The organism is Bacillus stratosphericus (assembly GCF_020524495.1).
In the GTDB taxonomy this organism is placed as follows: Bacteria; Bacillota; Bacilli; order Bacillales; family Bacillaceae; genus Bacillus; species Bacillus stratosphericus_B.
Map to the genome: position 1 here is coordinate 1 of NZ_JAIVLB010000024.1, position 50,511 is coordinate 50,511.

Genomic DNA, 50,511 nt, shown 5'->3' on the forward strand with positions numbered 1-50,511 from the left:
CTGGATAACTCACTCTTGTCCCCATAGAAAAAACACCTCCATGTTTTATTTCGGATCACAACGGTCCGTTTTCAAACTTGAAGGTGTTTTTTATTTGTCTCATCTTAGGGGTCAGTCCCTCATTTAGATTCGGGCGTTTTTTTGATATAGCGTCTGTATAAATATTCAAGTGCATACCCAAGCAGTGTACCTAAAAGAAGTGAAATCCCTAATAAGCTGTTTGCTACTCCTTTAAATCCACCTACAATCCACAAGCAGTACACAATTTGAATGATTGAAACGATAGATATGATCAGTAGTAATCTTTCAGGATGATTTCGTGATTTAGAAATATATCGAAGAAAAGCGAACGCAATCGCTGTCATAAACATGAGACCAATGGTTAGAAAAGCAAAAAAATCTAGTCCAGACATATCATCGCTCCTTTCTCATTGATGAGGAAATCCCCTCTCTTGATCGGGAGGGGAACTTGTTTAATAAACCGATGTCTGCTCGTCGATGCCTTCAAGAATTTGTTTGATTCTTTGGAGGAATCTGCCGCATACAAGACCATCAAGTACTCTGTGATCTAATGAGAGACAAAGGTTCACCATATCTCTTGCTGCAATCATTCCACCTACAATCATTGGCCGCTTCACAATCGATTCTACTTGTAAAATGGCCGCTTGCGGATAATTAATGATCCCCATTGATTGAACGGAACCAAATGATCCCGTGTTGTTTACGGTGAAGGTGCCGCCTTCCATGTCACTTTGCTTTAGCGTTTCTTGTCTCACCTTGGAAGCAAGTTCATGAATTTCTTTGGCGATGCCCTTAATGGTCTTTTCATCAGCATCCTTAATGACTGGAACAAAAAGAGCGTCATCTGTTGCGACAGCAATCGAGACATTGATCGCTTTCTTTTGAACAATTTTATCTCCTGCCCACATGCTGTTCATTTCAGGGAATTCCTTTAATGCTTGAGCCACTGCTTTGACAAAGAATGCAAAGAACGTTAAATTAAAGCCTTCATTTGCTTTAAATTGATCTTTTAACTGATTCCTTCTCGTCACAAGGTTTGTTACATCGACTTCCATCATCGTCCATGCATGAGGAATTTCATGTTTGCTTCTAAGCATATTTGCTGCAATCGCCTGTCTAATCGGCGTGACTGGCAACTCGACATCACCGGGCATTGAAGAGATGGATGGAGCCGTTTTTGCTTTTGATGGCTGCGCTGGCTCCGTTTGAACCGCACCTTCACTGACAGGTGCTGCCTTCTTTTTTGCGCCTCCATTTTCGATGAGCTGAAGCAAGTCTTTTCTTGTGATTCGACCTCCTGCTCCCGTTCCTTGGACAGTCGCTAAATCAATTCCATGCTCATCTGCTAAACGAAGGACTGCTGGAGAATATCGTTTCTTTTGACTTTGATCTGCATTTGTTTGATCAAGAGCGGGTGCTTCGTTTTGCTCAGGTGCCGATTCTTCTCCTTTTACACTCTGCTGCACATTACCTTCTACTTCAATTTCACAAAAAACTTCTCCTACTTGAAGTGTATCGCCTTCCTCAGCAGATAGATTTGTGATGATCCCAGTAAAAGATGATGGGACCTCTGCGTTCACTTTATCCGTCATCACTTCCGCAATGGGATCGTATTTGTTCACATGATCTCCAGGTGAAACGAGCCATTTGCTAATAGTTCCTTCTGTTACACTTTCACCTAGCTGAGGCATTTTCATTTGTTCAATTGCCACTTGAAACCCTCCTCTTTCTTAAAACGCTGCTAGCTCTCTCATTCCAGATTCTACCTTTTCCGGGTTGACCATGAAGAATTTCTCCATCGTCGGTGCATAAGGCATTGCCGGAATGTCAGGGCCTGCTAAACGTTTAATTGGTGCATCTAAATCAAATAAGCAATGCTCCGAAATGATCGCCGCAACTTCACTCATGATGCTACCTTCTTTTGTATCTTCCGTTAAAAGGAGAACTTTCCCTGTTTTTGATGCCGCTTCAATAATCGCGTCTTGATCAAGCGGGTAAACTGTTCGTAAATCGAGAATATGAGCGGATATTCCGTCCTTTGCAAGACGTTCTGCTGCTTGCAGAGCAAAATGAACACATAGGCCATATGTAATGACCGTGATATCATCGCCTTCACGTTTTATATCTGCTTTTCCAATTGGGAGTGTATAATCCTTTTCAGGCACTTCTCCTTTAATGAGACGGTATGCACGTTTGTGTTCAAAGAACAATACAGGATCTGGATCACGCACTGCGGCCTTTAATAAACCTTTTACATCATAAGGTGTAGAAGGCATCACAATCTTTAAGCCCGGCTGATTGGCAAAAATCGCTTCGACCGATTGTGAATGATAAAGTGCCCCATGCACACCGCCGCCATAAGGTGCGCGGATGACCATTGGACAGCTCCAATCATTATTGGAGCGGTATCTAATTTTTGCAGCCTCTGAAATGATTTGGTTCACAGCAGGCATAATGAAATCCGCAAATTGCATCTCTGCAATCGGGCGCATTCCATACATCGCTGCCCCGATACCCACACCAGCAATTGCTGATTCTGCAAGTGGAGTATCCATGACACGCGCTTCTCCAAATTGCGTATAAAGACCCGCTGTCGCTTTAAATACGCCGCCTTTTTTCCCGACATCCTCTCCGAGCACAAACACTTTTGGATCTCGCTCCATTTCTTCTTTCATCGCCAGTGTAATGGCGTCTATATATGACATAACAGGCATTTTTCTTCCCCCTTACTCCGCATACACGTAACGAAGTGCGCTTTCTGCTTCGGCATAAGCTGCGTTTTCCGCTTCATCAGTGGCTTCGTTTACGATTTGCATAATTTCTTTTGTCATCTCTTCTTTCATTTCAGAAGTCATGACATTTCCTTCGATTAAGTACGTTTCAAACTGAATGAGCGGATCTTTCTTTCTCGCTTCTAGGACTTCTTCCTTTTCTCGATAGCTAGAATCATCGTCATCACTTGAATGGGCAGTTAAACGGTAAGAAATAGTCTCGATCAAGGTTGGGCCTTCGCCTCTTGCTGCGCGGTCTCTCGCTTCTTTGACAGCTGCATACACTTTAAGCGGGTCATTTCCATCTACGGTGACGCCAGGCATTCCGTAACCAATTGCACGATCAGAAATACGTTCACATGCCACTTGTTTATCATACGGGACAGAAATTGCGTACTTATTGTTTTCACACATAAAAATAACAGGCAGCTTATGCACAGCAGCAAAGTTGGCTCCTTCGTGGAAATCGCCTTGGTTTGAAGATCCTTCACCGAACGTGACAAAGCTGACAAAGTTTTTCTGCTCAAGACGTCCAGCAAGTGCGATCCCAACCGCATGAGGAACCTGCGTTGTGACAGGCGATGACCCGGTCACAATTCGGTTTGATTTTTGACCAAAGTGACCTGGCATCTGTCTTCCCCCTGAGTTCGGATCGTCTTTTTTCGCAAAACCAGACATCATTAAATCTTTCGCTGTCATCCCAAAAGCCAGAACAACCCCCATATCACGGTAATAAGGTAAGACATAATCCTCTTCTCTATTTAAAGCAAAGGCAGCACCAACTTGCTGCGCTTCCTGCCCTTGACAAGAAATCACGAACGGAATTTTACCAGAACGGTTTAAAAGCCACATCCGTTCATCGATTTTCCTTGCAAGAAGCATTGTCTTGTATATGTCAATTGCTTGTTCATCTGATAATCCTAATTCCTGATGACGCATGTTACTCATCATGTTTCCCTCCTTGATTAAAAATGGATTGCCTTTCCATCAACAGCAAGTGCTGCCTCGCCAATCGCCTCTGCCAAGGTTGGATGCGGGTGAATCGTTTGCCCTACTTCCCACGGAGTTGCATCAAGTACTTTGGCTAATCCAGCTTCAGATATCATATCTGTTACATGAGGACCAATCATATGAATCCCTAAAATATCAGCTGTTTTTTGATCGGCAATGATTTTGACAAATCCATCAGATTCCCCAAACACAAGCGCTTTTCCAATGGCCATGAATGGAAATTTCCCAATCTTGACTTCGTAGCCTTGCTCTTTTGCCTCCTGTTCAGTAAGTCCAACACTAGCGGTTTCTGGGTGAGAGTAAACACATTTAGACACGAGTGTTTCATCGAGCGGCTTCGGTTCTTTTTCGGCGATATGTTCCACGGCAATCATGCCTTCGTGTGAAGCCACATGTGCCAATTGAAGCCCGCCAATCACATCTCCTACCGCATAAATATGCGATTCTTTCGTTTGATAATGTTCATTCACGACAATCCCCTGCTTTTCTATTTGGATGTCAGTGTTTTCAAGCCCTATGCCTTCCACATTTGGTACACGACCAACCGAGAGAAGTAGTTTTTCCGCTTCAAACGACTGAATGTCTCCATCCTTTTCGGCTTGAATCGTGACGAGATTCTCATGCTTTTCTACTGTATCTGGCAGTACTTTCGCATTTGTAACGAAGGTGATGCCTTTTTTCGATAAAAGATTCTCCATTTCCTTGGAAATATCTTGATCTTCTGTTGGTAATATGCGATTCGCAAACTCGATGACTGTGACTTTCACGCCAAAGTCGTTCAGCATGGATGCCCACTCGATCCCAATCACACCCCCGCCGACAATCAGCATCGACTGTGGGAGTTCTTGCAGTTCAAGTGCATCATCTGATGTAAGGATATGCGTTCCATTTGATTCAAGTCCAGGCAGCACGCGCGGCCTTGATCCTGTGGCAATGATAACCTGCTTTGGAATAAGCATTTCATTTTCATCCCCATTCGCCATTTCTACCGAGATGGTTCCTGGCATCGGCGAAAAGATAGAAGGCCCCAGTATACGGCCAATTCCTTCGTATACATCAATTTTCCCTTGTTTCATAAGATGTTTGACGCCGCCAGCTAGTTTTTCTACAATATCTGTTTTTCTTTTTTGCACATTGGAAAATTGTAAGGAAATGCCACTTATTTCAACGCCAAAATCAGCAGCACGTTTCACCGTTTGATATACATCTGCACTTCTAAGCAACGCTTTAGACGGAATACAGCCTTTATGAAGACATGTTCCCCCAAGCTTTGATTTTTCTACGACTGCTGTTTTCAATCCAAGCTGTGAAGCACGGATGGCCGCTACATAGCCGCCTGTACCTCCACCAAGAATGACGAGGTCATATTCAGTTGCCATCACTTGTCACTCCTTTCTTCGTCCTTTGTCATTTGGGTATTCTTTCGGTGATTCATCTTCTTTTAAAATACGAAGCGCACCTTCTGCTAAGGATTGCAATTCATTTTCACCTGGATACACGACAACATCTGAAATCCAGTCAATGTACCCTCTAATACTTGAAGTAATTTGTTTGCTGTACGCAAGGCCGCCTGTTAACACAATGATGTCAACTGCTCCTTTTAAGACAGCACTAGCCGAACCGATTTCCTTTGCGATTTGATAGCACATCGCTTCATAAATAAGCGCTGCACGCTCATCGCCCGCTTCAATCATGCCCTCTACTTTAACAGCGTCTGTAGTGCCGAGATAGCCCGCAAGACCACCTTCGCCAATAATGCGCTTGAGCATCTCCTCTTGTGTATATTCACCAGAAAAGCAGAGGTTGACGAGGTCCCCTGTTGGAAGTGTTCCCGCCCGCTCTGGGCTAAATGGACCTTCGCCATGTAGACCGTTATTGACATCAATGACCTTTCCTTTTTCATGTACACCAATTGTGATGCCGCCACCCATATGCGTAATGATCATGTTCAAATCTTCGTAGCGCTTCCCAAAAGTAGCGGCTGTTTTCCTTGCGACCGCTTTTTGATTTAATGCATGAAAAATGCTTTTTCGTTCAATGGTTGGCATCCCTGAAATGCGAGCAATTGGCTTTAGTTCATCCACCACAACTGGATCCACAATAAAAGCTGGGATATTCAGGCCGAGCGCAATTTCTCTTGCAATGATACCGCCTAAGTTCGATGCATGCTGCCCAGCATATCCTTCTTTTAGGTCCTTGACCATTTGCTCATTTACCTCATATGTACCTCCTTCAATCGGTCGAAGAAGACCACCCCGAGCACAAACTGCGTCAAACTTTGAGATATTCATTCCCTGTTCATGAAGCGTTATAAGAATTGATTCTTTACGAAATGAAAATTGATCAATGATATGAGGAAACTGCTTTAATTCCTCATTTGTATGTCTCAGTGTCGTTTCAAAGATGGATCGTTCGTTATGAAACACACCGATTTTTGTTGAAGTGGAGCCAGGATTAATCGTGAGAATACGCCATTCTTTTATTAGCAAAAACAAAACCTCCGTTTCAACTCATTCTTCAAATTAGCGACGACTTAAAATATGTTGTCCATTTTGCAAGAATTGACTTCTAGATTTACGCATTTTTTCAATTCGCTCTTCAGCCAATCGATCTGCCGCTTTATTGGTTGGAATGGCGTCACGGTTTGAGATTTCGATGACACGCTCAATATTTTGGTAAATACCTTCGACTTTTTTCATTGCACGATCAGCATTATAGCCGTACAGCTCATCAGCAACGTTAATCACACCACCAGCATTAATCACATAATCAGGCGCATACACAATGCCCATTTCATGAATAAGATCCCCGTGATGGGTTTCTCTTAGCTGGTTATTCGCTGCACCAGCAATGACTTTTGCTTTTAATTTCGGAATCGTCAGATCGTTAATGGTTGCACCAAGTGCACACGGCGCATAAATATCACATTCTTGCTCATAAATATCATCAGGGTCTACAGCTTTTGCGCCAAAGGCTTCTACAGCTCGCTGAACAGAGTCTTTGTTGATGTCTGTAACAATTAGCTGTGCTCCTTCTTCGTACAGATGTTTACAAAGATTGTAGGCCACATTTCCTACACCTTGTACGGCAACCGTTTTTCCTTCTAATGAATCCGTCCCAAATGCCGCTTTTGCAGCTGCTTTCATCCCTTTATATACACCGTAGGCTGTGACAGGAGATGGGTTTCCAGAAGAACCAAATGCAGGAGAGATCCCTGTGACAAAGTCTGTTTCTTCATGGATGAGATCCATATCTTCTACAGTTGTTCCCACATCTTCAGCTGTGATATAACGACCATTCAGACCTTGAATGTAACGTCCAAACGCACGGAACATTTCTTCATTTTTGTCTTTTCTTGGATCGCCGATGATCACCGTTTTCCCGCCGCCAAGGTTAAGCCCTGCTGCCGCATTTTTATAGGTCATTCCTCTTGCAAGACGCAAAGCATCTTCGATGGCTGCTTCTTCATTTTCATACGTCCACATTCTTGTTCCGCCCAGTGCGGGTCCAAGTGTCGTATCATGAATGGCAATAATGGCTTTTAAGCCAGACTGCTCATCATGACAAAATACAAGCTGTTCATAATCGTATTGTTTCATATATTTAAAAAGCTCCATTGTGTATTCCTCCTATTGCTTCCGCTTCATTTGATGTACAGATGGCAAGTGCAATTGAATAGAGCTTACTTTCGGCTGAATCAGACCGGCTTGTTAAAGCAATCGGCGCCTTCGCTCCTGCCACCACAGCCCCCACCTTTGCATGTGCAAAGTAAATGAGAGATTTATATAAGATGTTGCCTGCTTCAATTGTTGGCACAAGCAAAATATCTGCATGGCCAGCCACATCACTCGTAATATTTTTATGAGAAGCCGCCGTTTGAGAAATAGCATTATCTAAAGCAAGTGGTCCATCAATGAGGCAGCCTGTTATTTGACCTCTTCTGTTCATTTGCGCAAGACTTGCAGCGGCCAGCGTTGAATCCATTGCTGGGTTCACTACCTCTACCGCAGATAAAACCGCTACCTTTGGCATGTCGTTTCCAACAGCATGTGCTACTTGAACAGAATTGCTCGTAATTTCTTTCAGCATATTTAAATCCGGCGAAATGTTCATGGCAGAATCCGTTACATAGATAAAACGATCGAAGCCCGGTACTTCAAATGCTGCGACATGTGATAAGACACTCGCTGTTCGGAGTCCATACTCTTTATTCAGTACAGCTTTTAAAAGCACCGCTGTAGGAACATGGCCCTTCATCAAAATATCTGCATGGTTCTCACTGACTGCCTGCACGGCAATTTTGGCAGATTCTTTGGGTGAATCAGAATGAATAATGTCTATCCAGTCTTCATTGATCTCATGCTGTTTGACTAGCTCCTTTAGGTTGCGCTTATTCCCAACCAGCAGGAAGCGAGCCACCTTTCGTTCAATTGCCATATTAATGGCATGAAGCACTTCTTCGTCTTCTGCATGAGCCACAGCTGCTGTTTTATTCTGGAGCTGTGAGGCTTTGATAATCAAATCGTCAAGCTTCATACTTGCCCACCTTTCCTTGTGCTCGGTCATTTTTTATATGCAAGTTCCGTGCCAGCTTGAAACGCATGTGAAATAACCATTTTTGATGAACCCATGCAAGCCTTTGCAGGTAACGCGCATTTTATTGCATGCTATCTTTTGCAAGGTGATATTTATCCATTTTATAGTAAAGGTTACGAATGCTAATCCCTAAGGTTTTCGCTGTTTTGGTACGATTGAATTGATGCTTTTCAAGGGTTTTTTTGATCAGCTGCGCTTCAAATGCTTCAACGGCATCCGAAAGCGTCTCACCCTCAAATTGAATTTCAGCAAGTTCCTGCTGCACTTTTACTTCATGTTGTTCCGACTCCATAAACGCAATATGCCCTTCATCGATCCATTCTTCTTGGGGATTTAAAAAGATCATCGCACGTCCAAGCACATTTTCAAGTTCTCTCACATTGCCTGGCCAGCTATATGATCGTAGTCTATTCAGTGCATGTTCTGTTAAACCACTGACATTCCGTCCATAATCTAAATTGATCTTCTGAATAAGACGTTTGCTTAATGAATCAATATCTTCAAGACGCTGCCTAAGCGACGGGATAGATATCGGGTATCTGTTCATTCGATAATATAAGTCCTCTCTGAACTTCCCTTCCGCCATTGCTTTTTCGATATTGACATTTGTCGCTGTGATTACACGGACATCCACAGGCATGGCTTTTGTTCCGCCCACTCTCACAATTTCTTTCTCTTGCATAACGCGAAGTAATTTCGCTTGTGTACTTGGCGTCATTTCACCAATTTCGTCTAAAAAGATGCTGCCATGATTCGCTTCTTCAAACAGCCCTTTTTTCCCACCGCGCCTTGCACCAGAAAACGCCCCTTCCTCGTAGCCGAAAAGCTCTGACTCTAAAAGGGTCTCTGATAAGGCCGCACAATTCACCCGAACAAAGCGGTTATATTTCCGGTCACTTTCATTGTGAATGGCGTGCGCAAACAGCTCTTTACCAGTACCTGATTCTCCGCGGAGTAAAATGGTTGCTGGCGTTTTTGCGCCTAGCTTTGCCTGCTCAAGTGCCACAAGCATTTGTTCACTTTCCCCAACAATGTCTTCAAACGTGTACTTTGCCTCAAGTGTACGGATGAGCTGTCTCGCTTTATTTAATTCATTCGTCAGTGATTGAATTTCTGATACGTCGTGAATGACGCCGACACTGCCTTTTAGGATGCCGTCAACAATCACTGGCGCTACGTTGACGATCACATCTTTTTTGTTTGGTCCAACCTTCATTCTGACGCCTCGAACAGGTCTTCTTGTTTCGAGTACCTTCAAGTGCATGCTTTCCCCTTCGGAAATATCTTCACCTGCTGGTTTACCAACAACCTCTTTGTCCGTTAAACCAGTCATTTTCGTATAAGCACGGTTAATCAAAATGCCTTTTCCTTGCTCATCCACAACCGATATGGCTTCATCTGATGATTGAATGATGGCCTCAAGCATTGTTCGCACTTCTTTGAGGTTCGTCACTTCCTCCGCAAGCTCAACCGCATCTGTAATATCTTTAAAGATGGATAAAGCGCCTAGCATTCTCCCTGCATCATCAATGATCGGCAGACGCGTAGAGACAATTTGTATTTGCTGATTTAAAAATTGTTTTTGGTTAAATTCCGGCTCTCTTGATCTTAAAATATCGGGAAGTTTTGTGTTTGGAATCACTTCTCGAATGTGTCGACCGATCGCATCTTTTTGAGAACGTCCGACCATTTTTGCAGCCGATCGATTAAATAGAACCACTTCTTCATCCATATTAATAAAAATCATGCCATCATTCGTTGCATTAAAAATGCGGTCATGTTTATAGGTTTGTTCTTTCAATATTTGAATCAGCTGTTGTTTCTCAGCCATTAATTCCGATATGACATATGCCATCGAACTCGGAACAATGACAGTATGCTCTGGTTTTTCTTCCATCAGTTCCTTGAGTACAGCAGGGCTTCCTGTCGTTTCAATGATGATATCAATGTCATCTTTTATGTTTTCTTTCCAATTTGTCGTCGTATCAATTCCATTCTTTTTCGCTTCTACCATCCCCGGTGCCCCAAGATCAAGGTCGGCGATCGCAATGATTTGAATCATATTTGTTTTCAGCAATGTTTCAAGCAATGCTGATCCACCCTGTCCTGCACCGACAATCAAGACTCTCTGCATCCCGTTACCCCTTTATATGAAAAAAATTGCACACTATATTTTTCCGTTGCAAAAAATTGCACAACTCTTATATTACCACGTTTTCCTTTCTTGACAAAATATTTTTTGAATTAGACAATGAAAGTAAATGACGTTTAAGGGGACATTTAATGAAGAGAATACTTGCATTAGTAATTATTTTAATACCTGGCGCCTTTGCAGCACTTGGGATTAAACTGCTACGTGATACAGTTTTCGGCATCATCATTGCACCATTTCCATTTTTATGGCTACAAGGAATTGCAGGGTTGTTATTTTTAGGGGTAGGTCTTTACGTTGTAGCTGGATTTATTTTATACAGAGACCGTAAACGAAATAAAGTGGCCGCTCGCTTTAAGCAAAAATAAAAAAAGACCTGCTGGGATGATAGCAGGTCTTTATCTCATGTCTTCTCTTAATTTCACGGCTCGGTCAGGAAAGTCAGTGAATATCCCATCGACACCTAAGGAGAACATTTTTTGCATTTGCTTCTCACTGTTGACAGTAAAAGGTCTAATCACCTGATCAGCAGCATGGAGAGCCGATACGACCTCTTTTGTTACCCCAGCGCACTTGATATTAGGGTGATAACCCTTTGCAGGGATTGTTTTTAAATACATCTCCGGCTGATAAATGACATCCATCGTGAGTACAGCAAGCTCTATATGCGGCATTAGCTTGTGAAAAAGAGCTAAACTACCGTGATGAAAGGATGAGACAAGCACACGATCTTCAATTTGAAAGCGCTCAATTTGCTCTTTTACTTTCTCTTCTATACCTGGATATCGATATATGGAATTTTTGAGTTCGATATTGATCATAAAAGATGATTGTTGCGTGACTAGCTCTAATACTTCCTCTAAAAGGGGAATGGACACAGCACCTGTTTCTTCATAAAAAGAATGACTTGCGTCCCCTTTTTTTAATTCTTCAAATGTATGGTCTTTCACTAAGCCATTCAAATTCGTTGTTCTGTTCAGTTTTTCATCATGTATCACAGCCAATCTGCCGTCTTTGGTCAACTGAACATCAAGCTCAATTCCTTCAGCTCCTGAATGGAGTGCGTGCTCAAAGGCTATCATGGTGTTTTCAGGATAGATTCCTTTAAAGCCCCTATGCGCAAAAATTTTCGTCATATGTCACCTCTAAATATGATGTTATCTCCATTATGACGTGTTTATTTCTGTTTTTCCAGTTTGATCATATAAAAAAACCTCTTCTTAGAAAGAAGAGGGATTGCTCTGTGGTCTCTGCGTCAAGAACAAAAAGGGAAGAAACAAATGCGACTACTGTAACGATTGTTACAACCATTTTTCAAAATAAAAAAACGCCTCAATAAAGAAACGTTTTTTCATGTAAAATGTATTAGCTTGCTCGATGCTCTAAACGCAGACGATCGGCAACCATTGCAATAAATTCCGAATTGGTCGGTTTGGCTTTTGACATACTGACTGTATAACCAAAAAGTGAGGAAATGGAATCGATGTTCCCTCTGCTCCAAGCGACTTCGATGGCATGACGAATCGCTCGTTCCACCCTGCTGGCTGTCGTGTTAAATTTCTTTGCAATGTCGGGATACAATACTTTTGTGATGCTCCCAAGCAGTTCAATGTCATTGTACACCATAGAAATCGCTTCTCTTAAGTATAAATATCCTTTTATATGAGCTGGGACTCCAATTTCATGAATTATCGTCGTAATGCTCGCATCTAAGTTTTTACGTTTAGGTTCAGGTTTATTACGAAGAACACTGTTTTGGATAGATGAAGATCGATGGGTGACTTGTGTGCCGTTTCCACTGACTTGACGAATATGACCGACTAGGTTTTCCATATCAAATGGTTTTAAAATGAAATAGGATGCGCCCAAATCGACTGCCTTTTTCGTTACATCTTCTTGTCCGAACGCCGTTAGCATAATCACACTTGGCTGCTTGGTCATATCAGAGTCACGGAGTCGTTCCAATACAGCAAGACCGTCTAAATGAGGCATGATAATATCTAAGAGGATAACGTCTGGCTCTTTATCTTTAAATAATGTCAGACATTCCTGACCATTATATGCCACCCCAAGTACTTCCATATCTTCCTGTCCCTCAATATACTCTGTCAAAAGGCCAACAAGCTCTCGATTGTCATCAGCTACACACACTTTAATTTTTTCCACGTTCTTTCCTCCCCAATGTCGATTCCTTTAGTCTTTTGTATTCCTCTTCTGAGTGTTCAATTCGACAAAACCATGCTATCCCCTTTAAAAAACTTTAATTTTCCGAATAATAGAGCATTATCTAGCTTTTTCTACGTTTTTCTTAACGAATCGACGATTATTGCAATTTGACAACAGACTATTCTCTATTTTGTCGAATAATCACTTTTTCCTTATTTTATAACATGATGGAAGAGAAAGAAAGAGTAGAAAAAAACTGCCGGAAGATCACGGCAGTTTGATTAATCAGCTTGCTTTTTTGTTTTTTTGATAAAGATCAATTCCTGCTTCTGACAGCATCCATTCAATGTGTACGCCATAGCCGCTTGTCGGGTCATTGACGAATACGTGCGTGACTGCTCCAATGACTTTTCCATTTTGGAGGATGGGGCTTCCGCTCATCCCTTGAACAATTCCACCCGTTTTGCTTAATAATCGTTCATCTGTTATTTTCAAAACCATTCCTTTTGTTGCTGGGAATTTTTGCGGTGTTGTGCTGACAATTTTAATATCAAACTTCTCCACTTGATCATGATCCACAACCGTTAATATCTCTGCTGGCCCTTCTTTTACTTCTTTTGATAAAGCGACTGGAAGAGGTTTGTCCGCTACATGATTTTCAAGCTTTTCGGTTAATGTCCCAAATATACCGAACGGACTGTTACGGGAGATATCACCAATCGTTTTTCGTTCGGAAGAAAACCTCGCCAATTTTTCTCCAGGATTACCTCCTGTGCCTTTTTCAATCGATGTCACGGTTGATCTGACAATTTCACCATTGTCGACAACAATTGGTTTTTTTGTATCCATGTCAGAAATCACATGACCGAGGGCACCATACTTTTTAGAGGCCGGTTCGAAGAAGGTCATTGTTCCAATTCCTGCTGCGGAATCACGAATGTAAAGACCAATTCGATAGTTGCCTTCACTTACATCTTTCGCAGGTGTTAATGTTGTTTGAAAGGTTTTATGATCTCTCTTTATGAGTAAATGAAGTTTCTCCCCCGTTTTCCCTGATTTTTGGATGAATGGGGTGAGGTCATTCATTTTCTCCATTTTTTGACCATTTATTTCAGTGATCATATCCCCTGATTGAATGCCTGCGGCTTCACCTGGTGACTTTTTGCCGTCTTTCGTTGTGATTTGATGAAAACCTACAACGAGAACTCCTACAGAGTGGAGCTTGACTCCAATCGATTGTCCTCCTGGCACGACTTTTAATTCAGGGAGAACATCGACTTTTGTTTTCTTAATAGGAAATCCTTTAAAATCATAAACAATTTCGGCTTTTCCAGCCTTTTGTCCCGTTACTTCAAGTTGATTCTTTTTCTCTGAAAGACTAAAGGCTGGTGAAGAAGCTTCGGCTGCCGCTTCAATTGATGTGTCAATCGATTGCTTCTCGTTCTCAAATACTGCGACATTTGTTGGAATGCTGATATATTCCTTCACTTTGCTCATAAACCCTGTACTTATTAAAGAAACAAGGAGAATAACACCAATGGCTTTTCTCATCTTTTCGGGCATTCATTTTTCACTCTCCTCGCTCCTTACCCACACCAGAACAATAATGTTTTGGCTACATCTTTACTTTTGCCTTCTTAGCGACGATTTATAACCGTCACATGGAGAAAATGATTGGATAAATTGATAAAAGAAAAAGACGATGTCATACGTATATACAGTGAATTTTAGACAACATAAGAAAAGGCAGCTGATCTTTCAGCTACCCTGTCGTCTTGACATCATTTGCTTGATTCAACAATTCTTGTGCGTGTTGTTTTGTCAGCTCAGTAACTTCCACACCCGCGATCATTCGACCAATTTCACTTACTTTATCTTCATGACTTAATGGTTTGACACTCGTTAGTGTTCTACCGGCTTTAGAGCGTTTAGAAATAAAGAGATGTGTGTCAGCCATTGCTGCCACTTGCGGTAAATGTGTGATGCAGAGTACTTGTGAGCCTGCCGCTACTTTATAAATTTTTTCTGCAATGGCCTGTGCGACTCTGCCACTCACACCTGTATCAACTTCATCAAAAATAATGGACGTGACATCTTGTTTCGCTGAGAAAATACTTTTCACTGCTAGCATGACGCGTGAAATTTCTCCTCCTGATGCCACTTTTGATAAAGATTTCATCGGTTCGCCCGTATTTGTAGAGATGACAAATTGTGCTTGGTCTATCCCATTCTTCCCAATCTGTACTGGTTTCCCGTCTAAAAGCGGACAATCACTGCTGCCAAAGGACGCATATCGAATTTCAAAAGCCGTATCAAAGGATGACTTCTCCATATATAAATCCTTTAACTCGGCTTGAATTTGCTTAGCTAACTTTTTGGCCATTTTTTTTCTCAGCTCCGATATGTTGAGTGCTTCAAGCAGTGCGTCACGACTCATCGCATCCAGTTTATTTTTGAGCATTTGCAAATGACTGTCCCGATTTTGTATTTGGTCTATTTCCTCTTCAATCTTGGCCGCATACTCTAAAATTTCCTCAACAGTGGAACCGTATTTCCGCTTTAACTGCTTTATTTCATTCAGCCTAGACTCAATAAAATCAAGACGTGCCGGGTCGAATTCTAATTGATCCAGCATGCTGCGCATTTGAAAAGTAGAATCCTCTAATAAGTAATAGGCATTCGAGACTTGCTCAGAAAGTTTTTTCAAATCATCGTTGATCTCAGAAACCTGCTCTAGTTCGCTTGAAGCCATACTAACCCAATCAAGCCCTCCTTGCTCATTGCGCAGGGAGTTATACGCATTTTGAAGCGATGAATAGATTTTTTCATAGTTGCTAATTTGATGGCGTTCTTCCTGGAGACTTTCATCTTCTCCTGGCTCTAATTGAGCCGCTTCAATCTCTTCCAATTGAAATTGTAATAAATCTAAGCGGCGCACCATTTCTTGCTCATTTTCAGACAGCTGTTTTAGTTTATGGGCCGTCTTCGTATATTGATCATATGCTTCTTGATATTGTGATAAAGCAGGTGCAATCACTTCAGATCCAAATTGATCAAGCAAATGCAAATGATTTTCATCCTCCATTAAGAGCTGGTTATCGTGCTGACCATGTATATCGAGCAAAAGCCGCCCTATTTCTCTTAATATAGAGATGGTGACAAGCTTGCCATTAATACGGCAGATGCTTTTCCCATTTTGATTAATATCACGGCGAAGAATCATCATTTCATCAGATGCATCGATTCCTTGTTCTTTGCATAGGGCAAATACGGGATGATCTGCTGGTACAAGAAAAAGCCCCTCAAGCTCTGCCTTTTTTTCACCGTAACGAACAAATTCAGATGACCCTCTTCCCCCTACGAGAAGCGAGACAGCGTCAATCATAATTGATTTCCCGGCACCTGTTTCCCCTGTTAGAACCGTGAGTCCTTTTTCAAATGTAACCGTTAACTCTTCAATGATTGCAAAGTTTTTAATGGTTAGTTCTGCTAACACTCATATGACACCTCTTTTTGTACACCTAATCTCTTTATAGAAGTTCTAAAATTTTGGTCGAAACTGTATCCGTATCATCTGGTGTGCGGCAAATGATCAAAATGGTATCATCCCCACATATGGTTCCCATAATTTGTTCCCAATCTAAATTATCCATTAAAGCACCGATAGCCTGAGCGTTACCTGGCATTGTTTTAAGCACGATTAAATGGCTGGCAGCGTCCATCTTAATAAATGCATCCATGAGAGCACGCTTCAGCTTTGACAGCGGATTAAATCGCTGATCTGCAGGGAGGCTATATTTATATGTTCCATTGTTCGTCGGCACCTTCACTAAGTGCAGTTCTTTTATATCTCTTGAAACGGTTGCCTGCGTGATGTTATAGCCATCTGCTTTCAAAATATCGACTAACTCATCTTGTGTTTCTATCTCTTGGCTTGCAATAATTTCTCTAATCTTAATATGCCTTTGACCTTTATTCATTTTGACCTCCCTAGGCGTTTCATTCTCAGTTTGTCTTTACGTTCTATGTTATCTGATGCATACTTCAAAAAACAAGCATTACTTGAGAAACTGTCGATACTCGTCTTTTGGCCATGTAAAAAGGAATAATAGTGAGCTATTATTCCTTTTGCTTCAATGATCTCATGTGTCATCCGACTCAGGACTGTTTTTCTTTTCCTTCAATACGGAATGGGCTTCCTTTACCACTTTCTCAAGTGCAGAAGTCGCCAGTGCCGCATTCTCCTGTTGATCAGGACGGAGAACCAAATGGAGCAGAAATTCAATATTCCCGTCACCACCAGTTATAGGTGAAAAAGAAACATCCTCTACGTCATAGCTTTCTTTTGACGCAAATTGATTCATTTCTTTTAGCACACCGAGGTGGACTGATGGTTCGCGTACAATACCTTTTTTTCCGACAAGCTCTCTACCGGCTTCAAATTGGGGCTTGACCAGCGCGATACAGTCACCGCCTGGGACAAGAATATGCTTTAAAGCTGGAAGAATGAGTTTGAGTGAAATAAAAGAAACATCAATAGAAGCAACCTCCGGCAGTCCTTCAGTAAAATCAGTTGGAACGGAATGGCGGAAATTGGTGCGTTCCATGACGATGACTCGTTTATCCTGCCTTAATGTCCATGCAAGCTGATTGTAGCCAACATCAACAGCATATGATTTAACGGCTCCATTTTGGAGTGCACAATCTGTAAAACCGCCTGTTGATGAACCGATATCGATCAGTGATTTCCCTTTAACTGTTAAGTCAAATTCTTTTAGTGCTTTTTCGAGCTTTAACCCGCCGCGGCTCACATATTTCAAAGGATTCCCCTTCACAATAAGAGGTGTGTCACGATCAATTTTCTCTCCTGGTTTATCCAAACGGTTTTCATTTGAATAAACGATCCCTGCCATGATGGCACGCTTTGCTTTCTCTCTCGTTTCCATTAGTCCTTGTTCGACTAGTAAAACGTCAAGTCGTTCTTTCTTTGATGTCATGATCCAATTCCTTTTCTTGGTGCTGCGGGTAGCAGGTCACGTAAAACCTCAGCAACCTGTGTTTTCGTCAGACCAATTTCTTCAAGCAGTGCATCGACACTTCCATGCTCAATAAATTCATCTGGAATGCCCATACGTTCTACCTTTACATGTGATGTTTTTTTGTCGTGTATATATTCTAATACACTGCTTCCAAATCCACCTTGGAGCACAGCTTCTTCAATCGTTAATATCGAAATACCTTCAGACAGTATTTCATTTAACATTGCTTCATCAAGAGGCTTAATAAAACGGGCATTGACGACACGAACAGATTTTCCTTCTTTTTGCAATTCTTCTGCTGCTTGCAGCGCCATTTTAATCGTTGTACCGAACGTTAAAATAACGGCATCCTTCCCTGGACGAAGAACTTCCCAGGAGCCAATGGGAATGGTTTTAAGCTGTTCATCCATTTTAACGCCTAGCCCATTTCCACGCGGAAAGCGCATGGCAATAGGTCCGTCATCATACTGAATAGCTGTATTGACCATATGCTGTCCTTCGTTTTCATCCTTTGGCATCATAAGTACCATATTCGGCATATGGCGCATAAACGCAATGTCAAACACACCTTGATGCGTTTCTCCATCTGCTCCAACGAGACCCGCACGGTCAATTCCGATAAACACGTTGAGGTTCTGACGGCAGATGTCATGCAGCACTTGATCATAGGCTCTTTGTAGGAAGGTTGAATAAATAGCTAAAAATGGCTTCATATCCTGAGTGGCAAGTCCAGCTGCCATTGTTGCTGCATGCTGCTCTGCAATTCCTACATCAAACATTCGCTCTGGAAATTCCTTTGCAAACCCTTCAAGCTTTGATCCCACAGGCATAGCAGGCGTAATTGCGACAATTCGCTCATCTTCTCTCGCCAGCTTTCTTACTGTCTCACTGACTAGACCACTCCATGACGGAGCCGCTGCTGTCGGTTTAACGAAAACACCTGTATCAATTTTGTATGGACCTGTGCCGTGCCAAGTCCCGATTTTATCAGATTCTGCTGGCTTATAGCCTTTTCCTTTTTTCGTAATGACATGAAGGAGGACAGGACCTTTTGTTTTCTTCGCGTATTCAAGGTTTTCAAAAAGATCTTCGTAGGAATGACCATCTACAGGACCTAAGTAGGTGAACCCCATTTCCTCAAAGAACATGCCAGACACAAGCAAATATTTCAGGCTGTCTTTTATGCGTTCTGCTGTTGCAGCAAGCTTTCCACCTACTGCTGGAATACGCTTGAATACATATTCGAGCTCGTCCTTTACCCATTGGTATTTACCAGCAGTGCGCAATCTGCCAAGCATTGTATGAATGGCACCCACGTTTGGCGCAATACTCATTTCATTGTCGTTTAAGATCACAATCATATCTTTCTTTTCATCACCGATATGATTCAGTGCTTCTAACGCCATACCGCCGGTTAATGCACCATCTCCAATAATCGGTAGGATATATTCATCTGTTCCTCTGATATCCCGCGCTGCAGCCATACCCATCGCACCAGATAATGAGGTTGAACTGTGACCAGTCTCCCATACATCATGTTCACTTTCATTTCGTTTAGGAAAACCGCATAGTCCTTTATATTGACGAAGCGTATCAAACTCCGCACCTCTTCCAGTTAATAGCTTGTGAACGTACGATTGATGTCCAACATCCCAAAGGAATTTGTCTTTCGGGCTGTCAAATACTTTATGAAGCGCAACAGTGAGTTCAACGACACCAAGGTTCGGACCGATGTGCCCACCAGAGTTAGCTAAGGACTCTATTAAAAACGTACGAATGTCAGCACTAAGCTCCTCTAATTCTGCATTTGACATTCCTTTTAGAAAGGTTGGATTTTTTATTGATAAAAGATCCAATCAGGATCAACTCGCTTTCAACAAAATTTCTACATACATCTATAATGCCTTATTCCTATGAAAACCAAACGAGGAAAAAGAGTTGTCTCATCATGATAAACTGTTTTCAGTTTACCACAATTACTCGAAGACCCCCAAATCTGGCTATTTTTAATGATCTCTTGAGGCAATGAGATCACATAGGTCATGCAATAATTGCTGCTTTAACTCAAGGTTTGAGACGATTTCTTTTGCACGAGTGATATGTTCATTTAGTTTTTCTTTTGCTCTTGAAAGCGTTATTAAAGAAGGATACGTCGACTTATCATTTGCTGTGTCAGAGCCGACACGTTTCCCAATCTTTTCTTCGCTTCCTTCAAGATCTAAAATATCATCACGGATTTGAAAGGCAATTCCAATATGATAGCTAAATTCTCTTAGCTTTTCGATATCATCATCAGATGCGCCTGCCAGCATCGCACCTGCTGCCACGCTGAAGGTTAGGAGCTTTCCTGTTTTTCGCGCGTGAATGGATTCCAGTTCAGCAAGAGGTATTTGTTTTTGCTCTGCTTCCATATCCTCAAATTGACCGCCAACCATTCCAAGTGCCCCTGCTGATTTCACAAGTTCATCGATGATTCTGAGCTTTTGATCAGCGGGTACATCTTCAGATAATTGTGATGTAATCAGGCGGAAGCTCTCGGTTAAAAGCGCATCACCCGCAAGAACCGCTGTTGCTTCTCCATATACTTTATGGTTGGTTGGCTTTCCTCTTCTAAGGTCATCGTCATCCATACAAGGAAGATCGTCATGAATCAATGAATATGTATGAATCATTTCCACTGCGCAGCCAACAGGTATGCCGTCTTTTTCTCTTTTTCCATAGGCATTTAAGAGAGCAAGGACGAGAACAGGGCGAAGCCTTTTTCCGCCTGCTTTTAGAGAATAGAGCATAGAGGATTTCAGTTGTTCTGGAATTTGTAATTCCTGAACATATGTAAATAAATAATCTTCAATTACTTGTTTTCGTGTTGTCAAGAATTCATTTAGATTATTTGTCACTAGCATCCGCCTCCTTCACTGTAAAAGGAGCCAGTTCACCGTCCTCTTTTAAAATAAAATCCATTTGCTTTTCAACATGCTGTAATTTTTCATGACAAAGCTTTGAAAGAGTCATGCCTTCTTTGAAATAATGAATGGCCTGCTCAAGCGGTACATCTCCTTCTTCGAGCTTCCGAACAATCTCTTCTAGACCTTTCATGGCTTCTTCAAATGTCATTTGTTCTTCTTTTTGTTTGTTTGATTCTGTCATGATGATTGTCCCTCCTTTTCAATAACCTCACAAATAAGACGTCCATCCTTCATTGTAATGGTCAGATGATCGTTCGTTTCTACTTGGTTCACACTTTTAATCAGTTCATCTTCTTTATAGGCTAAACTGTAGCCTCTTTCCATCACTTGAAGAGGATTTAATGCATTTAGTTTACCAAGAACAGATTGGAACTGCGAATGAATTGTTTTCATTTGCACATTCATATTACGGATGAGCTGATCTGTTTCATTGGCGTAACGTTTTTTCTCATGAAGCAGCTGCTCTTTTGGATGAAGTGGCTTTAGTCTGTATGTTTGGCGGTCAAGTTGGCTGCGTTTTTGTTCAATTTGTTTCGTCAGTTTTTTTTGAAAACGATCAAATACCATATCAAATTGCTGCTCTTTTTGCTCCTGTAATCGCTTTGGAAAACGGAAGGCATAAGAGGATTGAAGCGCCACAAGACGTTCCTTCGCTTGAGAAGTTCGATTTTTTGTCGCCCTTGTTAACCGAATGTCGATGGATTTGATTCGGTCAATTAAGTCGGTGGTATCTGGAACAGCTAACTCGGCTGCGCCTGTTGGTGTGGGTGCTCTCATGTCTGCAGTAAAATCACTGATCGTAAAGTCCGTTTCGTGTCCAACTGCAGAAATGATGGGAATGTCTGATGTAAAGATCGCTCTTGCGACTGCTTCTTCATTAAAGGCCCAAAGCTCTTCAATCGAGCCTCCGCCTCTTCCGACAATCAACACATCGCAGAGCTTTTTTTCATTTGCTTCTTTAATTCGTTCGACGATAGAACGAATAGCATTTTCTCCTTGGACTAACGCCGGAAGCACAATGATTTTGGCCTGTTGATACCGCCGATTGATGGTTGTGATGACATCTCGAACAGCGGCTCCTGTTGGTGATGTGATGACACCAACGACCTCTGGATATTCAGGGATTTGTTTTTTATAGCGCACATCAAATAAGCCTTCACTTGCTAGTTTTTTCTTTAGCTCTTCATAAGCTAGATGAAGAGCACCAACACCATCAGGCTGCATTTCCTTTGCATATAATTGATAGTTACCACTCGGCTCATATACTTGGATCCCGCCGCGTACGAACACTTTCATTCCGCTCTTTGGCGAAAAAGGTAGCTTAGATGAAGAACGCTGAAACATCACAGCTTGCATGCGTGCGTTTTCGTCTTTTAAGGTGAAGTAAACATGACCTCTTGAATGAATCTTCACATTTGATAACTCACCTTTGATCCAAATATCTTCTAAGTGAGGGTCAACATCGAATTTTCTCTTTATATATTTTGTAAGAGCTGTGACCGTCACAAAGGCTTTTTCACTCATGACGTATTCCTCCTCTTCAAAAACGCACATTCATCCACCGGCAGCACGCAGGTGGATGAATGGATAAAGCTTATGCTAATGTACGTTTTGCTGATTTAACCGTATTATATGCAAGCATCGTAATAGTCATTGGGCCGACTCCGCCAGGGACTGGTGTGATATAAGAAGCTTTTTCTTTGGCCTCTTCAAAATCAACATCCCCTACCAGTTTCCCAGTATCTAAACGATTGACTCCTACATCGATGACAATAGCGCCTTCTTTAATTTGGTCAGCTTTAATAAAGTTTGCTCGACCGACGGCAACAACTAAAATATCCGCTTTTAACGTATGTTCTGAAATATTTGCAGTTCTAGAATGACAGTATGTAACGGTGGCATGTTCGTTTAACAGCAATTGTCCAACTGGTTTGCCGACAATATTGCTTCGTCCAACTACAACCACTTCTTTTCCAGAAAGATCTACACCTGTTTTGTTTAGCAATTCAACAATACCTGCTGGCGTACAAGGAAGGAATGTGTCTTCCCCAAGTAGCAATTTCCCAATATTCAGCGGATGAAAACCATCTACATCTTTATCTGGTGAGATACGTTCAATGACGGCTTTTTCAGAAATGTGTTTTGGGAGCGGAAGCTGAACAAGAATTCCGTGGAGTTGATCATCATCATTGTATTGATCAATGAGCTGAAGCAATTCTTCTTCTGTAATAGAAGCATTTAAATGATCAAGCTGAAAATGCATGCCCATTGATTCTGCTGCTTTTTTCTTCCCGCGTACGTAAGAAAGTGAAGCCGGATCATCTCCGATTAGAATAACGGCAAGACCAGGTGTGACCCCTTTTTGTTTTAGCTCTTCTACTTCTTTTGCTAATTGTTCACGCTTTTCTTTTGCTGTTTCTTTCCCATCGATGATTGTTGCTGTCATGTCGAATCCTCCTATTGGTGCTTTAGGTCGTTTTTAATGTTTGAAAGTACACCATTTACAAATTTCGGCGCTTTATCATCACCAAATAATTTGGCCAGCTCAATGGCTTCATTCATTGAAACACTAACTGGGATGTCTTCTTGATACACCATCTCGTACACAGACAGCCTTAAAATAGCTCTGTCTACATTCGCAATACGATCGAGTTTCCAATTCACAAGATGCTGTGAAATCATTTCATCGAGCTTGTCCTTTTGTTCGAGCACACCGAAAACCAGTTCCTCGAAAAAAGGATCTGATTCTTGTTCATCCAGCGCATGTGTAATGGCCTCTTTCGGATTAATATTGCTTACATCAATTTGAAATAATGTTTGTAGCGCCTTTTCTCTTGCAGTTCTTCTTTTCATTATTTACTCCTTTAACCACTTTATCCGCTTGTCGTTAAGCCATACAGAGATCATAACATATTTTGACCGTGGTCGCACCAAGATCCATGCAAGCTGACACGAAAAACGAATAAATCAACGCGTGACGGAACTTACCCAAAAATAGGCTTTTAAAAAACCAAAGAAGCAATGCCTCCCTGGTTTCACTTTAACCCATTTTTACATTTCTTTATCTACTTTCAAGACTCATGTTTTGTATCAAATTGAATGCCGACGACATGAATGTTGATTTCATTAATCGTTAAGGCAGTCATGTTCAAAAGGGTTTGACGGATATTCTCTTGAACAGCAGTGGATACCTTTGGAATAGATAGGCCAAATTCAACCACACAATACACATCGATTGTGATGCCTTCATCAGAGACATCTACTTTTACACCTTTACGGTGATTTTTCTTCCCAAAGCGTTCTGCTACATCAGCAGCGAAATTGCCGCGCATTTCAGCAATTCCTTTAACCTCTGAAGCTGCGATTCCCGCAATGACTTCAATCACTTCTGGCGCAATTTGCACTTTTCCCAATTGACCTTCATCAAGGTTCATTTCAAGCAAATTGTTTTCTGACACGATCATTCACCTCCAAAAGCTGTTATGGCTTCATGATTTGATACGTTTCTAAAAACTTCGTATTAAAATTACCGCTCACGAATGTTTCATGCTCAAGCAATCTGAGGTGGAATGGAATCGTTGTGTAGACTCCTTCAATGACGAATTCTTGAAGCGCACGTTTCATTTTGGCAATTGCTTCTTCTCTCGTTTTACCATACGTGATCACTTTTGCAATCATGCTATCGTAATAGGGCGGAATCACATAACTCGGATAAGCGGCAGAGTCAACACGAACACCTAGACCGCCCGGCGGAAGATACATTTTAATTTCACCAGCAGAAGGCATAAAGTTTTTCTCTGGGTTTTCTGCATTAATACGGCATTCGATCGCCCAGCCTTCATATACGACATCATCTTGGGTAAGAGATAGCGGCTCACCTGATGCGACCTTAATTTGTTCTTTGATCAAGTCAACACCTGTCACCATTTCGGTAACAGGATGCTCTACTTGAATGCGGGTATTCATTTCCATGAAGTAGAACTTCTCTTCATTATAATCATAAATGAATTCGACCGTTCCGGCTCCTGTGTATTCAACAGCTTCTGCTGCTTTCACGGCTGCATCACCCATTTGCTCACGGATGTCTGCATTAAGTGCTGGTGATGGTGTTTCTTCAAGAAGTTTTTGCATTCTTCTTTGGATTGAGCAATCGCGCTCACCTAAGTGAATCGTATGGCCGTGCTTGTCTGCAAGCACTTGGATTTCCACGTGTCTAAAGTCTTCAATGAACTTCTCCAAATAGACGCCTGGGTTACCAAAGTTTTGTGCAGCTTCTTGCTGCGTAATTTTGACACCGTTAATGAGCTCTTCTTCAGTACGAGCTACGCGGATACCTTTACCGCCGCCGCCTGCAGTCGCTTTAATAATAACTGGATACCCAATACTTGCTGCTGTTGAAACGGCATCATCAAGATCTTTTACAATTCCTTGAGAACCAGGGACAATCGGTACGCCTGCTTGTTTCATTGTTTCTCTTGCGACATCTTTCGTTCCCATTTTAGAAATCGCTGATGCAGATGGTCCAACAAAGATAACATTACACTCCGCACAAAGCTCTGCAAAGTCTGCATTTTCAGCAAGGAAGCCGTATCCTGGATGAATCGCATCTGTACCTGTCAGCTTTGCGACACTGACAATGTTTGTGATATTTAAATAACTATCTTTTGAAGCAGTCGGTCCAATGCAATATGCTTCATCAGCCATTTGAACATGTAGTGCGTTGCGATCCGCTTTAGAAAATACCGCAACCGTTTCAATTCCTAGCTCTTTGCAGGCCCTGATGATTCTAACTGCGATTTCTCCTCTGTTTGCAATTAATAGCTTTTTAATCATGATCGTACTCCTTACTCTGCTTTCACTAGAAAGAGGGGTTGTCCGAATTCTACGAGCTGACCGTTTTCAGCTAATACTTCGACGATTTCGCCTTTGACTTCTGCTTCAATTTCATTAAACAGTTTCATCGCTTCAACGATACATACAACTGAGTTTTCATTCACCTTAGAACCTGTTGTCACGTATGGATCTGCTTCTGGTGAAGAAGAAGCATAAAATGTACCAACCATTGGGGATGTGATTTTATGCAGATTCTCAGACGCAGTTGCCTCTTTTGTAGGGGCTTCGGTCTGAGCTGGAGCTTGTTGAGCTGAAGCTGCTTGGACAGGAGCCACTGGTGCTTGTACCGCAACTTGCTGAACGACTTCTTTATTTTTTTTCAGTTTGATTTTTGCACCTTCGTTTTCGTACGTAAATTCATCAATTGTAGATTGGTCAATTAATTTAATCAGTTCATGAATTTCTTCAATTTTTAACATGGATTTGCACCCCTATGTATGGATTTATCTATTTTATAGGCTAGTACTAAAAGTACATATTATAACCATCTTACAGTAGGATTTCGTTGAATTCAATACTATTGTGATGAAACGCTTCAAGCAGACACCTCAAAAAGGCCGTCAAACCATTCAAAAAACGCCCTTTTCGGCAAAGGGCGTTGGTTCATTTTTTATTGATTTGATGGCTCAAAAGTAACGGCTACGTTATCAAGCCCTCTCATTTCTTTTGTGACTAAATCAATAATATCTGCTGCTTGGGACTTTGATTTTTTATCAGAACGAACTGTGATACTCACTTTATCTCCCTCAGCACTCACTAGGGCATCTTTATACCCTTTTGTTTTAATCAATGTCTCCAGCTGACGCTCTGTTCCTTCTGCCTCACTAAGTGCTGTCATTTGATCATAAGCTTCACTTTTTTCTTGCGCTGTTGCATCGTCACTTGACACGATTTCGTTGAATTCTTCACGCTGCTTGCTGCGCTTATCTTCGAGCTCTAGCCTGTATGTTGTGAAAAGCTCATCGTCTGTTTGCTCTGAAACAGCCTTTCCTTCTTCACCACTTGTTTCAACATCCTCTTGTTTGCCATTTGTTTCTTTGTCAGTAGACTTGTTATCGGAGCCTTTTTCCGTTCCTTTTTCAGTCCCTTTTTCTGTTTCAGTCTTTTTCTCTTCAGTTCCTTTTGATTTCGTATCTTCTACTGTCACTGCATTCTCACCTTGTGGGGACATGATATAGTACACACTTAATACGACAACTAAACTTAGCATCGTTAATAGCCAAACCGTTTGTTTTTTTAACATCATTCCGAATCCTCCTTGATTTTTTTAGGGGCAACAGCCACTCTATGGCTCGGTAGATCAAGCACTCGTGTAACCGCTTCAATGATGGTTTTCTTTATTTGAACGTTGTCTACTCCTTGAGCAACAACGAGGACGCCTCGAATCTCTGGCTTTTTCGTTTGGACAACAACAGGTGTTTCTTCATTGCCATTTTTGATGATGACAATCTCTTCTTCCTTTGTTTGATCCGTAACACTTCGCACGCCGCCTGCTTTATCGGTTTCCTCGGTCGTTGTGCTTTTATTGGATTTGTTTTTTTCAAATACTTTTAAAGAAGTCGCATCTACATTTACCACAATAGATACATCCTCAACACCAATGATCGTCTCTAAAATTTCTTTCAACTGATTTTCGTATTCTTGCTCAACGTCCTCAATTGAGTTCTTTGATTTACCTGAAGATGTCGGTTTGAACACCGCCTGCTCTTCTGATGGTGTTTTTTTAGACGCAGGGACAGCAACCTGTTGTTTGCTTGATGGCGGTGACAGGATTTGACTGACTAGCATGAAAGACACGCCGATGATGAATACAAGCAGCAAGTAATGGTGCTTTGTTAATTTTGGTTTCCCTTCACCTTTTTCAGATGACTTGAACAAAGATTTCAGCTTTTGTTTCCAGTCCTTGTTATTCATGATCTACTGCGTCACCTCCCTCAATGATCAGTGAAATGTGTTCAGGACTTGTATTCCATACATCCGCAAGCGTTTCTTTCACCCTCGCAATCTTTTTTGATGATCCAGCGCTTTCCTCCTTTTGACTGGAGAGATCAATGTCCACCTTCGCCACCGTTTCTACAGCATCACCTGTGAGTAGGGAAAGGACTGCTTTGATACGAAATTGATCCACCTTTATATTCCCATCAAGGTGCTCCTCATCTGCCAACACTTCTACGTGTTTCATTTCATAGCTCTCCTTCTCCAGTGGCTCCTTTGCGCTTTTTTCTAGTTGGACAGCCATTTGCTTTAAAATATATGCACGCTGAGAGGCTTGTATTTCTTTTTTTTCTAAATTCATCTGATTTTTTATTTCTTCTGATTGCGCTTGTTCCTTTCCCTTCATGAATTCTGAGAAAATTTGGTCAGGATCCGCACGAAATAAAGCAAAGATGGGATTGAGCATCACCACGATCAACAGTAAGCTTACGACCATTTTTGCATACTTCTGCATGCTTGAATTGGGAAGCAAGAGATCAATCACAATGGCAAATAAGATAAATAAGATAATACTTGTGATCCATTCTGTGAGAAAGCTCAAAAGATGTCCCCCTCCTTACTTCATCATCATTGTAAGGTTACCAGCAGTGATAATGACGGTAATGCTTAAAAAGAACATGAGTGATACAACGGCAAGTGCGGCAAATATATAAAGAACACTCTTTGATATGACATCCAGACAACTAATGATCGGTCCGCCCCCAAGAGGCTGAAGGATCGCAGCTGCAAGCTTATAAATAAGGGCAAGTGACAGAACCTTAATGGCCGGAAAAGCTGCAATTGATATCAAAATGGCCACTCCCACAAGGCCAACCGTGTTTTTGAGCAAAACAGAGGCGCTGATGACGGTATCCGTTGCATCTGTAAACATTCTGCCAAGGACAGGGATGAAGTTTCCTGTGATAAATTTGGCTGTACGAAGAGCGATACCATCACTGATGGCAGCAGATGCACCTTGCACAGAAATAACGCCGAGAAAAACGGTTAAAAAAACGGCTAGTCCGCCAATCGCCACATTTCTTAACAGTTGGGCGAGCTGGGTGACTTTGTATTGTTCGGTCAGCGTACTGACAATGCTCAATATGGCTGATAAAAAGATGAGCGGAAGTACCACATACTGAATAAAAATGCCGCTCGTGTTCATCAAAAATAAAATAACAGGATGAAAGAATCCGGCTGAGACGAGCCCGCCTGATGAAGCAATGAGCGCTAACAAAAGAGGAATAAGAGCAAGAATAAAACTGGTCATCGTTTGGATGGCTTCTGTTGCATAGGAGATCGCCACATGGAAGCTGTTTAATGCAATAATGATAAGCACCATATACACAAGAGCGTATGCGACTTTGCTGACGGTGGTTTGCTCAAAAGCATTTTGCAAAAGCTGAAGAAGCGAACAAAAGATGGTGAGTAAAATCAGTGTTCCTAGGAGCTTGCCGTTTGCAATGACCTCATGAAATAGATAATGAACCAATGCCTTCAGCCACGTTTGGGGAGACAGCTCTTTATCGCCGTCAATCATTTCTTTCACTGTGCCTTTTTGGCTTTCAGGCAGAAAGCCGCCATACTCATCCAATATCGTTTCCCAAAATTCACTGATGGAATGAAGCTCTAGTGCATCAGCCTGTCCATTCGCTACTTCTTCTGCTACTGGGTCTTCACTTGTTAAGGGCACATTTTCTTCTGCACCAGCATGCGGAGCGATTAGCCAAAAGAAAAGTATAAGCCCCATAACAGCCGTCACCCATTTCATTGTCATCACCTCTTTTTTCAATCAAGTCATGGACGGAATCATGCCTAAGATGGTCTCAATGATGACTGTTAAAATTGGGACCGCCATGACCAAGATAAGAATCTTGCCACCAAGATCTATTTTCGAAGCAATGGCGCCTTGTCCAGCATCCTTCGTGAGCTGGGCGCCGAATTCTGCAATATAGGCAATACCGATAATCTTCAAAATGGTTTCAACGTACTTCATGTTGACGCCGGCACTAGCCGCAATCTTTTCAATCATGGAGATAATGGCATAGATTTGATCGATTAAATAAAGAAAAATCACACACCCTGTAAACACAACAAGCATAAAGGCAAAAGTTGGCTTTTGTTCTTTTACGATTAATGCTAAGAAAGTAGCGATTAAACCAAGTCCAACAATTTGTATGATTTCGATTTGTAAGCCCTCCCCTATCCTTGAAATAGAAATACGGCTTTAATCTTCTTAAACAAATCATCCACAATGGTTGCCACCATAAATAAAATGTAGATAAACCCAAGCAGCGTCACCCACTGAGCGTACTCTTTTTTCCCCATTTGATCTAAAATCGTATGGAGAAAGGCCACGACGATGCCTACTCCAGCAATTTGAAAAATAACGTTTACATCAACGCCCATGCTCTCGACTCCCTTCCTCTCACATCAATAAAAGAATCAGTAGTAATCCACTTAAAAAACCGAGGCTTCTCACCATTTTTTCATTTTTCGCTTGGGCGATTTCAGCTTCCTTCTCCTCTGATTCCAAATGTCCTAAAGCAAGCTTGATATACTTTTGCTGAGCAGTGACATCATGCAGACCAAGTGTTTCTCCAAAGTGCTTCAGCGCCTCATATTCGCCTTTTTTCAAAACGGTCTTTTTCCAAACGTCCTCCAGACTTTCATTCCATGCATGCCTCGCAGAAAAGGACCCAACTTTGAGCTTTTCTGCAAATTGCTCAAATAACCGATCCACAGGGGGTCCTACTTGCGACGCAATTTGGTCAGCGGCTCTAGCTAAAGGTGTTTGACCATACATAATTTCAGCTTCAAGAGATTGAAGAGCAAACCGGAGCTGCCGGATTTGCTTAGGCCGGTCGCTGTATCGTTTCGCAAACTCGAAGCCTCCCCATGTCGTAGCCGCAACGATGAAAATAGCACCAATAAGCTTTAACATACGTCCACTCCCCGCCTCCACTTCAGCTCTTGTCCATCTTGGTCATATATTCGTCCAATGGTACCAGGGCCTTTTTTTCTATTTAATTCAACATATCGATCAAACACACGAAGCTCCCATAAAGGTTGAAATGATGGCCGTTTATATAGATCTTCAAGTGAATAGCCATGAGCTGAGACGATAATGGTGACTCCGGCATGAATCGCCTCTAAAAGTGCCTGTACATCCTCTTTTTTTCCAATTTCATCTACAATGATGACTTCTGGACTCATGGACCGAATCATCATCATCAAGCCCTCAGCCTTTGGACACGCATCAAGTACATCAATCCGGTGTCCAAAATGATGCTGAGGCACCCCTCTTATACACCCGGCTATTTCAGAGCGTTCATCGACAATTCCTGTTTTTCTAGCAGTAATGTCTTTTGTTCCTGAACTAGCAACACGCGCAACGTCACGCAGCAATGTTGTTTTTCCCGTTTGCGGAGGACCAATGATGAGTGTATTGCACCAATGTTGTTCATATAAGTAAGGTAGAAAAGGATGGGCAATTCCGAGTTTTTCTTTGGCGATGCGAATATTAAACGAAGAAATATCTCTTAATCCTTTAACGCATCCATTCTCAACGATCACCTTTCCTGCAAGCCCCACTCTGTGTCCGCCAGATATGGTAATATAGCCTTGTTTTAGTTCTTCTTCAAGCGTGTACATGCTGTAATTGCTGAGCCTGCCTAATAGCTGAGACGCATCTTCTCCTGTTGTATGATAGGAAAGAAAGCGCAGCTTTCCTCCTTGTATCAATTCAATCGGACGATCCGTGCGAATGCGGATTTCTTCTATTTGCGCCCATTCCGTTTCTTTTAGCAAGCTGAGTTCTTGTCCAATCGAGTGCGGGAGAATATCCAACAAACTCCGCAACGAATTCCCCTCCTTTTTTTCTTCTCTAAAATGTATGATGCGTGCCGTTAATTATGCTAAGCCATTTCACTTATAAATCCCAACAACAATAAACACGACACCAATGAAAATAAACACAAGCTTTGCATAGGATAACTGCCCTGCAATTTGATAGATTCCAATCGTCATGGTGATAATAAAAATGAGCGGTCCGATGATCGCCAATATACTATTGATGACAACCGCCTTGCGTACATCATTTGTGATTAAAATAAGGATGGCGGCCGTCAGTTCAATGGTTGCAGATAAAAACCTCATGCCTGCCATTGCAGCCACTGACGGGTGTATGCTCGGGAAAAGAAATTGTTTCATATAGAACCTCCAGCTTTTTTTACACTATATGCTTGACTAGCTAGAAGTAGTCTTGTTTTTCAGAAGGAAGAGAGAGGGATGAGAGAATAGAGTGAGGGTTGTCATGACGAAGAGACATATTTTTTTCAATAAAAAAAGACTGTAAACACGAGGTTTACAGTCTTTCTTCGTTCATTACGCTCTTGATACGTAAGAACCGTCAGATGTATTAATCACTAGTTTATCTCCTTGGTTGACAAAGAAAGGAACGTTGACGATTAAACCAGTTTCAGTTTTCGCAGGTTTTGATCCACCTGATGTTGTATCACCTTTAATACCAGGCTCTGTTTCTACTACTTCTAGCTCTACAGTGTTTGGAAGTTCAACTCCAAGTGTCTCAGCACCGTACATCACGATTTGAACGGACATATTTTCAAGCAAGTATTTCAGCTCATCTTTAACTTGTGCTTCGCTTAGTTCAAGCTGCTCGTATGAGCTTGTATCCATGAATACATGCTGGTCACCATTTGCATACAAGTATTGCATTGTTTTTGTTTCAATTTGAGCTTTCGCTACTTTTTCACCTGCACGAAATGTTTTTTCTTGAATAGCACCCGTGCGCAAGTTACGCAGTTTAGAACGAACAAATGCTGCTCCTTTCCCTGGTTTTACGTGTTGGAAATCCACTACACGCCAAATACCGCCGTCCACTTCGATTGTCAGGCCTGTACGAAAATCGTTTACTGAAATCATTTTGTAATCCTCCTACATTTCACCATCATAATATGATAAGTTCTTTCGTTGAGTGGGTCAATCGTTTATTGCCGTCAGCTGTCAGGACAATATCGTCCTCAATTCTCACGCCGCCGACGTTCGGCAAGTATATGCCCGGCTCAACTGTCACAACCATTCCCTCTTCTAACACAACCTCTGAGCGTGAGGAAAGACCAGGCGCTTCATGTACTTCCATACCAAGCCCGTGTCCAGTCGAATGCCCGAAGTATTGACCGTATCCATGCTTTTCAATGATGTCTCGTGTGATGCGATCAGCTTCTTTCCCAGTTAAGCCTGGCTTGATTCTATCCACACCAGCGTTTTCTGCTTCTAATACGATTTGATAAATTTCCTTCAGCTTGTCGCTTGGTGTTCCTACAGCAATCGTTCTTGTCATATCAGAACAATAGCCTTTATAGTAGGCACCGAAATCAAGTGTCACCAAATCACCAAATTCAATCACCTTTTCACTCGCTCTCCCGTGAGGCAGGCTTGAACGAACGCCTGAAGCGACAATCATATCGAATGAAGATCCCTCAGCACCTTCTTTTCTCATGAAAAATTCAAGCTCGTTCATGACCGCAATTTCTGTCAGGCCCGGCTTGATGTAAGTGAGAATATAATCAAAGGCGCGATCTGCTATCTTCGCAGCTTCCTCTAATATCTTAATCTCTTCACTAGACTTAATCAAGCGCAAATTTTCAACTGATTCTGACACAGGAACAAGCTCTACACCGCCTGCTTTATTTGCATACTGCTGGTAAGTGGCAAATGTCATATGATTTTGTTCAAATCCAAGGCGTTTAACCCCAAATTCCTTTGCCGTTTGGACAGCTGTTTCCACAATGTTTCCTTTATGTTCAATGATGTCATAGCCTTTTACTTGGTCCTTGGCTTGCTCAGTGTAGCGAAAATCCGTAATAAAAGCTGCTCGATCTTTTGAGACGACTGAAAGTCCGGCTGATCCAGTAAAGCTGGTCATGTATTGTAAATTAAAGCTGCTCGTAATCACTAGACCATCAATCTCTAATTTGGTTAAAAGTTTTCTTAGTTTTTCAAGTTTCATGATACCGCTCCCCCTTCACTGACTAAATAACGAATCGCCAATTTATACCCTTCTAAACCAAGTCCAACAATTTGACCTTGGCATACTGGTGCAAGAACTGAATGATGGCGGAATTCCTCTCTCTTATGGACATTTGAAATATGTACTTCGATGACAGGTAAAGAAATACTTGCAATGGCATCTCTCAGCGCATAGCTATAGTGGGTAAAAGCACCCGGGTTAAACACGACGCCATCGTACTGATTCTCTGCTTCGTGGAGCGCATCAACCAAATCTCCTTCGTGATTCGATTGAAAGAATGTTAATTGGATACTTCCTCTTTCTGCAAATTGAAACAAATCCGTTTCTAAATCCGTCAGCGTTTTACTTCCGTAAACAGCAGGTTCCCTCTTGCCGAGTCTATTTAAGTTGGGCCCATTCAGTACAAGAAAATGAGGCATAAGATCACTCCTTCACCCTTATTCAATCTATCTCGATATCTGTTTCTTTTTTCTTAGAAACCTTTCGTTTCCAAAAATATTTTATCACATGAATGGGCGATTTACACTTTATTCTGTCTTTTTTCCAAGTGCTCTCGCAAGCTTCTGACTCGTTAATTCAATGTATTCAAATGAAATACTGTACCCAACAAACATGCCATATAAAATATATAGGCAAAATGTCGTGACAATGGTGCTTTGCTGCAAATCTTGTACTTGTTTCACATCTGGGAAAATAGGATTAAATACATAAAAAACAAGTACCCATAAAAGGGCGCCATAAATCAGTCCCATCCAAAACCCTTTGATCCGTTTTAAAAGACCGTAATAAATAAAGGCCGCTCCAATAGATAAAAGACCTAAAAGCACAATACTGATAAAAGTGCCAAGTCCGCCCTTTTTCCATTCTCCGAGCACAAATGGCTGCAAAAGCATATTTGGACTCACTTCTGAAAAATGAAACATATAGGTCAGAAACCCAATAAATCCCCAAAAGACACCACCAACAAAGCCTGTAGCGGCTGCTCTTGCCATCATAAATGACGTTTGCACTGTCTGATTTTTTTCTTCTTGGTTTTTCTTTTCATCACGTTTCATATGAACACCTCCAACAAGTAGTATGTCCAAAATGTCATAAAAAAAAGGATTTCGATGCGTTGGTGTAAAATTTTTATAAAAGGGTATACTGGCTAAAAAGAGGTAGATAGAATTCTAGTAGATAATCGACCTGTGAGCTAGTGATTTCCTCTCATTTCCTGTACAATAAAGGTATAAGGAAATGCATGTAAATTACAGGAAACAGGCAGGTTGATGAAATATGTCCAATCAAACAAAACCTCCAGCATATGGAGGGCAGGCAGTTGTCGAAGGTGTCATGTTTGGAGGTAAAAAGAACTATGTTACAGCGATTCGGCGTAAGGATCAGTCCATTGAATTTATGAAGCTTCCTCGGACCTCCAATAATCGAACCGCCTTTCTCAAGAAGATCCCATTTGTGAGGGGTATTGCTGCACTTGTTGAAGCAAGCGCAAAAGGCAGTAAGCACCTACACTTCTCCAGTGAGCGCTATGACTTAGATCCTTCTGAAGATCATTCTCTTGAAAAAGAACAAAAAGGCTCGAAATTATCGATGATCTTCGGCATTGCTGTGATCGGAGTTCTCTCTCTTCTCTTTAGTAAATTTGTTTTTACCCTAGTACCAGTCTTTTTGGCTGAACTTGTGCGGCCAATCTTTTCAGGAAACTTCGCACAAATAGCCGCTGAAACATTCTTTAAATTGGTCCTTTTGTTAGGCTATATTTACTTTATTTCCATGACTCCTTTAATTAAAAGGGTATTTCAATATCATGGGGCAGAACATAAAGTCATAAACTGCTATGAACAGAATCTTGACATCACAGTGGAAAATGTCCAAAGCCAGTCTCGCTTGCATTATCGATGCGGCAGCAGCTTTATTTTATTCACTGTCATTGTTGGAATGTTCGTCTATTTACTCGTACCGACAGATCCTTTATGGGTGAGAGTTCTGAACCGCTTGGCGCTCATTCCGGTTGTTCTGGGCATTTCATTCGAAGTGCTGCAGCTCACCAATAAACTCAGAGAAGTGCCAGTGCTAAAAGTGCTTGGCTATCCTGGCCTTTGGCTGCAATTGCTCACAACAAAAGAACCTTCTGACGATCAAGTCGAAGTAGCCATTGCAAGTTTTAATGAACTTCTTCGTTTAGAGGAAGCGTCTGAGAAACAAGCGTCAGATTCTGCTCATCAAGTGATCTAACTTATAAATCCGGTAAATTCCTTCGGAGGTGGACAGTTATGAATCGCCGAGTACATCCTGCTTTTACCATTATTTTCGCTTTAGGTATTTTGGGCTTTGTTTATTTACTCACAACGAACCCAGGCAGACTCTTTACGATGCTGCTATCAGTTGTGATCATTGGAGCGGTTGTGTTTTTCCTTTTTAGATGGCTGATGAATCGAAGAACTGGCACAGAAGGCAATCTTTATCGTAAAGCAGTCAAACAATCAAAACGTCGCTACCAGCAGTCTAAACCAAAAACGAAAAGCCAGATGAAAAATCGGGTCACTCATTTGCGAAGCGTGCCGACTGACCACAAGTCTAAGCCCGTCCTTCTCAAAAAGAAAAGCCAAACACATTTGACTGTGATTGAAGGCAAGAAAAACAAAAAGAAGAACCGTGCGTTATTTTAAAATGTCCAGCTTTTTAAAAATTGCTCGGCCTTCTGTCTACCTAGATCGAAAAGCGCCCTTTTCTTTTCTGTCATGAGATGAAAATCAGTGGCAATCACGTGTTCTACAGGAATAAAAATAATATGACGTTCGTGTTTTGTGGCAATATGTCTTTGGTCATGCGCACCACGCATTGTTTCAAAAAGAGCGCCAAACAGTTCAAACGCATTGCGGATGGAGTGTTGAGGGCGTTCTTTTTCGTTTGGGGTTAACGTGACACCAACGAACGGTCTTTTATTCTCTTCAGCAAATAACCAAATTGGAAAATTACTGAGTACTCCACCATCAACAATGGTACAAATTCCTTTTGAAGATTTTAGTTTGACTGGCTCGAAAAAGTACGGCAGGCTGCAGCTCATACGAATGGCTCGTGCAACGGAAAACCGTTCTGGATTTAAGCCATATGAAGGAAGGTCGTCTGGCAGTACGAGGATTTTTCCATTTGTTAAATCAGAAGCGACGATTTTCAACGAATCTTTTTTGAGATCCCCAAATACGGTGACTCCTTTTCTCTTTAAAACGTCTGTGAGCCATTTTTCTAGCCGGTCTCCTTTGTAAAGGCCAAGGCGCCAATAAATGGATACCCATCTAAGCATTTTAAACGGGATGAATTGACACCTGCGGTCAAGCAATTGATGCTCATCCATTTCATCTAAAAGCTCCCGAATCTCCTGACTTGTAAAACCTGCTGCGATCAGTGAAGCAATGATGGCTCCAGCACTTGTACCAGCAAGGCGGACAAATTGACATCCTCTCGCCTCAAGTGCTTCATAGGCACCTGCAAGTGCTGCACCCTTAATGCCTCCACCTGAGAACACACCATCTATTTTCATCAAGGAGCCCCCTTTTTATCATCACTATTAATAGTGTAGGAGCATTTGCTTTCAATTAGAACTTTATTCAAAAAGGACACCCCCAGCATGGGTGTCCTTTTTCTTAAGATTCTTGATTTGTTTGTTCGTTTTTCCTTTGAATCGCTTTCAGATGAATAGATCGCTCTTCGTTCTCTTCAAAGAATTGAACGAGATCACCAATGCGGTCAATACTGTTCCAGCTAAGATGATGTTCAATACCTTCTACATCATCATAAATTTTCTCTTCATCTACACCAATGATTCTTAAAAATTGTTCTAGTAGTTCATGTCTATATACGAGACGTTTTCCAATTTTTTTGCCTTTCGGGGTTAAAATCAGACCACGATATTTCTCATAAATGAGGTATTCATCTTTATCTAGCTTCTGAACCATTTTTGTTACAGAGGAGGGATGGACAGCTAGAGCTTCTGCAATATCAGATACTCTGGCATATCCTTTTTCTTCTATCAGCATATAAATTTGTTCAATATAATCTTCCATACTAGGTGTAGTCATAAAACCCCTCCAAAATGCACCTTTACTTAATAATTATAATAATTCTACACCATCGCCCATTAAAAAACAAGAAGTCTCCATCGTCTTAACGCTTGTAATTCCAATCATCTGAGGCATATTTCGTTTTGGCGAGATGGTGGACACTCGATAATTCTTCATCTGTCAGCTCATAAGGCACAAGCTCGATATTTAATCCTTTTTCAAACCCTCGTTTAAACGCAACACGCGCATCGTCTATCGTACATGTTCGGTCTGAGATTTCATTGATCGCGACCGCCTTGTTTTTAAAGCTCCGCTGCATCCGCTCTCTCACCCGATCGTTTGGATAAAGAAACAAATCGAACAATTTGTCCTCATCAAGATCAATTAAGATCGAGCCATGCTGGAGGATCACACCTTTTTGTCTCGTTTGAGCACTGCCTGCGACTTTTCTGCCTTCTACCACAAGCTCGTACCAGGAAGGGGCATCAAAGCATACAGAAGATCTTGGATTTTTTAAGCTTTCCTTTTCTTTTTCTGTACGAGGAATGGCAAAATACGCATCGAGTCCCAGTTCTTTAAAGCCCTCTAAAATACCTTCTGAAATGACGCGGTATGCCTCGGTCACCGTCGCCGGCATCTCTGGATGCTCTTCTGACACGATAACGCTGTAGGTTAGCTCCTGATCATGAAGAACCCCGCGGCCACCTGTTGGTCTGCGGACAAATCCAAGACCATAGCGTTCTACCGCTTCCATGTTGATTTCTTTTTCAACTTGCTGAAAATACCCAACAGATAATGTCGCCGGATTCCATCCATAAAAACGGATCACAGGCGGGATGAGCTTTTCACTATGCCAATAAAGCAAGGCTTCGTCCATTGCCATGTTAAAGGCAGGATCTTGGTTTCCTGTATCAATAAAACACCATTTCTCTTTTTGCATATAAAAATCCCTTCTCTTTTACGTAGTCAATGTTAGATGATGGTGGCAAGCCACCGGTTTTCTCTCTTCATCAGTCTATCAAATAGGGAAGGAATTGAAAATAATTCTTATCATTTATGATGACAAGTTTCTTTTGCTTTACTATAATAGTATTTGTCTAAAACGTACCATCAGGCAGACGCACTGTGCTGATGCTCAAGAAGGAGTCGAGTCGTATTGCCAATATTCAACTATATCGTCCTCTCACTTTGTGGACTTTTCGTTCTTTATTCCATCGGCAGTTACATTTATCAGCAGCGCATTATGAAAACGCTGACTGAAGCAGAATTTATTAAAGGCTATCGTAAAGCTCAACTCATTGATGTGAGAGAGCCAAATGAGTTTGAAGGCGGGCATATTTTAGGGGCAAGAAACATCCCCCTTTCACAACTAAAGCAGCGAAAAAATGAAATACGTCCTGACAAGCCTGTTTATCTTTATTGCCAAAATAACTTCAGAAGCGGAAAAGCAGCCCAAATTTTACGTAAAAACGGCTGTCGTGAGATTTGTAATTTAAAAGGCGGCTTTAAAAAATGGAGCGGCCGCATCAAAACAAAGAACTAACAAAAAAGACTCTGGGATTTACCGCTCCCTGATATTTTCCCCTTTAAGTAGACAGTGTAAAAAGCCCAATTTTCATAAGCGGCTGTTACACTATACTTGAAGGGGATTTTTTATGGCACATACAGGACAACATTTTCAATACTATACGAAAGAATTTAAGATGAAAGCTGTCAAAATGTACGAAGAATAGAAGCTATCACTCATTATCTGAAGCATCAGGTCTCAGAAGTTCAACTCAGCAAAAAAATTGGGTCAAAGGTCAGATAGAATACTTAAAAAAGCGTTATCCAAATCTTCACGGGGAGGACGGATTTTGAAGACTGCACGGTTTGAAGTTGTTCACGAATTAAAGACCCTTTATCTGTTGACATGGCTGGTGTATCCATGGCGTAAGAATCAAGGGTTTGAATCGAATCATTTTTCTCTCATCTCAAAACACTTCACAAGAGCATAGAAGATTACATTCAATTCTATAATCACGATCGATTCCAGAAAACATTAAACCAGTGTGCTCCGGTAGTATACCGTCACACACTGGCTACTTAGGCTTTTTATATGTGTCTACTTGACAGGAATAAGACCAAAATGTAGGGCTTTTTTATTTTCTCTCAAAAACAAGAACTGGATGACGCGCAGCCTTTGTTTCGTCCATTCGTTTGACAACTGTTGTATGCGGCGCTTCCTGCACCACTTCAGGATTCTCTTCTGCTTCTTTTGCAATCTGAATCATCGCTTCAATGAATGCATCAAGTGTCTCTTTTGATTCCGTTTCAGTTGGTTCGATCATGATACATTCTTCTACATTGAGCGGGAAGTAGATTGTTGGCGGATGATAGCCAAAATCAAGCAATCGTTTGGCAATATCAAGTGTCCGCACACCTAGTTTCTTCTGACGTTTACCTGAAAGAACAAATTCATGCTTACAGTGACGATCAAATGGCAAATCGTAATGAGCACTTAAGCGGCGCATCATATAGTTCGCATTTAACACAGCATGATCTGTTACAGCCTTTAGACCATCTGGGCCCATAGAGCGAATGTAAGCATATGCCCTGACGTTTATACCAAAGTTGCCATAGAACGGCTTGACGCGTCCAATTGATTCTGGACGATCATCGTCAAAATAAAAACGTTCTTCCTTCTTCACAAGCACTGGCTTTGGCAAGTACGGAATCAAATCCTCTTTCACTCCAACTGGACCTGAACCAGGACCTCCGCCTCCGTGTGGCCCGGTAAAGGTTTTATGAAGATTTAAGTGCACCACATCAAATCCCATATCCCCCGGTCTTGCTCTGCTTAAAACGGCATTCAAGTTCGCACCATCATAATAAAGCTTACCGCCAGCTCCATGAACGATTTCAGCCATTTCTAAAATATTTTCTTCAAAAAGACCGAGTGTATTGGGGTTTGTTAGCATGAGAGCAGCTGTTTCTTCATTCACGACACGTCGTAAATCCTCTAAATCAACAAGCCCCTTTTCATCAGATGCAACGGTAATCGTTTCAAATCCAGCCACTGTCGCAGATGCAGGATTCGTTCCATGCGCAGAATCTGGCACGATGACTTTTGTTCGTTTATGATCTCCTCTTGCTTCGTGATACGCACGAATCATCATGAGTCCCGTCCATTCGCCATGCGCTCCTGCCGCGGGCTGTAATGTCACAGCGTCCATTCCCGTTATTTCTTCAAGATGCTCACCAAGGTCATAAAGTAATTCTAATGCCCCTTGCACAGTGTCTGCCTCTTGGAGTGGATGAACCTGGGAGAAGCCTGCAAGACGGGCGACTTTCTCGTTAATCTTTGGATTATATTTCATCGTACAAGAGCCAAGAGGATAAAAACCGGAATCGACCCCATGATTACGTCTTGATAGTGCTGTGTAATGACGCATAATATCAAGCTCAGATACTTCGGGAAGCTCAGCATCCTCATGGCGGATGTACGTTTCATCAAATAAAGCTGGGAGCTCCTCTTCAGGTACATCTATATCAGGTAAGCTATAACCAATTCTTCCTTCTCTGGATAATTCAAAAATAAGCGGCTGATCTTGTTTATTCATGGCGATCCCCCAATTCCTTGATGAACGTATCAATTTCTTCTTTTATTCTTAGCTCTGTCACGGCCACAAGCATGTGCTCCTGGAGCTCTGGATAGTCTCGACCTAAGTCATAGCCACCGATAATCCCTTTTTTAAGCAATCGTTTATTGGCTTCTTTCACAGGCTCATTTAGCTTGATCACGAATTCATTAAAATGGGCTCCTTCTACATCAACCTGTAACCCGTGATTTGCCGCCTGCCTCTTGGCATAATGGGCTTTTTGCACGTTTTGATAGGCAATTTCTTTTATACCCTTTTTTCCAAGTGCCGTCATCGCAACAGAAGCGGCTAATGCATTTAATGCCTGATTGGAACAAATATTTGAAGTCGCTTTATCTCTTCGAATGTGCTGCTCACGCGCTTGAAGGGTGAGCACAAATCCACGAACGCCATTCTCGTCTTCTGTTTGCCCCACTAAACGCCCCGGTACTTTCCTCATTAATTTTTTCTTCACGGCGAAATACCCGCAATGAGGTCCGCCAAATGCAGCCGGGATGCCAAACGGCTGTGCATCACCAACGACAATATCTGCTCCAAGATTTCCTGGCGGCTTCAGTAAACCGAGAGCAAGCGGATTACTTGAGACAATAAACAGGCTTTTTCCTTTATGCGCAATCGGTTCAATGTCTTTTAGCGGTTCAACGACACCGAAAAAGTTTGGATATTGCACAAGGACAGCGGCTGTTTCGTCGCAGACAGCCGCTTCTAATGCAGCTACATCCGTCTGTCCTTTTCGCGCAGGAACCTCGACCACTTCGATATGCTGCCCTTTGGCATATGTTTTTAGCACCGCTCTTGATTCAGGATGAACCGTCTCAGAGACGACAATTCTTTTCTTCTTTGTATGTCCTGCAGCCAGCATCGCCGCTTCAGCTAATGCTGTTCCGCCATCATACATAGAGGAGTTTGCAAGATCCATACCAGTCATCTCAGCGATCATGGTCTGAAACTCAAAGATGGCTTGCAATTCACCCTGCGAAATCTCCGGCTGATAAGGTGTATACGCTGTATAAAATTCAGAACGTGAGATCACATGATCTACAATCACAGGCTGATAATGATCGTACACACCAGCACCAAGAAACGATGCATAGGAAACGGTATCCTTGTTCTTACCAGCAAGACGAGACAGCTCCCGCACAAGCTCTGTTTCAGATGCCGCTTCTTTAATATTGTATGCTCCTTTGAATCTTACTTTCTCTGGGATATCTGAAAAAAGCTCATCAATTGACTGAACGCCAATGACATCCAACATTTCTTTTTGACCTTGCTCTGTTTGCGGCAAATACCTATGCTTCATCCTCTATTCCCCCTGGTTATGTGGCTCTTTTATAAAATGGTGTGGCAACGATTTTGGCTTTTAGACGTTTTTTACGAACTTGCACTTCAACCTCTGTCCCAAGCTGTGCTTGAGATGTTTTGATCAAGGCAAGACCTACATTTTTCTTTAACGTTGGAGATTGTGTACCCGTTGTGACAAATCCAATCTGCTCCTCTCCTGAAAAGACCGGATAGGCTGTCCGCGGAATCCCTTTATCAATCATTTCAATCCCGACAAGCTTACGCTTCGTTCCCTCTTCTTTTTGTTTTTTAAGCACAGCTTTCCCAATAAAGTCTACTTCTTTATCCGTTTTGACAGCAAAACCAATCCCACCCTCTAATGGGGAAATGTCCTTTGTCAACTCCTGACCATAAAGCGGTAGTCTCGCTTCAAACCTTAAGGTATCACGTGCACCAAGCCCACACGGAATAAGTCCTTTTGGCTGACCCGATTCTAATAAAGATGACCAAATATGGACAACATCTTCTGCCAGGCAGTAGATTTCAAAGCCGTCTTCACCTGTGTATCCAGTTCTTGAGACAAGCACCTCTTTTTGAGCGACCTCAGCTTGTGATAGAAACGTAAATGGTTTGAGTGATGTCACCTCTTCATTCGCCACATCCTTTATGATGTCAGCAGCGAGTGGCCCCTGAAGTGCTAACAGGGCGATTTGGTCAGAGACGTTTTTGATTGACACATCATCTTCAATCTGATGGTTCAATAGCCAATTCACATCTTTTTCGATATTTGATGCATTAATAACAAGCAAATAGTTGTTCTTTTCTTTTTGATAGACGAGCAGGTCATCCACCGTCCCGCCATCTTCATAACACATAGCTGTATATAGTGCCTTACCGTCTGAGAGCTTAGACAGATCATTGGTTAATAACCTTTGTAAAAAAGGAAAGGCATCTTGACCTTTGACTTCTACCTCTCCCATGTGAGAGACATCAAAAAGCCCTGCTTTTGTTCTAACAGCTTCATGTTCTTCTTTAATGGAAGAAAATTGGACAGGTAATTCCCAGCCCCCGAAGTCAATGGTTTTTGCCCCAAACGTTTCATACGCATGAAAAAGCGGTGTTCGTTTCAACATTAATCGTTTCCCCCTTTTTTCTTACAGTGCAGAGCACAAGCTGAATTTTCAGAAAAAAATCACAGCAAAAAAGGACAGAGATCTTCCTTTTATCAAAAAGAAGTCTCTGTCCTTGCACCTGAAAGTTTACAGCACAACATCAATGTGCGTTTTCCCCTTTGGTGGTTTGCTCATAAAAAAGCAAACACTCTCCAGAGTTGCGTCCGGTAAGGGTACTTTTGCCTGAGAGATTCACTGAATCAATTCAGCTTGCTCCTTCGGCGCCTGCCAGTGCAAAATAACCGCCAAGTCTCTCCCCATACCATCATCCGCTCATATTCTTCACATTTATTGGACATACTATCAAAATGGGTGACTTATTCTCTAAATCACTTACCAACATCCTACCATTAGAAATGGATAGAGAGCAACAGAAAAATCATTAACATTTTTAAAATAAACATTCAATATCGTTCGTTTTTATTGATATATATAGTCTTTTAAAGACCTCTAAAAAATGAAGCGTTTAAAAACAGAACGATTTTATCATGATCCTACTAGAAAGGCAGGCGATGACATTGAAGATTCAAACGATTTTTGATCAGGATTGGACGAGTGAATTTCAGCAGCGGCTGGCATTAGATGGCCCCTGGGCGAACTGGGAAATGTACCGTTTAGCGACGCAGGTGCAGAAAGTCACAGCAATTGATTCATTCGAGGGCTTACAGGCTCCTGCGCACCTGCCTGCTTTCACTCCTTTAAAACACCAGCTCGAAGTAGCCAGAAGAGTCGTAGAAGAAATGAACGGAAAAGCCATTTTGGCAGATGAAGTGGGCCTTGGGAAAACCATGGAAGCAGGACTCATTATGAAAGAATACATGATTCGTGGACTGGCCAAAAAAATTCTCATTCTCGTACCCGCCTCCCTTGTGTCTCAGTGGGTACAGGAGCTTCGGACGAAATTTTACATTGATGCTGTCGAACAGAAAAAAAGCTATGTGTGGGAGCAGTGTGATGTCGTTGTTTCCTCAATTGATACTGCAAAAAGACAGCCGCATCGAGACACGATTTTATCAATTTCCTATGATATGGTCATTATTGATGAAGCACACAAACTGAAAAACAACAAAACAAAAAACTATGAGTTTGTGAGAAATTTGAATAAAAAGTTTTGCCTGCTGCTCACAGCAACGCCTATCCAAAATCGAATAGGGGAAATTTTTAATCTCGTTTCCCTTCTGAAACCAGGCCATCTAGGAAACGAACATCAGTTTAAAGATATCTTTGCCAAAAAAGACCTGCAGCTAGAAGACCATGACCGCTTAAAACAGTTAGTCAATAAAGTGATGATTCGTAACCGCAGGCAAGACACTGGCATGGAATGGTCAAAAAGACATGTGAAGACGATTTCCATTGATTTCTCTCCGACAGAACAAGCATTATATGATGAAATCTGCAAGCTAAAAGAGAACCCATCTTATACTAAACACATGTTTTCAATTATGACCTTGGAACGAGAATGCTGTTCAAGCCGCGAGGCGGTATATATGACGATCAAAAAAATGCAGGAAGAGGAAAAACATATTCTAGGATCTTCTGCCATCGCGCAAATCATGGAAAAAATCAACCAAGTTGAGCAAAATTCAAAGGCGCTCGAAGTGGTCAAACTCATTCAGCAGTTGAATGAGAAGGTCATTATTTTCACTGAATATCGTGCAACACAAATTTATTTACAATGGTTTCTTCAGAAAAATGGCATCAGCTCAGTTCCTTTTCGAGGTGGTTTTAAACGAAGTAAAAAAGACTGGATGAAAGATTTATTTAGAGAACGGGTTCAAGTGTTAATTGCCACGGAAGCTGGGGGGGAAGGGATTAACCTTCAGTTTTGTAACCAGATCATCAATTATGACCTTCCGTGGAACCCTATGCGTCTAGAACAGCGAATTGGACGTATTCATCGCCTTGGCCAAGAGCGTGATGTCCACATTTACAATATGGCAACGAACGGAACAGTCGAGGAACATATTTTAAAGCTTTTATATGAAAAAATTCAGTTGTTTGAAAACGTCATTGGCGATTTAGATGATATTTTAACCCGGATTGGTATCAAAGAGGCACAAAAAGAATTGCATCATATTCTCTTTCAGCACGAATCTGATGGAGACATGAAAAAGAAATTAACCCAGTTTGCATCGTATTTAACAGAAGCACAAACACCACTTTTAGAAAAAAAGACAGCAAGGCTCATAAAGGAGAGTTGATCAATGGAGCAGCGTGACATTCACACATTTCTTCTCCGTTTCTTTCAGGCGAATCAATGCGACATAATAGAAGAAAGTGCAGGACACCTAACCGTACAGCTGACAATAGAAATGGATAAATTGATTATGAACCGTCCTTTTTATTGGCACTGGCTCGAAAAAACTGGTGCTGTACCTGAGCCTAGGCAATTAACCTTAATCACCGATCAAAAAAAAGCTGGCGACACGGTTGAAGGTGAATTTATCCACTTCGGCTCCCCTCGTTTATTTCAAATATTCGAGGCTGTGAAACAGCAAGGAAGATTTATCCGGCTCTACGAAAGAGTGAAACCACTCACAAACAACCAGATCGCACTGGAGCCATGGCTTGGTCTCAATGTGAAAATATCTTACCTGGCAGACTGCAAGAAGGATAAGCTGCTATCACTTGGTCTTCATCTGATACGCGGGGAAGTCATAGAACAATTTCAAGATCAGCTGGAAACACGTGAGCTGTCGTCTCAAATCCCTGATTATTGTTTTACAATGAGTACAATGATCAAGCCTGAAAGTGGAGTCAAACGGCTCTATAGCCTAATGGAGCGTTATGCTTATGAGGAACCGGACGATTGGGCGGTGAAAGCTATTCAAAAGTGGAAGGAAGACTCGGAACTTTTAAACCAATTTTATGAAGGGACTTCAGACACATCTGTAGAATATGAAATAGAAAGACAAGCACTCAAAACTTTATACGAACCAAAAATCAGTCTTACGATTGAAAATGGAGGGCTTTTTTACTTACATCAAAAAAGAGGCGGTTAACTCATCGGTCTCCCCCTCTTCATGTTCATGTCACATACAATTTTCGATCAGTCAAGAACAAAGTTTGTCTGTTGTATTGGGCGGAAACATGACGCAAGCAAACTATGAGTTCTTACCACCTGTGTCTTTCCATTTAATGCGTTAGTGCCTGAAATACATGATTCAGTATTTTAGGAGGGTATTTGCATGGAAAAGAAAACGAACATATTAGACAGTGAATGGGTAAAATTATTAAACGAAGCTCGGAAGGCAGGACTAACAGTCGAGGAAGTCCGTCATTTTCTCAAATCAAACAAAAAAGTCCGCTGAGTCTCCCCCTCTGGTAAGAAGTCATTCTATCAAACCTTTCTGAATGTGCTATAATATCGAAAGGAAGGTGATGACATTGATTGGCCAGCGTATTAAACAATACCGCAATGAAAAAGGCTACTCACTATCAGAACTGGCCGAAAAGGCTGGGGTAGCGAAGTCTTATTTAAGTTCAATAGAAAGAAACTTGCAAACAAACCCCTCCATTCAATTTCTTGAAAAAATCTCCGCTGTTCTGGACGTCTCGGTTCATACACTGTTAAACGAAAAAGATGAAACCGAATACGATGGTCAATTAGATAGTGAATGGGAAAAACTAGTTCGAGATGCAATGACATCAGGGGTTTCGAAAAAGCAATTTCGTGAATTTTTAGATTATCAGATCTGGAAAAAAAAGCAATTGGAGGAGTAAAGCGCACGTTTTAGCGCATACTCCTCCAATTGCTATACAGAGCTCGATATCAGTCTAAACACTGGCTTTATTTTTTATCTTCGCTGTGTGCTTTTTCGTTTTCTTTCACGTATCCTTTTTCATTCGTATGCTTTTTGGGGTTGATCGTTAAACCATTCCACTGAGTCGCTTCGAAGGATAGATCAATTTGAATCGCATCGCCCTGGTATTTATTTTGGATATAGTGACCAGCTTTATCCTTCGTCTGGTCATTGACAAATTCAATGATCATTTCCATTTTATCGTAATCAAACGGATTCTTTGGAATGCCGTCATACTCTGGAGCTGTAGTTCCATCAACGGTTGCTACATTAATTTTACCACTTTCATGTAAAAACTTCTTATCAACGGCATGACGAAGCTTTTCAAATGCGGTCTGATCCTGTTTTGACGTTAATTGATGTAAGTCAAGCAGGTTTGCATGGTCTAAAATAATATTTTTTGGATATCCATTTCCACCTTCGGCTCCAACCGTTAGAACACTCACCTGAAATTGGCTGAGGAATTCTTCAGCAGTATTCTTACCGCCATTCATCGAGGAAGTTCCATCTTTAAACTCACTATAATCAAGACTCATCAGCACTTGATTAATCGCAAGTGATCCCTTATTCTCAAAATTAAATTCTTTCCTTATTCGGTCACCAGGTTTTAAGTTCGCAAGGTTGATGGCGCCGGAGTTTTCTTTTGCAGATAAATCCAGTTCTCCTGTAGAGTAGACCGCATTTGCCTTTTCTACATCATTAAACGCAGCCCACGTTCCCCCACCAATTAAAGCAAGGCCTAATGCCCCTGATAATACACCTAAACGAATCGATTTTTTTTTCCCCATGAATGAACCTCCTAATAAATTATTTTATTGAAACCTGATTAGGTTACAATCGAAAATTTACGCTTGTTCCTCTGACATATGTAACTCAGCCGCGTGTTTTCGATGTTTCGCTGCGCCTACAAAATGAAGCGCTGAGTAAACGAGCAACATAATGCCTGGTATTATAAGCAGCAAAGCTGTACCAGCCGAAGTCCCGGCATACGAAAGGAGCTTTCCTGCATAAGGAATGTTCACTCCTGTATACTGAGCAACCACTTGGTTCGCTTTTACCAGCGTACCGTCTTGATACATATTGTGGTCTCCTTTGGTCTCAAAGGCTTTATTTGTTCCATTTCCTTTCTCCCCAACAATTCGGTGGGTCACAAAGGACTGGTCTTGATTCGTTTGAAAAGTGATAATATCCCCTTTTTTGAGCGTCTCAGGTGAAGTCACATGTTTCACCACAATCAAAGAACCAGCAGAGAATTCTGGTTCCATTGAGCCAGATAATACTTGCTTAAATTGATAACCGAAAATTTGAGGATCACCGCCTGTTGTTCTTGATGACAACACGACAATAATACATGCAATCATCATAGTAAACACGATACCGTAAAGAATACTCCCAGTCATTTTCATCCATTTTTTCATATCCTTTCTCCCCTTCGCACAACATATTTTTCTCATTCAGGAGGCCACTCCATTTAGGTCAATTTTTCTTGGCAACAAGAGAGCTGCATATGATTAGACCAAAAGAATGGTTTTTCAGATGCGCCAAATCCTTTAGGATAATAGATTTTAAAGGCATAAATTCCGTTCGTTTTTGCTTTATCTGTCGTTACGATTGTCGTTTCTTCTCTTGAAAGCTTTTGGATAAAACCCTTTTCAAGGATATGGCCGTCTTGTAATGGTGTCTTCTTGCTTTTTACTTTGTGTAATTCCCACATCCATTCAGAGTGTCTCATATGTTGTCCCGTATTTTGCAGTGTCATGCTTAGCTTTTGAGGCGCACAAACTGTTCCTTTGATCATCGTTTGATCTATGAGCTTCAAATGACTTCTATCCCATTTCTTTGGCTGACAATGCTGATCTGTCAGTTCAAAATTTTCACATGTCTTCATAACAAAGCTTGAATGCTCGACATCATTAAAAGAAGCATTAGTAGGTGTGATCAGAAGAGATGTAAAAATCAAACAAATGGCACAAAAGAGTACAAAGAGCGACTGTTTCATTAATTCTTTCAACTCCTTGAACAACTGTTCTTTAAAAAGAACATTTACATTCAGTATAAGGATATACCCATAAAACCCAAAACCCCAAATCAGTCCATTTTGTTCTTAAACAAGAACCTTTACGGGAAAATTCTTTAATTTTCTCATTCTCTCTTCATATTCATATTTTTTTCCATGACATTTATACTTATTAAAAATTTACATAAAAGTGTAGGATTTGGTCAGGATAATAATTGGTGAGGTGATGTTAATTGAAATATGGAAGAATCATGATCATACTCAGTTTACTGTTGGGTCCTATGATACAAGACGCCAAAATCACGGATGCGAGAGTATTCAGTATTGCCACTGATCAATGGGAAACGAGGGCAGTCAAAGAAGCAAAGAAAAGATACCCGTTAGCTCATGTTTTATTTAAACAAAAAGTATGGGACCGGCATCGGGAGAAAGAATCTGTGAAACAATATCATATTACGTTAAAAGATCATTCAAAAGAATTTGGAGTATTTGTCACCATTTCCTATAATCCTTACTCAAACAAGGTCAATAAAGTGATTGTCGTTGAAGAATACAGCTAAATGGCAAAAAAAACCGCCTGCTTGGTCTTATCCCTGTCAAGTAGACAATTATAAAAAGCCTAACCTGCCAGTGTGTGACGGTATTCTACCGGAGCACACTGGTTTAATTTTTTCTGGAATCGATCGTGATTATAGAATTGAATGTAATCTTCTATGCTTTTATGAAGCTCTTTTTCCGTTTGACACGAAGAAAAGTAAGTGTTCTCTGTTTTGAGATGGGAGAAAAATGATTCGATACAGGCATTATCTAGGCAGTTTCCCCTTCGGGAATGACTGCCCTTCAAACCAACGTTTTCTAGTCGCTTTTGATATGCTTTTGTTGTGTATTGGAATCCTTG

55 protein-coding genes, 2 pseudogenes and 2 riboswitches are annotated in these 50,511 nt (G+C 41.5%); of the genes and pseudogenes, 10 read left to right on the forward strand and 47 right to left on the reverse strand.

Translation table 11 applies throughout. From position 1 onward, the window contains the following. Positions 1-119: 119 nt before the first annotated feature. The 9 genes from LC033_RS10820 to LC033_RS10860 all read right to left on the reverse strand — a co-directional run bounded on the left by LC033_RS10820 (position 120) and on the right by LC033_RS10860 (position 10,533). Positions 120-413 carry a YesK family protein gene (locus tag LC033_RS10820; protein WP_226568261.1) on the reverse strand — a complete coding sequence of 98 codons (294 nt, stop codon included), beginning with the start codon at positions 411-413 and terminating at the stop codon, positions 120-122. Between the two features lie 60 nt (positions 414-473). Then, positions 474-1,733, reverse strand: a complete 1,260-nt coding sequence (locus LC033_RS10825; protein WP_226568262.1) for a dihydrolipoamide acetyltransferase family protein — start codon at positions 1,731-1,733, stop codon at positions 474-476. An 18-nt stretch (positions 1,734-1,751) separates the two neighbouring features. Further along, positions 1,752-2,735: an alpha-ketoacid dehydrogenase subunit beta gene (locus LC033_RS10830; RefSeq protein WP_226568263.1), complete on the reverse strand. Its 984-nt coding sequence runs from the start codon at positions 2,733-2,735 to the stop codon at positions 1,752-1,754. 12 nt (positions 2,736-2,747) lie between these two features. Further along, positions 2,748-3,740, reverse strand: coding sequence for a thiamine pyrophosphate-dependent dehydrogenase E1 component subunit alpha (locus LC033_RS10835; RefSeq protein ID WP_226568264.1), 993 nt, complete (start codon positions 3,738-3,740; stop codon positions 2,748-2,750). Between the two features lie 17 nt (positions 3,741-3,757). After that, on the reverse strand, positions 3,758-5,182 hold the full coding sequence (gene lpdA / locus LC033_RS10840; protein ID WP_226568265.1) for a dihydrolipoyl dehydrogenase: 1,425 nt from the start codon (positions 5,180-5,182) through the stop codon (positions 3,758-3,760). A 6-nt stretch (positions 5,183-5,188) separates the two neighbouring features. After that, entirely contained in the window at positions 5,189-6,292 is a 1,104-nt protein-coding gene (buk, locus tag LC033_RS10845; protein ID WP_376776441.1) for a butyrate kinase, read from the reverse strand. A 33-nt stretch (positions 6,293-6,325) separates the two neighbouring features. Beyond that, positions 6,326-7,420, reverse strand: a complete 1,095-nt coding sequence (bcd, locus tag LC033_RS10850; RefSeq protein WP_226568267.1) for a Leu/Phe/Val dehydrogenase — start codon at positions 7,418-7,420, stop codon at positions 6,326-6,328. Then, a complete protein-coding gene (yqiS, locus tag LC033_RS10855; RefSeq protein ID WP_226568268.1) occupies positions 7,407-8,339 on the reverse strand; it encodes a phosphate butyryltransferase in 933 nt (310 codons plus the stop codon). The genes bcd and yqiS overlap by 14 nt, the downstream gene beginning before the upstream one ends. A 121-nt stretch (positions 8,340-8,460) precedes the next feature. Continuing rightward, complete coding sequence (locus tag LC033_RS10860; protein WP_226568269.1) at positions 8,461-10,533, reverse strand: sigma-54 interaction domain-containing protein; 2,073 nt, start codon at positions 10,531-10,533, stop codon at positions 8,461-8,463. A 149-nt stretch (positions 10,534-10,682) separates the two neighbouring features. On the opposite strand from LC033_RS10860, the gene LC033_RS10865 reads away from it, so the two are divergent. Beyond that, positions 10,683-10,919 (forward strand): DUF2627 domain-containing protein, encoded by a 237-nt coding sequence (locus tag LC033_RS10865; RefSeq protein ID WP_226568270.1) that lies wholly within the window; start codon positions 10,683-10,685, stop codon positions 10,917-10,919. A 30-nt stretch (positions 10,920-10,949) separates the two neighbouring features. Here the strand turns inward: LC033_RS10865 and LC033_RS10870 are convergent, their stop codons facing one another. The 28 genes and pseudogenes from LC033_RS10870 to LC033_RS11005 all read right to left on the reverse strand — a co-directional run bounded on the left by LC033_RS10870 (position 10,950) and on the right by LC033_RS11005 (position 34,696). Further along, a complete protein-coding gene (locus tag LC033_RS10870; RefSeq protein WP_226568271.1) occupies positions 10,950-11,687 on the reverse strand; it encodes a glycerophosphodiester phosphodiesterase in 738 nt (245 codons plus the stop codon). 229 nt (positions 11,688-11,916) lie between these two features. After that, on the reverse strand, positions 11,917-12,717 hold the full coding sequence (spo0A, locus tag LC033_RS10875) for a sporulation transcription factor Spo0A (RefSeq protein WP_226568272.1): 801 nt from the start codon (positions 12,715-12,717) through the stop codon (positions 11,917-11,919). A 285-nt stretch (positions 12,718-13,002) separates the two neighbouring features. Continuing rightward, positions 13,003-14,280, reverse strand: coding sequence for a SpoIVB peptidase (gene spoIVB, locus LC033_RS10880; protein ID WP_226568273.1), 1,278 nt, complete (start codon positions 14,278-14,280; stop codon positions 13,003-13,005). 199 nt (positions 14,281-14,479) lie between these two features. Continuing rightward, the gene (gene recN, locus LC033_RS10885; RefSeq protein ID WP_226568274.1) at positions 14,480-16,213 is read right to left on the reverse strand and encodes a DNA repair protein RecN; all 1,734 of its coding nucleotides are present in this window, start codon (positions 16,211-16,213) and stop codon (positions 14,480-14,482) included. A gap of 34 nt (positions 16,214-16,247) precedes the next feature. Continuing rightward, on the reverse strand, positions 16,248-16,697 hold the full coding sequence (ahrC, locus tag LC033_RS10890) for a transcriptional regulator AhrC/ArgR (protein WP_226568275.1): 450 nt from the start codon (positions 16,695-16,697) through the stop codon (positions 16,248-16,250). A gap of 162 nt (positions 16,698-16,859) precedes the next feature. Next, positions 16,860-17,714 (reverse strand): TlyA family RNA methyltransferase, encoded by an 855-nt coding sequence (locus tag LC033_RS10895; RefSeq protein ID WP_226568276.1) that lies wholly within the window; start codon positions 17,712-17,714, stop codon positions 16,860-16,862. After that, positions 17,711-19,612, reverse strand: coding sequence for a 1-deoxy-D-xylulose-5-phosphate synthase (gene dxs, locus LC033_RS10900; RefSeq protein WP_226568277.1), 1,902 nt, complete (start codon positions 19,610-19,612; stop codon positions 17,711-17,713). Before dxs ends, LC033_RS10895 begins: the two co-directional genes overlap by 4 nt. A 150-nt stretch (positions 19,613-19,762) precedes the next feature. After that, positions 19,763-20,653, reverse strand: a complete 891-nt coding sequence (locus LC033_RS10905) for a polyprenyl synthetase family protein (protein ID WP_226568278.1) — start codon at positions 20,651-20,653, stop codon at positions 19,763-19,765. After that, positions 20,643-20,903, reverse strand: a complete 261-nt coding sequence (locus LC033_RS10910) for an exodeoxyribonuclease VII small subunit (RefSeq protein WP_226568279.1) — start codon at positions 20,901-20,903, stop codon at positions 20,643-20,645. Before LC033_RS10910 ends, LC033_RS10905 begins: the two co-directional genes overlap by 11 nt. Next, on the reverse strand, positions 20,900-22,246 hold the full coding sequence (xseA, locus tag LC033_RS10915; protein WP_226568280.1) for an exodeoxyribonuclease VII large subunit: 1,347 nt from the start codon (positions 22,244-22,246) through the stop codon (positions 20,900-20,902). The genes LC033_RS10910 and xseA overlap by 4 nt, the downstream gene beginning before the upstream one ends. Positions 22,247-22,316: 70 nt before the next feature. Then, a complete protein-coding gene (gene folD / locus LC033_RS10920) occupies positions 22,317-23,168 on the reverse strand; it encodes a bifunctional methylenetetrahydrofolate dehydrogenase/methenyltetrahydrofolate cyclohydrolase FolD (RefSeq protein WP_226568281.1) in 852 nt (283 codons plus the stop codon). An 11-nt stretch (positions 23,169-23,179) separates the two neighbouring features. Next, positions 23,180-23,575 carry a transcription antitermination factor NusB gene (gene nusB / locus LC033_RS10925; RefSeq protein WP_226568282.1) on the reverse strand — a complete coding sequence of 132 codons (396 nt, stop codon included), beginning with the start codon at positions 23,573-23,575 and terminating at the stop codon, positions 23,180-23,182. Between the two features lie 198 nt (positions 23,576-23,773). Next, positions 23,774-24,180: pseudogene (locus LC033_RS10930) on the reverse strand (Asp23/Gls24 family envelope stress response protein). Positions 24,181-24,202: 22 nt separating this feature from the next. Next, positions 24,203-25,555 (reverse strand): acetyl-CoA carboxylase biotin carboxylase subunit, encoded by a 1,353-nt coding sequence (accC, locus tag LC033_RS10935; protein ID WP_226568283.1) that lies wholly within the window; start codon positions 25,553-25,555, stop codon positions 24,203-24,205. 11 nt (positions 25,556-25,566) lie between these two features. Then, the gene (gene accB, locus LC033_RS10940; RefSeq protein WP_226568284.1) at positions 25,567-26,034 is read right to left on the reverse strand and encodes an acetyl-CoA carboxylase biotin carboxyl carrier protein; all 468 of its coding nucleotides are present in this window, start codon (positions 26,032-26,034) and stop codon (positions 25,567-25,569) included. A gap of 191 nt (positions 26,035-26,225) precedes the next feature. Then, positions 26,226-26,858 carry a SpoIIIAH-like family protein gene (locus LC033_RS10945; RefSeq protein WP_226568309.1) on the reverse strand — a complete coding sequence of 211 codons (633 nt, stop codon included), beginning with the start codon at positions 26,856-26,858 and terminating at the stop codon, positions 26,226-26,228. Continuing rightward, positions 26,858-27,529, reverse strand: coding sequence for a stage III sporulation protein AG (gene spoIIIAG / locus LC033_RS10950; RefSeq protein WP_226568285.1), 672 nt, complete (start codon positions 27,527-27,529; stop codon positions 26,858-26,860). Before spoIIIAG ends, LC033_RS10945 begins: the two co-directional genes overlap by 1 nt. Then, a complete protein-coding gene (gene spoIIIAF / locus LC033_RS10955; RefSeq protein ID WP_226568286.1) occupies positions 27,522-28,151 on the reverse strand; it encodes a stage III sporulation protein AF in 630 nt (209 codons plus the stop codon). Before spoIIIAF ends, spoIIIAG begins: the two co-directional genes overlap by 8 nt. 15 nt (positions 28,152-28,166) lie before the next feature. After that, on the reverse strand, positions 28,167-29,360 hold the full coding sequence (gene spoIIIAE, locus LC033_RS10960; protein WP_226568287.1) for a stage III sporulation protein AE: 1,194 nt from the start codon (positions 29,358-29,360) through the stop codon (positions 28,167-28,169). A gap of 21 nt (positions 29,361-29,381) precedes the next feature. After that, complete coding sequence (gene spoIIIAD / locus LC033_RS10965; RefSeq protein WP_226568310.1) at positions 29,382-29,795, reverse strand: stage III sporulation protein AD; 414 nt, start codon at positions 29,793-29,795, stop codon at positions 29,382-29,384. Further along, positions 29,792-29,998 carry a stage III sporulation protein AC gene (spoIIIAC, locus tag LC033_RS10970; protein WP_003153142.1) on the reverse strand — a complete coding sequence of 69 codons (207 nt, stop codon included), beginning with the start codon at positions 29,996-29,998 and terminating at the stop codon, positions 29,792-29,794. The genes spoIIIAD and spoIIIAC overlap by 4 nt, the downstream gene beginning before the upstream one ends. A gap of 19 nt (positions 29,999-30,017) precedes the next feature. Beyond that, positions 30,018-30,533, reverse strand: coding sequence for a stage III sporulation protein SpoIIIAB (spoIIIAB, locus tag LC033_RS10975; RefSeq protein ID WP_226568288.1), 516 nt, complete (start codon positions 30,531-30,533; stop codon positions 30,018-30,020). Continuing rightward, positions 30,527-31,450 carry a stage III sporulation protein AA gene (gene spoIIIAA / locus LC033_RS10980; RefSeq protein ID WP_226568289.1) on the reverse strand — a complete coding sequence of 308 codons (924 nt, stop codon included), beginning with the start codon at positions 31,448-31,450 and terminating at the stop codon, positions 30,527-30,529. Before spoIIIAA ends, spoIIIAB begins: the two co-directional genes overlap by 7 nt. A gap of 66 nt (positions 31,451-31,516) precedes the next feature. Beyond that, positions 31,517-31,801 carry a YqhV family protein gene (locus tag LC033_RS10985; protein WP_226568290.1) on the reverse strand — a complete coding sequence of 95 codons (285 nt, stop codon included), beginning with the start codon at positions 31,799-31,801 and terminating at the stop codon, positions 31,517-31,519. Between the two features lie 174 nt (positions 31,802-31,975). Then, positions 31,976-32,533, reverse strand: a complete 558-nt coding sequence (gene efp / locus LC033_RS10990) for an elongation factor P (RefSeq protein WP_226568291.1) — start codon at positions 32,531-32,533, stop codon at positions 31,976-31,978. Positions 32,534-32,558: 25 nt separating this feature from the next. Then, positions 32,559-33,620 carry a M24 family metallopeptidase gene (locus LC033_RS10995; RefSeq protein ID WP_226568292.1) on the reverse strand — a complete coding sequence of 354 codons (1,062 nt, stop codon included), beginning with the start codon at positions 33,618-33,620 and terminating at the stop codon, positions 32,559-32,561. Further along, positions 33,617-34,060: a type II 3-dehydroquinate dehydratase gene (aroQ, locus tag LC033_RS11000; RefSeq protein ID WP_226568293.1), complete on the reverse strand. Its 444-nt coding sequence runs from the start codon at positions 34,058-34,060 to the stop codon at positions 33,617-33,619. Before aroQ ends, LC033_RS10995 begins: the two co-directional genes overlap by 4 nt. 108 nt (positions 34,061-34,168) lie before the next feature. After that, positions 34,169-34,696, reverse strand: coding sequence for a YqhR family membrane protein (locus tag LC033_RS11005; RefSeq protein WP_226568294.1), 528 nt, complete (start codon positions 34,694-34,696; stop codon positions 34,169-34,171). A gap of 220 nt (positions 34,697-34,916) precedes the next feature. Between LC033_RS11005 and LC033_RS11010 the strand changes: the two genes are divergently transcribed. Together LC033_RS11010 and LC033_RS11015 are read left to right on the forward strand one after the other, a co-directional pair. Further along, positions 34,917-35,873 (forward strand): DUF1385 domain-containing protein, encoded by a 957-nt coding sequence (locus LC033_RS11010; protein WP_226568295.1) that lies wholly within the window; start codon positions 34,917-34,919, stop codon positions 35,871-35,873. A gap of 38 nt (positions 35,874-35,911) precedes the next feature. Continuing rightward, positions 35,912-36,307, forward strand: coding sequence for an SA1362 family protein (locus LC033_RS11015; RefSeq protein WP_226568296.1), 396 nt, complete (start codon positions 35,912-35,914; stop codon positions 36,305-36,307). Here LC033_RS11015 and LC033_RS11020 read toward each other — a convergent pair. The 3 genes from LC033_RS11020 to lipM form a co-directional block, all read right to left on the reverse strand. After that, complete coding sequence (locus tag LC033_RS11020) at positions 36,304-37,179, reverse strand: patatin-like phospholipase family protein (protein WP_226568297.1); 876 nt, start codon at positions 37,177-37,179, stop codon at positions 36,304-36,306. The genes LC033_RS11015 and LC033_RS11020 overlap by 4 nt on opposite strands. 103 nt (positions 37,180-37,282) lie before the next feature. Next, positions 37,283-37,717 (reverse strand): transcriptional regulator MntR, encoded by a 435-nt coding sequence (mntR, locus tag LC033_RS11025; RefSeq protein ID WP_226568298.1) that lies wholly within the window; start codon positions 37,715-37,717, stop codon positions 37,283-37,285. Between the two features lie 85 nt (positions 37,718-37,802). Further along, complete coding sequence (gene lipM, locus LC033_RS11030; protein ID WP_226568299.1) at positions 37,803-38,639, reverse strand: octanoyltransferase LipM; 837 nt, start codon at positions 38,637-38,639, stop codon at positions 37,803-37,805. Between the two features lie 222 nt (positions 38,640-38,861). On the opposite strand from lipM, the gene LC033_RS11035 reads away from it, so the two are divergent. Both LC033_RS11035 and LC033_RS17280 read left to right on the forward strand, forming a co-directional pair. Then, the gene (locus LC033_RS11035) at positions 38,862-39,242 is read left to right on the forward strand and encodes a rhodanese-like domain-containing protein (protein WP_226568311.1); all 381 of its coding nucleotides are present in this window, start codon (positions 38,862-38,864) and stop codon (positions 39,240-39,242) included. 408 nt (positions 39,243-39,650) lie between these two features. Further along, positions 39,651-39,788, forward strand: a pseudogene (locus LC033_RS17280) (IS3 family transposase); the annotation flags it as partial. 52 nt (positions 39,789-39,840) lie between these two features. Here the strand turns inward: LC033_RS17280 and gcvPB are convergent. The 3 genes from gcvPB to gcvT are packed head-to-tail and all read right to left on the reverse strand — an operon-like array spanning position 39,841 to position 43,754. Continuing rightward, positions 39,841-41,301 carry an aminomethyl-transferring glycine dehydrogenase subunit GcvPB gene (gcvPB, locus tag LC033_RS11045; RefSeq protein ID WP_226568300.1) on the reverse strand — a complete coding sequence of 487 codons (1,461 nt, stop codon included), beginning with the start codon at positions 41,299-41,301 and terminating at the stop codon, positions 39,841-39,843. Further along, a complete protein-coding gene (gcvPA, locus tag LC033_RS11050; protein WP_226568301.1) occupies positions 41,294-42,640 on the reverse strand; it encodes an aminomethyl-transferring glycine dehydrogenase subunit GcvPA in 1,347 nt (448 codons plus the stop codon). Before gcvPA ends, gcvPB begins: the two co-directional genes overlap by 8 nt. Before the next feature lie 16 nt (positions 42,641-42,656). Then, complete coding sequence (gene gcvT, locus LC033_RS11055; RefSeq protein WP_226568302.1) at positions 42,657-43,754, reverse strand: glycine cleavage system aminomethyltransferase GcvT; 1,098 nt, start codon at positions 43,752-43,754, stop codon at positions 42,657-42,659. A gap of 104 nt (positions 43,755-43,858) precedes the next feature. Next, a riboswitch (glycine riboswitch) is annotated at positions 43,859-43,951 on the reverse strand. A 3-nt stretch (positions 43,952-43,954) separates the two neighbouring features. After that, positions 43,955-44,062: riboswitch (glycine riboswitch) on the reverse strand. 249 nt (positions 44,063-44,311) lie between these two features. Here gcvT and LC033_RS11060 point away from each other — a divergent pair. The 4 genes from LC033_RS11060 (at position 44,312) to sinR (ending at position 47,516) form a co-directional block, all read left to right on the forward strand. Beyond that, a complete protein-coding gene (locus LC033_RS11060) occupies positions 44,312-45,994 on the forward strand; it encodes a DEAD/DEAH box helicase (RefSeq protein ID WP_226568313.1) in 1,683 nt (560 codons plus the stop codon). Between the two features lie 3 nt (positions 45,995-45,997). Beyond that, the gene (locus LC033_RS11065; RefSeq protein WP_226568303.1) at positions 45,998-46,795 is read left to right on the forward strand and encodes a YqhG family protein; all 798 of its coding nucleotides are present in this window, start codon (positions 45,998-46,000) and stop codon (positions 46,793-46,795) included. Between the two features lie 186 nt (positions 46,796-46,981). Next, on the forward strand, positions 46,982-47,104 hold the full coding sequence (locus LC033_RS11070; protein WP_226568304.1) for an anti-repressor SinI family protein: 123 nt from the start codon (positions 46,982-46,984) through the stop codon (positions 47,102-47,104). A gap of 76 nt (positions 47,105-47,180) precedes the next feature. After that, on the forward strand, positions 47,181-47,516 hold the full coding sequence (sinR, locus tag LC033_RS11075) for a transcriptional regulator SinR (protein WP_226568305.1): 336 nt from the start codon (positions 47,181-47,183) through the stop codon (positions 47,514-47,516). Positions 47,517-47,583: 67 nt separating this feature from the next. Here sinR and tasA read toward each other — a convergent pair whose 3' ends face one another. From tasA to tapA, 3 genes are read right to left on the reverse strand one after another with little or no spacing between them, the layout of a single operon-like run. Beyond that, complete coding sequence (gene tasA / locus LC033_RS11080; RefSeq protein WP_226568306.1) at positions 47,584-48,384, reverse strand: biofilm matrix protein TasA; 801 nt, start codon at positions 48,382-48,384, stop codon at positions 47,584-47,586. Positions 48,385-48,441: 57 nt separating this feature from the next. Further along, positions 48,442-49,014: a signal peptidase I SipW gene (gene sipW, locus LC033_RS11085; RefSeq protein ID WP_226568307.1), complete on the reverse strand. Its 573-nt coding sequence runs from the start codon at positions 49,012-49,014 to the stop codon at positions 48,442-48,444. Between the two features lie 53 nt (positions 49,015-49,067). Continuing rightward, a complete protein-coding gene (tapA, locus tag LC033_RS11090) occupies positions 49,068-49,595 on the reverse strand; it encodes an amyloid fiber anchoring/assembly protein TapA (RefSeq protein ID WP_226568308.1) in 528 nt (175 codons plus the stop codon). 299 nt (positions 49,596-49,894) lie between these two features. Between tapA and LC033_RS11095 the strand changes: the two genes are divergently transcribed. Further along, a complete protein-coding gene (locus tag LC033_RS11095; RefSeq protein ID WP_226568314.1) occupies positions 49,895-50,173 on the forward strand; it encodes a DUF3889 domain-containing protein in 279 nt (92 codons plus the stop codon). A 59-nt stretch (positions 50,174-50,232) separates the two neighbouring features. Here LC033_RS11095 and LC033_RS11100 read toward each other — a convergent pair. Further along, positions 50,233-50,511, reverse strand: a 279-nt coding sequence (locus LC033_RS11100) for an IS3 family transposase (RefSeq protein ID WP_226567894.1), incomplete at its 5' end; no start/stop codon positions are given.

Coding starts and splice junctions, on each gene's coding strand:
- LC033_RS10820 (WP_226568261.1), bottom strand. CDS start 413: ATGTCTGGACTAGATTTTTTTGCTTTTCTAACCATTGGTCTCATGTTT.
- LC033_RS10830 (WP_226568263.1), bottom strand. CDS start 2,735: ATGCCTGTTATGTCATATATAGACGCCATTACACTGGCGATGAAAGAA.
- LC033_RS10835 (WP_226568264.1), bottom strand. CDS start 3,740: ATGAGTAACATGCGTCATCAGGAATTAGGATTATCAGATGAACAAGCA.
- lpdA (WP_226568265.1), bottom strand. CDS start 5,182: ATGGCAACTGAATATGACCTCGTCATTCTTGGTGGAGGTACAGGCGGC.
- bcd (WP_226568267.1), bottom strand. CDS start 7,420: ATGGAGCTTTTTAAATATATGAAACAATACGATTATGAACAGCTTGTA.
- yqiS (WP_226568268.1), bottom strand. CDS start 8,339: ATGAAGCTTGACGATTTGATTATCAAAGCCTCACAGCTCCAGAATAAA.
- LC033_RS10860 (WP_226568269.1), bottom strand. CDS start 10,533: ATGCAGAGAGTCTTGATTGTCGGTGCAGGACAGGGTGGATCAGCATTG.
- LC033_RS10865 (WP_226568270.1), top strand. CDS start 10,683: ATGAAGAGAATACTTGCATTAGTAATTATTTTAATACCTGGCGCCTTT.
- LC033_RS10870 (WP_226568271.1), bottom strand. CDS start 11,687: ATGACGAAAATTTTTGCGCATAGGGGCTTTAAAGGAATCTATCCTGAA.
- spoIVB (WP_226568273.1), bottom strand. CDS start 14,280: ATGCCCGAAAAGATGAGAAAAGCCATTGGTGTTATTCTCCTTGTTTCT.
- ahrC (WP_226568275.1), bottom strand. CDS start 16,697: ATGAATAAAGGTCAAAGGCATATTAAGATTAGAGAAATTATTGCAAGC.
- LC033_RS10895 (WP_226568276.1), bottom strand. CDS start 17,714: ATGACATCAAAGAAAGAACGACTTGACGTTTTACTAGTCGAACAAGGA.
- LC033_RS10910 (WP_226568279.1), bottom strand. CDS start 20,903: ATGACAGAATCAAACAAACAAAAAGAAGAACAAATGACATTTGAAGAA.
- xseA (WP_226568280.1), bottom strand. CDS start 22,246: ATGAGTGAAAAAGCCTTTGTGACGGTCACAGCTCTTACAAAATATATA.
- folD (WP_226568281.1), bottom strand. CDS start 23,168: ATGACAGCAACAATCATCGATGGGAAAGAAACAGCAAAAGAAAAGCGT.
- nusB (WP_226568282.1), bottom strand. CDS start 23,575: ATGAAAAGAAGAACTGCAAGAGAAAAGGCGCTACAAACATTATTTCAA.
- accC (WP_226568283.1), bottom strand. CDS start 25,555: ATGATTAAAAAGCTATTAATTGCAAACAGAGGAGAAATCGCAGTTAGA.
- accB (WP_226568284.1), bottom strand. CDS start 26,034: ATGTTAAAAATTGAAGAAATTCATGAACTGATTAAATTAATTGACCAA.
- LC033_RS10945 (WP_226568309.1), bottom strand. CDS start 26,858: ATGTTAAAAAAACAAACGGTTTGGCTATTAACGATGCTAAGTTTAGTT.
- spoIIIAG (WP_226568285.1), bottom strand. CDS start 27,529: ATGAATAACAAGGACTGGAAACAAAAGCTGAAATCTTTGTTCAAGTCA.
- spoIIIAE (WP_226568287.1), bottom strand. CDS start 29,360: ATGAAATGGGTGACGGCTGTTATGGGGCTTATACTTTTCTTTTGGCTA.
- spoIIIAC (WP_003153142.1), bottom strand. CDS start 29,998: ATGGGCGTTGATGTAAACGTTATTTTTCAAATTGCTGGAGTAGGCATC.
- spoIIIAB (WP_226568288.1), bottom strand. CDS start 30,533: ATGTTAAAGCTTATTGGTGCTATTTTCATCGTTGCGGCTACGACATGG.
- LC033_RS10985 (WP_226568290.1), bottom strand. CDS start 31,801: ATGAAACAATTTCTTTTCCCGAGCATACACCCGTCAGTGGCTGCAATG.
- efp (WP_226568291.1), bottom strand. CDS start 32,533: ATGATTTCAGTAAACGATTTTCGTACAGGCCTGACAATCGAAGTGGAC.
- LC033_RS10995 (WP_226568292.1), bottom strand. CDS start 33,620: ATGAAACTTGAAAAACTAAGAAAACTTTTAACCAAATTAGAGATTGAT.
- aroQ (WP_226568293.1), bottom strand. CDS start 34,060: ATGCCTCATTTTCTTGTACTGAATGGGCCCAACTTAAATAGACTCGGC.
- LC033_RS11005 (WP_226568294.1), bottom strand. CDS start 34,696: ATGAAACGTGATGAAAAGAAAAACCAAGAAGAAAAAAATCAGACAGTG.
- LC033_RS11010 (WP_226568295.1), top strand. CDS start 34,917: ATGTCCAATCAAACAAAACCTCCAGCATATGGAGGGCAGGCAGTTGTC.
- LC033_RS11015 (WP_226568296.1), top strand. CDS start 35,912: ATGAATCGCCGAGTACATCCTGCTTTTACCATTATTTTCGCTTTAGGT.
- LC033_RS11020 (WP_226568297.1), bottom strand. CDS start 37,179: ATGAAAATAGATGGTGTGTTCTCAGGTGGAGGCATTAAGGGTGCAGCA.
- mntR (WP_226568298.1), bottom strand. CDS start 37,717: ATGACTACACCTAGTATGGAAGATTATATTGAACAAATTTATATGCTG.
- lipM (WP_226568299.1), bottom strand. CDS start 38,639: ATGCAAAAAGAGAAATGGTGTTTTATTGATACAGGAAACCAAGATCCT.
- gcvPB (WP_226568300.1), bottom strand. CDS start 41,301: ATGAATAAACAAGATCAGCCGCTTATTTTTGAATTATCCAGAGAAGGA.
- gcvPA (WP_226568301.1), bottom strand. CDS start 42,640: ATGAAGCATAGGTATTTGCCGCAAACAGAGCAAGGTCAAAAAGAAATG.
- gcvT (WP_226568302.1), bottom strand. CDS start 43,754: ATGTTGAAACGAACACCGCTTTTTCATGCGTATGAAACGTTTGGGGCA.
- LC033_RS11065 (WP_226568303.1), top strand. CDS start 45,998: ATGGAGCAGCGTGACATTCACACATTTCTTCTCCGTTTCTTTCAGGCG.
- LC033_RS11070 (WP_226568304.1), top strand. CDS start 46,982: ATGGAAAAGAAAACGAACATATTAGACAGTGAATGGGTAAAATTATTA.
- tasA (WP_226568306.1), bottom strand. CDS start 48,384: ATGGGGAAAAAAAAATCGATTCGTTTAGGTGTATTATCAGGGGCATTA.
- sipW (WP_226568307.1), bottom strand. CDS start 49,014: ATGAAAAAATGGATGAAAATGACTGGGAGTATTCTTTACGGTATCGTG.
- tapA (WP_226568308.1), bottom strand. CDS start 49,595: ATGAAACAGTCGCTCTTTGTACTCTTTTGTGCCATTTGTTTGATTTTT.
- LC033_RS11095 (WP_226568314.1), top strand. CDS start 49,895: ATGATACAAGACGCCAAAATCACGGATGCGAGAGTATTCAGTATTGCC.